Source organism: Pseudomonas gessardii (genome assembly GCF_001983165.1).
GTDB classification, from domain to species: domain Bacteria; phylum Pseudomonadota; class Gammaproteobacteria; order Pseudomonadales; family Pseudomonadaceae; genus Aquipseudomonas; species Aquipseudomonas gessardii.
Genome location: NZ_MNPU01000003.1, coordinates 173,015 through 228,873, shown reverse-complemented (window position 1 = coordinate 228,873; position 55,859 = coordinate 173,015). Strand labels below are relative to the sequence as shown.

The following is a 55,859-nucleotide window of genomic DNA, read 5'->3' as shown; positions in this document are numbered from 1 at the left end:
CTCAGCGCCGCCTGGTTCGCCAAGGAAACCCGGCCTGTGCTGCCCGGCACCCCGGCCCGCGAAACCCGGCTCACAGAAGCCCCGGTGCGCTGATTGATTTATCCCTGCTGTGGCAAGGCTGCTTGCCACAGGTACAGTGCCCGGCCTAAGCGGCCGCCTTACTCTTCTTTGTATGGGGATTGACCATGTATCCACGTCTTTTCCTGGCCGCCGCCCTGGCGTCCGGTACCCAGGCTTATGCTCAAGAAAACGCCCAGGCCAGCGCCCCCGGCTTTATCGAAGGCAGCAGCCTGGACCTGAACCTGCGTCACTACTATTCCAACCAGCACACCCAGCGCAGTACCTACCTGAGCATCAAGAAACCCAGCGGTATCGAACGCACCCGCGTGCGCGAGACCTGGGTGCAGACCGCCATGCTCAAGTACAGCTCCGGCTACACCCAGGGCGTGATTGGCGTGGGGGTGGATGTAGGCGTCTTCAGCGCGGTCAACCTGCAGCGCGGGCATGGCAAGGTGGCCAATGGCGGCGACCGCGTGCTGGTGGACAGCGACGGCGACGCGCTCCCGACCTGGAGCCGGCTGGGGGTGGGCGATGTGCGGTTGCGCCTGTCCAACACCGAACTCAAGATCGGGCGCTTGATGACCGACAACCCGATCCTGCGCTACAAGGACAACCGCGCCCTGCCGTCCAGCTTCCAGGGCGTGGGCCTGTACAGCAACGAGCGGGACTGGCTGTCGGTGCAGGGCGGCAGTTTCGACCGGGCCATCCCGCGCACCGGCACTGGCGCCGAACGCCTGACCACCACCTTCGGCAACCGTGCCTACAGCGGCGCGCGCATCAGTTACTTGGGGGCCACGCTCAAGCCGGGCTACGGCCTGGAAGCCAGCCTCTACGGCTCACGCTTCGAGGACATGTGGGACCAGTACTACCTGGGGCTGACCCACCGTATCGGCGACAAAAATACGCTGGCCCTCAAGACCGCCCTGCACTACTACCACACCCGGGACTCCGGCCAGCAGCGCCTGGGCTACATCGACAACGACGCCGCCAGCCTGGCCGTGACCGCCAACCACCAGGCCCACAGCCTGACCCTGGCCTGGCAACAGGTGTTGGGCAACGAGTACTTCGACTATGTGTGGGAATCCACCGGCAACTACATGGCCAACTCGTTGTACTCGGACTACAACGGCCCCAACGAAAAATCCTGGCAACTGCGCTACGACATCGACCTGGCGGCCTATGGCGTGCCCGGCCTGACGGCCAGCCTGTGGCACGCCAAGGGCTGGGGCATCGATGGCACGCACTATGAGGGCGATCGCAACGGCCGCAACACTGGCTACAACGTGCGTGGCCTGGATAACGCCAAGCACAACGAAAACGGCTTGATGCTGGCGTATGTGGTGCAGTCCGGGAAGCTGAAAAACAGCGTACTGCGCACCATCGTCTACAACCACCGCGCCAGTGGCGGGCAGATCGACGGCAGCTACGACGAGTTCAGGATCGTCGGTAACTTTCCCATCAACCTGTTCTGACACCCGCCTGTCGGCACCAGCAAGTGCCGATAGGTAATCTTCAGAATTCTTACACCCTGTATGCGACTGCTCCGGCATTGGTTCGCCGCCGACCTTGGTAAAAAACCAGTCCCTATGGACGGTTACCCAGGAACGCGGATGAAACCTTTGAAAGCAGCAGCGCTTTGCATCATCAGTGGGTCGATGATGCTCATGAGTTCACCCGGCCAGGCCACGCCGCCGGGTATCGAATGGCTGGTCGATTGCCCGCGCCTGCCCGGGCGGGCCCTCGACCAGGAGGTGGTGGCGCGCACCCAGTGCGGCATCGTCACCGTGCCCCTGGACCATCAGGCCCCCAGCACACGCCCCCATCGCCTGACCATCACCCGGGTCGGGGCCCAGCAGCCCCTGGAACGCCGGGGCGTGATCTTCGTGCGGCCGGCCACGGCACAGGCAGATTTGCGCGGGGTGTTCGCGGTGCATCTGGCGACGGTGTGGAAGTACTACAACAACGAGGCGTACCGCACGCTGACACGCTTCTACGATGTGATTGAGCTAAGCCCGCGCAATGGGCCGGCCAGCGAGCAAGCAGCCTGGGACATGGAGTTCGTGCGCCAGCAACTGGGTGAGCCACGGATCAGCTTCCTGGGCATTGCCCAGGGCAATGCCCTCGGGGCCGGGTACGCCCAATTGTTTACCGATCGCGTCGAGCACATGGTGCTGATCGAGCCCGATGGCACCACCGCCCAGGCCTCCGCGACACTGCCCGCCACCCTGCGGCTCAAGGGCCCGTATCTACAGAGCACCACCACGGATGCCAGCCAGTGCGTAAACCGCTGGGCCGGCACCTACCTGGCCCATGGCAGGCAGCCGCCAGCGTCGGCCCGTTGCCTGGCCGACTAATCCACCAGCGCGCAACGCTGCATCGCGCTGGCCAGCATCTCCTGGCACTTGAGCACCGCCACCGAGCGCGGTCGGTTGCGGTAGCCGCACAGGTCGATGCGAATCCGCCCCAGGTGCTCATCGGCAATCGGCACCGCCACCAGGCCATCGCCCAGGTCGCGGGCCTCGGCATCCACCTGGGGCAGGATCAACACCGCTGCCCGTTGCCGGGCCAGGCTTTTCTGCACTTCCAGGGAACTGGTGGTAAACACCGGCTGGATCGTCACCCCACGCTTTTTCGCCGCCGCTTCCAGGGCCTGGCGCACGCCGTACGCCGAGTCGGGGATGGCCAGGGGTTGGCCTTCCAGCTCGCGCAGCTCAATGCTGTCGCGCAGGGCAAAGGGGTGTTCGGCGCTGACCAGCACGCGGTGCCACAACTCGCATTGCGCGGTGACCTCCACATCGGCGCGCTCCTGCAGATAGAACGCCAGGCCCAGGTCGGCCTCGCCACTGCACAGCGCATCCAGGGTGGCCGAGGCGCTGGCAATCACAATATTGAACGTGACCTTGGGGTGCGCCCGGTAGAACGCCGCGAGCACCGGCGCCAACACCGTGGAAACGATACTTTCTGACACATGGATGCTGATGTTACCCGCCACCTGGCTTTGCCGGCTGGCGATCACATCGCGCACCTGGTCGAGGCCGCGCAGGGTGCTGGTGACCTGTTCGGCCAGGCACTCGCCCTCCACCGTCAGGCGGATACCACGCGGGCCGCGCTCAATCAGGGCGGCGCCAAAGAAGTGTTCCAGGTGTTCGATCTGCCGGCTGACGGCAGTGGGCGTGACGTACAAACGCTCGGCCGCCTTACGCAACGAGGCGCAGCGCGCCACCTCGTGAAAATACCGCAAGGCTCGTAATTGCATGCTCGGGTGCTCCTGCACAAAGACTGGACCCACATAGCACGCAATTACTGCGCCAGGCTCAATCTGCCTAACTCCACAACTCAACTGTAGGAGCTGGCTTGCCTGCGATAACGGTGGGTCAGGCAATATTTTCTCAGTTGATAAACCGCTATCGCAGGCAAGCCAGCTCCCACAGTTGATTTGAGTTGGCCTGCTAGTCCAAAGGTGGTTTACGACCTGTTTCCACTGAAAACGACCCCTGCCGTTGACGTCCCGCCCCAACCCCTATTAAGTGCTATTTATCCGCATTAATACGATAAATTAAAAACCATGCTCAGCCGCCCCCTGCGACGCAAACGCCAGAAGCTTTCCGATGTGATTGTCGAGTCGGTCAAGCGCTCGATAGTCACCGATGCCTTGAAGCCCGGCGACCGCTTGCCCACCGAGCGCGAGCTGATGGAGAGCTTCCAGTGCTCCAAGGGCTCGGCCCGCGAAGCGCTCAAGGCCCTGGAAGTCGAAGGCCTGGTCAACACCCGCACTGGCCCCACCGGGGGCGCCTACCTGAACCAGGCCGGCACGGAGCCGGCCAGCCGCGCCTTGCGCAACTACCTGCACTTCCAGCACCTGGATGGCGAGCAGGTGTACCAGTTGCGCAAAGTGATCGAGGTGGAGCTGGCGGTGTCGGTGCTGGGGCGCCTGAGCGAAGACGACTATCGCGCCCTGCAAGACAACGTGGACTTTTGCAGCGCCCCGGAAGACAGCGAAGCCGGCCAGCGTGAGCAACGCCTGGCGGAACTGGAGTTCCACAACTTGCTGGCCAGGGCCTGCCCCAACCCGCTGCTGAGTTTTATGGCGCAGTTCCTCAACGACCTGCTGCGCGACCTGGTGGTGCTGAAAAAGGCCTACAAGCCCAAGCGCAAGCAGTTCGACGCGGCCAACCTGGACTATCACAAGCAACTGCTGAGCGCGTTTCGTGCCAACGATGAAGCGGCCGTGCGCAGCCTGATGCATGAACATATGTGCGACGCCGAACACCATATGACCGCGCTGGAGGGCCAGGTCAGCCCGCATTTTTTGCTGGAGTTCGATCACTCCTGAACACACCACAAATCCCCTGTAGGAGCTGGCTTGCCTGCGATAGCGGTCGGTCAGGCAAATTTTCTCAACTGATCAACCGCTATCGCAGGCAAGCCAGCTCCTACAGTTTTGACCGTGTTTGACTTCAATAAAAAAGGCCTGCCCACAGGCCATGCTCCACCGTATCGCCATTGCCACTCCTGCCAATAACTAAACCAGGGAGTCACCCCATGCAGCGTCGTACGTTGTTGAAAGCCAGCCTCACCGCCGCCGCCGCGCTCAGCCTTCCGCTGGGCGTGCGCGGTGCATTCGCCGCCGAACCGTTTACCTTTTACGGCCTCAAGTCCATGTCTGGCGCGTTTGCCAGTTATGGCAAATTTGCCGACATGGGTTCACGCCTGGCCGTGGCGCAGTACCCAGACTTGTTGGGGCGCCCGTTGAACTACAAGGTGATCGACACCGAAGGCAACGCCGGCAAGGCGGTGCGTAAGGTCCAGGAGGCAATCGGCCAGGACGGCGCGCGGTTCTTCCAGGGCTGTACCCTGTCGTCCTCGGCGCTGGCAGTGGCCAAGGAAGTGGACAAGGTGGGCGGTGTGTTCATGACCCCGGTGGGCGCCGATGAAGTCACCGGCAAGGACTGCAACGGCGCGACCTTCCGCTGGTCGGTGCCCACCTATGGCGCGATCCGCGAAACCCTGGTGCCGCTGATCAAGCTGCTGCCCGAGGCCAAGCGCTGGTACACCATCACCCCGCAATACGTGTTCGGCGAAGCCCTGCTCGAAGGCGCCAAAATCGTACTGGCCGAGAGCGGCCTGGAGCATGTGGGCAACAGCTATCACTCCTTGCAGGAGCAGGAGTTCTCCGGCTACCTGACCAACGCCATCGCCGCCCGGCCCGACGTGCTGGTGTTGCTCAACTTCGGCAGCCAGTCCTCCAACACCCTGCGCCAGGCCGTCAACTTCGGCATCAAGGAGCGTATGAAAGTGCTGCTGGTGTGGTCCGCCGGCCTCGACCAGTTCCAGGAACTGGGCAGTGATGTACTCGAAGGTGTGTACCTCGGCGCGCAGTACTGGCACCAGGTCGATACCCCACTCAACCGCGAACTAGTCAAGCTGACCCAGGCCAAATACGGGATCAACCCCACCTACCCGCTGGCCGCCGACTACATCAGCACCAAGGTCATGCTCGACACCATCAAGGCCACCGGCAGCTTCGACGGCCCGACCGTGGCCAAGGCCATGCAGGGCCTGAGCTACGACGGCCCGACCGGCCAGGAAACGATTCGCGCCGGCGACCACCAGGTGATCAAGGATTACTACCTGCTGGTGGGCAAGGCCACGGGCGACATGGCCGACAAGGATGACCTGGCCAAGGTCCTCAGCGCCGGCCAGTCGTTCCCACCGGTAGAAGCCACGGGCTGCAAGCTCGGCTGATCCGCCCACTTTCACCGGTCACACACGACAGGGCCGTTGACCGCGGCCGCCTGTTGGAGGATTCCTGCATGCTCAATCTTTACCTGTTCCAGATTCTCAATGGCCTGGGCCTGGGGATGATCTACTTCCTGATTGCGGTCGGGCTGACGATCATTTTCGGCCTGCTGAACTTCGTCAACTTCGCCCACGGCGCGTTTTTTCTGCTGGGGGCGTACATCTGCTACACCGCCGTCAGCCTCACCGGCAGCTTCTGGCTGGCCCTGCTGATCGCGCCCCTGGTGGTGGCCGCGCTGGCATGGCTGATCGAGCGATTATTGATCCAGCGCATCTACCACCTGCCACACATGTTCCAGATCCTCGTGACCCTGGGCATCGCGCTGATCATCCAGGAAGCCAGCGTGATGATCTGGGGCCCGGTGGGCAAGAGCGTTGCCGTGCCAGAACTGCTGCGCGGGGTGCTGGTGGTCGGCGACTTCGTGTACCCCTACTACCGCCTGTTTTTGATTGTGTTCTCAGGGCTGGTGGGCCTGGGCCTGTGGCTGCTGCTGGAGCGCACGCGCTTTGGCGCCCTGGTGCGGGCCGGCAGTGAAAGCACCGAGATCGTGTCGCTGCTGGGCACCAATATTTTCCGCCTGTTCTCCATGACCTTCGCCCTCGGCGTGGCCCTGGCCGGGGTCGCCGGGGTGCTGTTTGCCCCGTTGCGTGGCGCCCAGCCCTTTGTCGGCCCGGAAATCCTCGGCATCGCCTTTGTGGTGGTGGTGATCGGCGGCATGGGCTCGTTCAGCGGCGCCCTGGTGGGCGGTTTGCTGGTGGGCGTGGTGCAAAGCCTGATGACCACCCTGTGGCCCCAAGGCGCAAGCCTGATGATCTACGGCGCCATGGCCGTGGTGATTCTGGTACGCCCTTACGGCCTGTTCGGGAGAGCCTGAGATGAGCGAGAAAAATCCCCTGCCGTTTGCCAAGACCCAATCCAAGGCCATGTTGCTGTGGGTGCTGGCGGTGTTGATCGGCCTGCCGTTGATATTGCCCTCGGCGACCCTGGCCACCGAGATCCTGATCTTTGCCCTCGCCGCCCTGGCCTGCAACCTGTTGCTGGGCTACACCGGGCTGCTGTCGTTCGGCCAGGGTATCTTCTTCGGCGCCGGCGCCTATTGCGCCGCCTTGCTGATGATCCACCTGCAACTGGGCCTGTTCAGCGCGCTGCTCGGCGCGGCCCTGGTCGGCGGCTTCCTGGCGTTCCTGGTGGGCGCCCTGGCGATCCGCCGCACCGGTATCTACTTCGTGATGCTGACCTTGGCCTTCAGCCAGATGGCCTACTTCCTGGCCTACACCCTGAGCGGCTGGACCGGCGGCGACAACGGCCTGCTCAGCGTGCCGCGCCCGCAAATCCGTATCGGTGACACGGTGCTGCTGTCCCTGGCCGACGCCCGGGTGTTCTACGGGTTCGTCGCGGTGCTGTTCCTGCTGATCTTTATCGGCGCACGCCGGGTCATCGCCTCGCCATTCGGCAGCACGCTGATGGCGATCCGCGAAAACGAAACCCGCGCCTCGGCCATCGGCTACGACACGCGCCACTTCAAGATCCTGGTGTTTGTGCTGTCTGGCGCGGTTACCGGGATTGCCGGGGCGCTGTACGCGATGCTGCTGCACTTTGTGCCGCTGTCCAATATCGACCTGGTGATGTCGGAGAACATCCTGATCATGACCATTGTCGGCGGCACCGGCTCGCTGTTCGGCTCGTTGCTGGGGGCCGGTGCCATTGTGTTGCTGGGGGACTTTCTCTCCGACCTGTGGCCGCGCTGGCTGATGCTGCTGGGGGTGATCCTGATCCTGGTGGTGATCTTTATGCGCGGCGGCTTGTGGGGCGGCCTGTCGTCGTTGTTTGAACGTGTGCGGGGTAGCCGCAAGGCCGCCGTCGCGACCAAGGAGGAGCTGCTATGAGCATCCTGCTGGAAACCAAAGACCTGGAACTGGCCTACGGCGCCTTCCATGCTGTCAACGGCGTCAACCTCAAGGTCGAAGCCGGCACCATCCACACCATTATCGGCCCCAACGGCGCCGGCAAGACCAGCCTGTTTCACTGCCTGACCGGCGAGCGCCAGGCCACCGCAGGCGCAATTCACTTCGACGGCCAGAACCTGATGCGCAAACCGGCCCACGGCCGTGTCGGCCTGGGCATGGCGCGTTCGTTCCAGCTCACCAGCCTGTTCCAGAACCTCAGCGTGCGCGAAAACCTGCGCCTGGCCGCCCAGGGCCGTGACGGCGCACGCGCCCTGAACTTCTGGCGCCGCGTGGACAGCAAACGTGAACACCTGGAGATGGCCGACCAGGTCCTGGAGCGTCTGCAACTTACCGCCCGCGCCGAGACCCTGGCCGGCGAGCTGTCCCACGGCCAGCAGCGTGTGCTGGAGGTGGGCATGTCGATCTGCTCCAAGCCCAAGCTGTTGATGCTCGACGAGCCCACGTCGGGCATGGGCATCGACGACATCCCAATCATGACCCAACTGATCAGCGACCTGGGCCGCGACCATACGGTGCTGCTGATCGAGCACAACATGAGCATCGTCATGTCCATCAGCCAGCGCATCACCGTGATGAGCCACGGGCAGATCCTGGTCGAGGGCACACCGGAATTCGTGCGCGCCGACGAGCGCGTGCGCAGTGCTTACCTGGGGGAGGCCGCCTGATGCTGACCGTCGACAATATCCATTCCTACTACGACAAGAGCCACGTCCTGGAGGGCGTGTCCCTGACTGTCAATCCCGGCGAACTGGTGACCCTGCTCGGCCGTAACGGCGCCGGCAAGACCACCACCCTGCGCAGCATCCTGGGGATTATCTGCCCGCGCCAGGGGCAGATTCACTTCAACGGCCAACCGCTGGTGGGGCAGAAGATTTTTGAAATAGCGCGCCAGGGATTAGCGCTGGTGCCGGAGAACCGCGGGATCTTCCGCCTGCTCACGGTGGAGGAAAACCTGCGCATCGCCGTGCGCAAGACCAGCCGCTGGCAGCTGGAAGACGTATACGCGATGTTCCCGCGCCTCAAGGAACGGCGCAAAAACGCCGGGCATGCGCTGTCCGGTGGCGAGCAGCAGATGCTCGCTATCGCCCGTGCCCTGCTCAACGATCCCAAGCTGCTGATCCTCGACGAACCCACCGAAGGCCTGGCCCCGGTGATCGTCGACGAACTGGTGAAGATCCTGCGCAAGATCAAGGACGACGGCCTGCCAGTGCTGCTGGTGGAACAGAACCTGCTGGTCTGCGACAAGCTTGCCGACCGCCACTACGTGCTCGAACAGGGCCGCGTGGTCTACGAAGGCAGCGCCGAGGCCTTTCGCGCCGACCCGACGATCAAGAACCGCTACCTGGCCCTGAGTGCCTGACCGGAGACTGCTGATGAATAGTTTTGCGCAACTGCTGCCGAGCAACGCCCTGCTGGTCAACCGCGACCGCCTGTGGCAATCCTTGATGGACCTGGCCCAGCTCGGCGCCACAGCCAAGGGCGGCGTGTGCCGTCTGGCCCTGACCGACCTCGACCGCCAGGCCCGCGACCTGTTTGTGCAGTGGTGCACGGCGGCCGGGTGCAGGGTCAGTGTGGATGCCATCGGCAATATCTTCGCGCGCCGCGCCGGACTTAACCCGGACCTGCCACCGGTGATGACCGGCAGCCATATCGACACCCAGCCCACCGGCGGCAAGTTCGATGGCTGCTATGGGGTGATGGCCGGCCTGGAAGTGATCCGCACCTTGAATGACTTGGGGGTGGAAACCCAGGCGCCGATTGAAGTGGTGGTGTGGACCAACGAGGAAGGCTCGCGCTTCCCGCCGTGCATGATGGGCTCCGGGGTATTTGCCGGTAAGTTCGACCTGCAGGAGACCCTCGACAAGCAGGACGAGCAAGGCCTGTCGGTGGGCGCCGAGTTGCAACGCATTGGCTACGCCGGCCCGCGCGCGGTACTTGGGCACCCGGTGGGGGCCTATTTCGAGGCGCATATCGAACAGGGCCCGGTGCTGGAAGACCAGGCCATCACCCTTGGCGTGGTCATGGGCTGCCTGGGCCAGAAGTGGTTCGACCTGACCTTCACCGGCGTCGAGGCCCACGCCGGCCCCACGCCCATGCGCCTGCGCAAGGACGCCCTGGTGGGCGCCGCGCAGGTGGTCAGCGCGGTCAACCGGATTGCCCATGAGCAACAACCCCATGCCTGCGGAACCGTGGGCTGCCTGAGCCTGCACCCGGGCTCGCGCAACGTGATTCCCGGCCAAGTACAGATGACCATCGACCTGCGCCATCTGCATGCCGACAAGCTGCAAGCGATGGTCGATGAAGTGCGTGAGGTGATCGAGGCCACGGCCAAGCAACATGGCCTGAGCTATGAACTGACGCCCACCGCCGACTTCCCGCCGCTGGACTTTCATCCCTCTTGCGTCAACGCCGTGCGCGATGCGGCCAGTGTGCTGGGCTTGAGCCATATGGATATCGTCAGCGGCGCCGGGCACGATGCGATTTTTGTCGCCGAACGGGGCCCGGCCGGGATGATTTTTGTGCCGTGCGAAGGCGGCATCAGCCACAACGAAATCGAAAACGCCGCGCCGGATGACCTGGCCGCCGGCTGCGCGGTGTTGCTGCGGGCCATGGTCAATGCCGCGCAACAGGGAGGTGAAGCAGCATGACGGAGATCGCCCACCTGACGGCCGTGGAACTGCTGGCGCGCTACCGGGATAAAAGCCTGTCGCCGCTGGAAGTGACCGAAGACACTCTGCTGCGCATCGAGCGCTACAACCCGCTGGTCAACGCCTACTGCCATGTCGACCCCGAGGGCGCCTTGAACGCCGCCCGGGCTTCGGAACAACGCTGGTTCAAGGGCCAACCTTGCGGCGCATTGGACGGGGTGCCGGCGTCAATCAAGGATTTGACCCTGACGGCCGGCATGCCCACGCGCAAGGGCTCACGCACCTCATCCGCCGCCGGGCCGTGGGACGTCGATGCGCCGTTTTCGGCGTTTATGCGTAAGGCCGGCGCGGTGTTGCTGGGCAAGACCACCACCCCGGAATTCGGCTGGAAAGGCGTGACCGACAACCCGCTGTACGGCATCACCCGCAACCCCTGGGACACGCGTACCACGGCGGGCGGCTCGTCGGGCGGCGCGGGCGCGGCGGCGGCGCTGAACCTCGGGGTGTTGCACCAGGGCAGCGATGCTGGCGGCTCGATCCGCATTCCTTGCGCCTTTACCGGCACCTTCGGCATCAAGCCGACCTTTGGCTACGTGCCGCAATGGCCGGCCAGCTCCATGACCATCCTCTCGCACCTGGGGCCGATGACCCGCACCGTGGAAGATGCGGTGCTGATGCTACAAACCGTGGCCCACCCGGACGCCCGCGACGGCCTGATCGGCGCGCCACGCAACACGCCGTGGCTCACCCCGGGCAGCGACCTGAAGGGCCTGCGCATCGCCTACAGCCCGGACTTTGGCTACGTGAACGTCGATCCGCAGGTGGCCAAGGTGGTCGCACAGGCAGTCGCGGGCCTGGTGCAACTGGGGGCGCAGGTGGAACAGATCGACCCGGGCTTCAGCGACCCGCTGGAGATATTCAGTACCCTGTGGTGTGCTGGCGCGGCGCGCCTGACCGGGCAGCTGACCGGCGCCCAGTGCGACCTGCTCGACCCCGGCCTGCTGCGCATTGCGCAACAGGGCGAACGCCTCAGCCTGGACGACTTCAACGCGGCCCTGGAAGCACGGGCGGCACTGGTGGCGCGCATGGCGGCGTTCCATGAGCACTACGACCTCCTGGTCTCGCCGATGCTGCCGATCACCGCCTTTGACGCGGGGCACAACGTACCACCGGGCTCGGGACTGGGCGAGTGGATGGAGTGGACGCCGTTCAGCTATCCGTTCAACCTCACCCAACAACCGGCGGCCTCCGTGCCCTGCGGGCTGGCAGCCAATGGCTTGCCGGTGGGCTTGCATGTGGTGGGCGCGCGGTTTGCCGATGAGCAGGTGTTAAGGGTGTGCCAGGCGTATGCCCGGGCGTTTCCGACCCAGCACCTGCAAGCACCGAAAGACCTGGGCTGACACCCAATCCAATGTGGGAGCTGGCTTGCCTGCGATGGCGGTGTATCAGTCGATAAATCTATTGGCTGACCTGCCACCATCGCAGGCAAGCCAGCTCCCACAGGGGAATGCAGCTCCGCGCTCTGGCTTTGCTGCAGGTGTTAAGGGTGTGCCAGGCGTATGCCCAGGCGTTTCCGACCCGGCACCTGCAAGCGCCGAAAGACTTGGGCTGACACCCAATCCAATGTGGGAGCTGGCTTGCCTGCGATGACGGTGTATCAGTCGATAAATCTATTGGCTGACCTGCCACCATCGCAGGCAAGCCAGCTCCCACATTGAAGCGCATTTCACAGACTGATCTGCGATTGTCACACTACAATGTCCCTCCACCCCTTTCGGAGCCGACATGGACATCGAACTGGCACGCACTTTCCTGGAAATCACCCGCTGCGGCAGCCTGGCCGCCGCCGCCGAGAAACTGCACGTCACCCAGACCGCCATTACCGCACGTGTGCAAAAGCTCGAAAGCCAGCTCGACAGCACGCTGTTTGTGCGCAACCGCGCCGGGGCGCGGTTGACGGCGGATGGCGAGGCGTTTGTGGTGTATGCCAATCAACTGGTGCAAACCTGGGAAGCGGCGCGCCGCGACCTGCCGTTGCCCGAGGGCTACCGCAATGTGTTGCATATCGGCGGCGAAGTCAGCCTGTGCAACCCGCTGATGCTCGGCTGGGCCAAGGCCCTGCGTGAACACATCCCCAGCCATGCGCTGCGCACCGAAGTGCGTGACGGCGAATACCTGTTGCGCCAGTTGGAGCTGGGCGGGCTGGACGCCGCGCTGGTGTTCCAGCCGCAGTACTGGCCGGGATTGCAGGTGGAGCAGGTACTGGAAGAAAAACTGATCCTGGTGCGCCTGGCCGCCCACCCCGATCCCTATGTGTATATCGACTGGGGCCCGGGCTTTCGCCAGCAACATGACGCGGCCCTGCCGGACAAGGCCCGCGCCGCCGTGAGTTTCAACCTCGGGCCACTGGCCTTGCAGTACATCCTGGAGAACGGTGGCAGCGGCTATTTCCGCACACGGGTGGTGCAGAGTTACCTCGAAAGCGGGGTGATGGAGCGCGTGCCCAAGGCCCCGGAGTTCAGTTTCCCGACTTACCTGGTGTACTCGCGCGAGCGCGATTCGGCGATCCTGCAACAGGCCCTGGTGCTGCTGCGCGGGGTGGTCAAGGCCCAGAGCGACTGGTCGCAACGCTGGGATCCGGTGCTTTGAACCAGTGCCCATGTTAGCCTCCTGATGTTTTCTCCTGGTCCCACCTGCCAATGAACAAGAAAAAATCCGTCACCATCAGCGACATCGCCAAACGGGTCAATATGACCACCATCACGGTGTCGCGGGCGTTGAGCAAGCCCGACCTGGTCAAGCCCGCCACCCTGGCGCGGATCCTTGAGGTGGCGCGTGAGCTGGACTACGTGCCCAACGCCTTTGCCCGCGGGCTCAAGCGCAGTGAAAGCCTGATCATCGGGGTGATCACCGCATCGGTGGACAACCCGTTCTACAGCGAAATGATCAAGGCGATTTCCCGCGAGGCGAAGAAGCACGGCTACACCATCATGCTGGTGGACACCGACGAGCTGGAGGAACTGGAAAGCAAGGCCGTGGACACCCTGCTCGGTTATCGCGTGGCCGGGATCATCCTGTCGCCGGTCTCCGACGAGCCCGACTACCAGCCCGATTACCTGGAGCGCCTGGGCAACGGCAAGACCCCGGTGGTGCTGCTCGACCGCACGATCCACGACAGCCCGTTCAGCCGCGTGGTGCTGGACAACTACCACAGCGGGATCGAGGCCGCGCAGTACCTGTTGCGCCACAACCCGGCGCTCAAGCGCCTGCTGGTGCTGACCGGGCCTGAGCATTCGCGGATCACCGTGGAACGCCTCAAGGGCCTGCGCGAAGTACTGGCCGAGCATCCCCAAGTGCAGGTCCAAGTGCGCGCCGGCGACTACACCTTAATGCCCTCCTACCTGCACACCCTCGACTACCTGGCCGCCCACGCCGCGCCGGATGCGATCATGGGCTTCAACCAGTTGATCACCCTGGGCGCCCTGCGCGCCTTGCGCATGCACAATATCCCCCACGATAGCCTGACCATCTGCGGCATCGACCGCCTGCCCTTTGCCGACATCTTCGGCGTGCCGATTGCCTGCGTGGCCCACGATGCGTCGCTGGCCGGCAGCAGTGCGGTGCGCCTGTTGCTCGACCGCCTGCAAGACCCGCACAAACCCCGGGACAAGGTAGTGATCGCCGGCAAACTGGAGAACGGCTAGCGGCTGGTATAGCCGCCGTCGATGGGCAGGCTGACCCCGCTGATCATGCTCGCCGCCTCGCTCAACAGGAACAGCACCGGCAATGCCACTTCGTGCGGCTGGGCGAAGCGTCCCAAGGGTATCGCCGCGAGCGCCGGGTCGCGCTTGGCCGGGTCGGCCCAGGCCTGTTGCGCCATGGGCGTGAGGGTCACGGTGGGGTTGACGCTGTTGACCCGGATCCCGAAACGCCCCCATTCGGCACATTGCACGCGGGTGATCGCATCCAGCGCGGCCTTGGACGCGCAATAGCCGAGGTGATCGTCCAGCGCCACCAGCGAGGCCTGGCTGGAGACATTGACGATACTGCCGGCGATGCCTGCCGCGATCATCGCCGCCGCCACCCGGCTGGCGACTTGCGCGGCGGCGCGGGCGTTGACGTTCATCACCTGGTCGAAAGCGGCGCTACTGATCGCCGCGGCCGGCTCCAGGCGCGAGATCCCGGCGCAATTGACCAGGCCATGCATGGGCGGCAGGTCCTTGAGGGCCAGGTCCAGGGCGGGGCTGTTGGCGATGTCCAGGCACAGGGTTTCGCAGCCCAATTGTGCGAGTGCGTTGGCGTCACGGCCGATGGCGAAGACCTGGGCGCCGCTGGCGAGCAGTTGCAGGGCGATTTCCCGGCCAATGCCGCTGGTGGCGCCGGTGACGAGGATGCGTTGGTGGGTGAAGTCGAAGGTGGTGGTCATCAATGAATATCCCAAAGCAATAGAGAGCCCATGTGAGAGCTGGCTTGCCGGCGATGGCGGCGTGTGCGCCAACACATTGGTGACCGATACACCGCTATCGCAGGCAAGCCAGCTCCCACATTTTGGTCCGTGTTCACTTAACTCGTTTGCAGGCTGTGCATCACCGGCTTGAGTACCGGATACAGCTTCAGGTAGTCCGCAAACGCCCGGTCATACGCCTGCACATTCTCAGCCCCAGGCTCAGCCCGCAGCTCCAACTGCACCCACCCCTGCGCCATCTGCCCCTCGTCCACCAACCCCACCGTATGCGCCGCCAACAACGCCGCACCCAATGCCGCCTCCACTTCCTGGACGATGGTGTACACCGGGTAGCGGGTGACATCCGCGATGATCTGCATCCATAAATCCGAATGGCTCGCCCCGCCCACCACGATCAACCGTGGGTCCAGGGAATGGGCGCCGCGCATGCCCGCCTCGATATTGTGCCGCAGGGCAAAACTCACGCCTTCAAGCACCGCGCGGTACAGGTGGATGCGGCTGTGATACAGGTTCAGGCCAACAAAACTGCCGCTGGCCTGGTCATCCCACACCGGGCTGCGCTCACCCATCAGGTACGGCAAAAACAACAGCCCTTCACTGCCCGCCGGGATCTTGCGCGCGCTCTGTTCCAGCAGCCACAGGCTGTCCTGGCCGGTGTCCTGGGCCTGTTGCTCCTCGGCCTGGCAGAACTGCTCGCGAAACCAGCTGACCGAGGCCCCGGCGGTAATCGCGCCGCCAAAGATGTACAGGTCCCGCTGGCCGTTGTAGACATGGGGCATGCTGACCAGGCCATGGCGCGCATCCACCTGTTGGTTGAGGTAGCCCCAGCACATGCTGGTGCCGATCATCGCCACGTGGTTGCCCGGCCGGGTGACGCCGGCCGCCAGGGTCGCCATGGCCGCATCGACGCCACCGGCCAGCACCGGCATGCCCGCCGCCAGGCCCAGGCGTTGCGCCCATTCCGGCAGCAGGCCGCCCACCACTTCGCCCGAATACAACAAGCGCTCGGGCATCATCGCCAACGGGATATCCAGCGCCGCCAGCATCTCGGCCGACCAGCCGCGCGCGGCCACGTCGTAGACCCCGCCGATATTGCCGGCGCTGCTGTGATCCACCGCCACCTCACCGGTCAGGCAGTAGTTGATATAGCTGTTGGGCGGCAGCAGGTAGCGGGTGTTGGCCCAGACCTCGGGCTGGTGCTGCTTGAGCCAGAGCATCTTGGTGAAGCCGTAGTAGCTGTCCACCGAGTTGCCAGTAATCGCGAACAGGCGCTCCAGGTCGATCTGCCCGCGCACCCAGGCCACCTGCTCGCCGGCGCGCCGGTCCATCCAGATCAGGCACGGATGCAGCGGTTTCATCGCATCATCCACCGCGATTCCCGAGCCGCCGTACAGGCTGCTGATGCACAACGCCTTGACCTGCTCTTTGGAGACCCCGGCGCGGCCCATGCACCCGGCCACGCAGGCCTGCACCGCGTCCAGCCAGACCTGCGGCCACTGCTCGGCCCAGCGCACTTTTGGCGTGTCCACGCGATAGCCCTGGCTGTGCTGGGCGATGATCCGCCCCTCGCTATCCACCAGCAGCGCCTTGGTGCTCTGGGTGCCAATGTCCACGCCAATCACGTATTTCATACTTATTGCCCCGGCTTGAGCAGCACCTTGATCGACTTCACCGAGTTGGCCAGGTCGAACGCTTCGGCCCAGTTATCCAGGGGGAAGTCATGGGTGACGATGCCCTTGGACGTCACCAGGCCGCGCTCGAACAGGTCGATGGCCACCGGGTAGCAATACGGCCCCAGGTGCGCGCCGCGGACGTCCAGCTCCTTGCGGTCGCCGATGATCGACCAGTCGGCGCTGGTCTCGGCGCCGAACACACTGAACTCGACAAACCGCCCCAATTTACGGATCAGCTCCAGGCCCTGGGTCACGCCCGCCGGCACGCCGGTGGTCTCGATATACACGTCGCAGCCGTAGTGGTCGGTCAGGCCATTGATGATCGCGCGAGCGTCGTCGCGGGCGGGGTTGATCACCACATCGGCGCCGTATTGCTTCGCCAGCGCCAGGCGCTCGTCGACCATGTCGATCACCACCAGTTTTTTCGGGGTTTTCAGTGCGGCCACCTGGACCATGCACAGGCCCAGGGTGCCGGCGCCGGCAATCACCACCACGTCATCGAGTTGCAGGTCGCCACGGTTGACCGTATGGATCGCGCAGGCCATCGGCTCGATCAACGCCGAATCCTCCAGGGACACCGCCTCGGGAATCTTGTGCACGATGGCGGTCTTGGGGATGCGCATGTACTGGGCCATGCCGCCTTCGGCCACTTCGCGCTGGAAGCCGAAGATATTGTGCACCTCGCACATCCAGTACTTGCCGGACTTGCAGAAGCGGCACTTGCCGCAGGGCACGATCTGCTCGGCGATCACCTTGTCGCCGACCTGGACCTCGAAGTGCTCCTCGGCGCCCTCGCCCACTTGCTCCACATAGCCGAAAAACTCATGCCCCGGCACCACCGGCGCCTTGACCCACGGGTTATCGCCGCCCCAGAACATCGCCGCGCCCGAGTGGCATTTGCAGTCACTGGCGCAGATCCCGCAGGCGGCAATGCGGATCACCAGTTCATTGGGCCGCGCCTGGGGTTTGCTGATGCGCTCCAGGCGGTAGTCTTTGGGGCCGTGGCAGACGACGGCTTGCATTTGGCTGTGCTTGTCCATGAGGTACTGACCTTTATTGAAGCTGAAAGAACCCGTCGCGGCCACGGCGGCCGCGGTGCGGTGATGGTTGTTTTACTTGTGGCGCTGACGGCTGATAAAGATCGCCAGCAAAATAATTGCGCCCTTGATCACGCTCTGCACATAGGGCGAAACCCCGAGCATGTTCAGGCCATTGTTCAGCACGCCCAGCAGCATGGCGCCAAGCAAGGTGCCGACAATCACCCCGCGCCCACCGGCAATCGAGGCACCGCCCAGGACCACCGCGGCAATCGCATCCAGCTCAAAACCGATGCCGGCGTTGGGCTGGCCGCTCATCAGGCGTGAGGTCAGCACCAGCCCGGCAATCGCTGCGGTCAGGCCGCTGATGCCATACACCAGCAACTTGAAGCGCGCCGCCCGCACCCCGGACAGACGCACCGCCTCTTCGTTGCCGCCAATGGCGTAGATGTAGCGGCCAATGCGCGTGTGTTGCAGCAGCACATAGGCCACCAGGTAGGTGACCAGCATGATCAGGATCGGCACCTGGATCCCCAGCAGGCTGGCGCGACCAAAGAAGCCGAACCACTCCGGCAGCCCGGAAATGGGATAGCCATCGGTGTACATCAGGCCAAAGCCCCGGGCGATGCCCATGGTCGCCAGGGTGACAATGATCGGCGGCATCTGCAGGTACGCCACGAACAGCCCGTTGCCGATGCCAAAGGCCACACCGATCAATAGCCCGGCGCCAATCGCCAGGCCCGGCGGCAGGCCTGCGACCATCAGCCCCGCAGTCAAGGTGCCGGACAAGGCCATCACCGGCCCCACCGACAAGTCGATACCACCGGTGAGGATCACGCAGGTCATGCCCACCGCGATGATCGCGTTGATCGACACCTGGCGGCCAATGTTGGACAGGTTGCTGGCGGTGAGAAAGTTATCGCTGGCCACGATCATCACCGCCGTGACCACCAGCAGCCCGATAAACGGATAGAACGCCGGCGAACGCACCAGCCGTGCCAGGTTCGGCCGTAGCCCCTGGGTACCTGCGCGGTTAATGGACGTATTCACTTGAGCCCCCTGTGGCATGGCGCATGACCTCTTGTGGGTTGACGGCGGACGCTTCCAGTACCTTGACAATGGCGCCCTTGTGGAACACGGCGACGCGGTCGCACATGCCAATGATTTCCGGCAGTTCGGAAGAAATCATGATGATTGCGTAGCCTTGCTCGGTGAGCTTGCGCATCAGCGCGTAGATCTGTGCCTTGGCGCCGACATCGATGCCCCGGGTCGGCTCATCGAACACCAGCACATCGCAGTGATGGTTGATCCAGCGCGCAATCACCACTTTCTGCTGGTTGCCGCCGCTGAGGTTGAACACCCGGCTTTCGCCACTCGGCGCCTTGATCGACAGTTGCTGCATCAACGCTTCGACGCTGGCGCATTCCTTGTTTTTGTCGATCAGGCCGCTGGCGCCCTGGTATTTGTGCAGGTTGTTGAGGGAGATGTTTTCGCGAATGCTGAAATCGGTGATCAGGCCTTCGCTCTTGCGGCTTTCCGGCAACAGGCCGATGCCATGGGCCAGGGCCTGGGCCGGGTCGTCGAGGCTGATTTTGACGCCGCGCAGCCACACCTCCTTGGTCACTGACGCGAGTGCGCCCATCATCCCCAGCGCCAGCTCGGTGCGGCCCGACCCCACCAGCCCGGCAAAGCCGAGGATCTCGCCCTGGTGCAGGTGGAACTGGTTGTGGGGACCATTGCGTTGCAGCTGGATATCCCTGACCTCCAGCAGCAACGGCCCGCGCGCGGTGGTGGGTTTGGGCGGGAAACTGCATTCCAGCTTGCGGCCCACCATCATCTCCACCAGACGGTCGATATCGCTGTCGGCCACGTCGGTGACGCCGGCATTGCCGCCGTCGCGCAACACGCTGATGCGGTCACACACCTGGAAAATCTCCTCCAGGTGATGGGAGATAAAAATCACCGCCACGCCCTGGCGCTTGAGTTCGCGCATGATCCCAAACAGCAGCTCGGCCTCGCTCGGCGTCAGGGTGGCGGTGGGTTCGTCGAGCACCAACAAGCGCGCCTCCAGGGCCAGGGCCTTGGCAATCTCGACAAACTGCTGCTCGGCCACGCTCAGGTGCCGCACCGGGCATTGCAGGTCGATGCTCACCCCCAGACGCTGGAACAAGGCCTGGGACGCCTCGTGCATATCGCGCTTGCGCAGCAGGCCGAAGCGGTTGTTCAGCTCATGGCCGAGGAAGATATTCTCCACGGCGGTGAGGTCGGGAATCAGGCTGAACTCCTGGAAGACAATGCCGATACCGGCGGCAATCGCATCGCGATACGTCGCAAAGTGCCGGGCCTGCCCATCGATCAGAATGCGCCCTTCATCCTGGTGCTCAACCCCGCCGAGGATTTTCATCAGGGTCGATTTGCCCGCGCCATTTTCCCCGAGCAAGGCATGAATCTCGCCGCGCTCCACTTGCAGGTTGATGGACTTGAGGGCTTGCACCCCGGGGTAGCGCTTACAGATATTTTCCAGTTGCAACAGACTGCTCATACCGCCGACCTCTCGTTCAGAAGGGAGCCCCGGGCCCCACGCGTGACGTGGGGCCTAGGCGGTTTACCAGCTGAAATCCTTGGCCTTGGCCTGGTCGATCAGGGCGATATCCACGGGGATGCTGGCGGGTACATGGGAGCCCCATTTTTTTGCCAGGGCGATGCCCAGCGCCAGACGGATCTGATCACGAGGGTACTGGGCCGAGGTGGCGATAAATTTGCTGCCCGGCTTGAGGATGGCCTTGATCGCTTCCGGCGCGCCGTCGACGCTGACCAGCTTGACATCCATGCCGCTGGCCTCGATGGCCGACAGGGCGCCGAGGGAACCATTGTCATTGACGCTGAAAATACCCTTGAGGGTGGGTTGGGCCTGGAGCATGTTTTCGGTCACGCTCAGGGCCTGGTCACGTTCCTGCTTGCCGTTCTGAATGCTGACGATCTTGATCTGCGGGTGCTTGGCCACGGCCTCCTTGCAACCGCGCACACGCTCCAGGATCGGCACCACGGCGATGCCGTCGAGGATTGCGATATTGCCCTGGTCACCGATGCTCTTGGCCAGGTATTCACAGGCCTGGAACCCGGCATCGAAGTTTTTTGAACCGACGAAGGAATCCAGCGGCCCGTCGGCCTGGGCATCCACGGCAACCACCACCACACCCGCAGCATGGGCCGATTTGACGGCGGACTGCACGCCGACCGAATCCGTGGGGTTGATCAGCAGGATGTCGATGCCCTTTTGCAGCATGTCTTCGACGTCACTGACCTGCTTGGACACGTCGTGGCGGGCATCGGTGATGATCAATTGCGCACCGATGGTCGCCGCCGCTTCTTGCAGGGCGTCTTTCATGGTGACGAAGTACGGGTTGTTGATTTCCTGGAAGGACGCGCCGATGCGCATGGGGGCCGGTTTGGTCTCGGCCAGGGCGACGGTGGAGATGCTTAAAGCCAACAAACACAGGGTTTTGCGAAGCATTTTCATGGCGTGAGTCTCAGTTTTGTTTTTATTTTCAGAGCGAATGTTATCGTTAACATTTCGCCAGAAACTAACAAGGAAATGAGGTGGGCGCAAGCCCCTTGCGATATTCCCGATGGGGCGGGCTTGCTTGGGCTCAGCTCGCAAAATCCTCGGGCCGGGCTAAGCTCACTCACCAACAAAAAATACAACGGGCTACGCCATGACCCATCCCACCGAGGCCTTTCGCCAACGCTACCGCGCCGCTGTCCACCCACGCTACAACCCGTGGCTGCATGCCGGTTTTGTGCTGAGCTACGGTTTGTCCTGCATCCTCCTGGCCTGGGGCAGCACCCAGCACATCCAGGCCTGGGAATGGCTGACCATCCCCCTGACCCTGGTGTTCTTCAACCTGTGCATCTACCTCGTGCACCGCCACCTCGGCCATCGTAAACACGGTTTTTCCAAGCTGTTCTATGCACGCCACACCGGCGATCACCACAGTTTTTTCACCCCCGGCCATATGACCTACGACAGCCCCAGGGATTGGCGGGTGATCCTGTTTCCTGCCTGGCTGATCATCCTCCACAGCCTGGCCATCACCCTCCCCGCCTGGTGGCTGCTCAAGCAGTTCAACCCCAACGTGGCGGGGCTGTTCGCCGGGTGCATGATCCTGGGTTACCTGCTTTACGAAATCTTCCATGCCTGTGAACACTTGCCCCCTGCCCATCCCCTGGCCCGCCTGCCGTGGATCCGGCACATGCACCAGCTCCACGCGCTGCATCACCGCCGTGAGTTGATGCAGGGGCGCAACTTCAACATCGTGCTGCCGCTGATGGACTACCTGTTCGGCACACTGCACTGGGAGCCCGCCACGCCCCCCTCCCAAGAGCCTCGGGAAGCACCATGAGTCAAAAAATCCGTCACTGGCTGCTACTGGTATTGATCGCGGTCGTCGCCTTCCTGCTGTTGATGCCCACCCCGGTGCAACCGGTCAATTGGACACCGCCCAAGGCCCCGTCGCTGCAGGAGGAGCCCTACCGCGAAAACCAGCGTCTGAAGGGCATCCAGCGCATCGGCGCCCAAGGCATCGACGGGCCTGAAGCGTTGCTGGTGGATGCCAAGGGGTTTCTGATTACCGGGCTGCATGATGGGCGGATCATCCGCACCGCGCCCGACAGCCAGGCCCTGGAGGTGCTGGCCCAGACCGGGGGCCGGCCGCTGGGCCTGGCCCAACACCCGGACGGGCGCCTGATCATTGCCGATGGGATCAAAGGCCTGCTGGCCCTGGACGGCCAGCGCACACTGACCACCCTGAGCACTAGTGCCAATGGCCTGCCCTTCGGCTTTACCGATGATGTAACGGTGGATGCTGCCGGGCGCTACGCCTACTTCAGTGACGCGTCGAGCCGCTGGGGCTATGGCCAGGATGGTGAGGCAGTGATCGAGCATGGTGGCGATGGCCGGTTGTTGCGCTATGACTTTCGCAACGGCCAGACCGAGGTGTTGCTCGATCAGTTGCAATTTGCCAACGGCGTGGCGCTGGGGCCGGATGAAGACTATGTGCTGGTCAATGAAACCGGGGCTTATCGCATCAGTCGCTATTGGCTCAGGGGCGACAAGGCTGGCAGCCATGACCTGTTTATCGACAACCTGCCGGGGCTGCCGGACAACCTCAGCTTCAACGGCCGCGACCGCTTCTGGGTGGCCCTGTACTCCCCGCGCAATCCCTTGCTCGATGGCTTGGCCGGTTACCCGGCGGTACGCAAGATGGTGGTGCGAGCGCTGATGGTGGTGCCCAAGCCCGTGGAGCGCAAAGCCTTTGTACTGGGGTTGGATGTGCATGGCCAGGTGGTCGCTAACTTGCAGGATGGCAGCGCGGGCAATTATTCGCCGGTGACCAGCGCGCGCGAGTCTGGCGACTGGCTGTACCTGGGTTCGTTGAAGAACACCAGCCTGGCGCGGCTGCCGCTGAAACTGGCGTTGAACCCGTAGGCGCCGGCTGGCCAGCCAGTGCCTACGGGAATGGAGCGGTCAGCGCACGATGGTCTGGCTGCAGATATGCCCCAGGCTGACGTACTGCGTGATATTGCCGCCTACACCCACGCCCGGGAACTCCTTGAGTTCAATGCGCCAGCCGCCCATGTTGAACCAGGTCCGCCAGTTGTACGTCTGGCCGGACGAGCTGTCCGGGTAGACCACATTGAGATCGCCGGAGCAACTGCCCAGGTCGACATTGCCGGATGCCGCACCGGTGATACCGGTCTTGGCCTCGTAGTTGACCCAGTGGTACTGGTTACTGTCATCAAAACGCTTATCGACCCTGAGCACCGGGGTCACGCCCCGCAGTGGCTCGCCGGTACTGTCCGACCATTGGGTGCTCCAACTCAGGCTGCGGGAGGCCTGGGTGGCCAGTTGCATGATCGAACTGGGGATACGCACCACGTTGTCGCCGTTCACATTGCTCTGGTTCAGGCGCGGCGCCGACCCCAGGGTCAACTTGTATTGCGCCTTGGGGTTGAGGGCTACCGCCGGGTTGGCTCGCACCCGCACTTTGACGATGTAGCCAGGGGTCAGGCTTGGATAGGTGGAGGTGTTGTTCGGCTGGATCACCACCCAGTTGTTGCCATCGAAACGCTCGAAGATCCACTGGTTGCGGGTGCCCTCGTCGTCATCGCCGAGGAACATGCCCACGCCCTGGCCACGCAGGGAGGTGAAGTCGAAGTAATCGACATCGTTGACGCTATCGAGGTTGCCGGTCACCTGGTTCAGTGCATCCGGCAGGGCGAATGCGCTTTGTGCGGTGTCGTTGGGCTCGAAGGCATCGATATTGCTGTCCACCGCCACGCCAAAACTGAATTGCGCATTGCTCGCGGTGTTGGCCACCATGTACCAGTAGTAATCGCCGGCAGGCATCACGCCGTTAAGGTATTCATCGGCGCTGCCTGCGTTATCAGAGGTGCCCAGCGGTGTCAGGTTGCCCTGGCCGTCGTCGTGGAACAGGGTCAGCGACATATCGGTGCCGGCACTCTGGTTCAGCAGTTGGACCTGGATGCGCGCGCTTGTAGGCAGATTGAAGTGGTAGGCGATTTGCGCCCCGGTCTCGACCCCGGTGAGGGTGTAGAGGGTATTGATATCAAGCGTCGGGAACAACGGTGTAAAGGCCGCAATCGCTGCGCCCTGTAGTTCGCTTGGTTTTTGCAGACCGTCAACGACCGCTTCCACCGCCTCACTGTTCACTGCTGCCTTGCTTGCCACAGCCTTGGACTTGCCGACCTTGGCCGCCTTGAGTTTTTGCTTGAGTTCGGCCGACAGCTTCGACGACTCAACCTTGCCACCCGCTCTAAGCGCCTGATCGACCGCAGACTTGACCGCCTGGGCCGCGAGTTTTGCAGGTGCTTGCGCAGGGTATTGTTCGGCCAGGGCAAAGGCCGAAACAAAGCAGGAGGCCGCCATGGCCGCGCCTAGCATAAAGGCTTTTTTCGATTTCATTTTTTATCCATCCATAGTTAAAAAATTTGTGGCTTGGGTGCGCGGTGAAATCCGTTCACCTGGGATGGACTGTAGAAGATAACTGTATATATGTACAGTATATTTTTTGATTGAATGCAAGCAAAGCTACCCCCTGCGTCAAACGCGCCAAACCATCACAGCCAAGCAGGCCTTGCAACAAACCAAGGCAATTTTTTCACATCGCTTTCACTGGCCGACCACGCCCCGCCCCCTAAATTGCCCGGCAACGCAAACAGCTGTGCCTCAGGTGCCAGGGTGAAGAGTGTGGTTGACATGAATCGCCCAGAAGGGCCCCGGGCAAACACCTTCAAACAGTCATGGCTGCGTTTCATCGCGCTCCTTACCCTGTGCCTGGTGATCATGGGCGCGATACTCTGGCCGACCTCGCCGCAGAACCTGAGCGTCGGCAATCGCCTGGTCACTTCAGGGGCCCTGGCGGCCTGGCGCAGTGGCAACCTGATTGTGCTGGTGCGCCATGAAGAACGCTGCGACCGCTCCAACAACCCCTGCCTGGGCCCTGCGGATGGCTTGACCCGCCCCGGCAGTGTCTCGGCGGCGGCAGTGGGTAGCGCATTCCAGACCCTGGGCATGTCCCACAGCGATGTATTGAGCAGCCCCACCACGCGCACGGTGCAAACCTCGCGGTTCATGTTCGGTGAAGCCCATGTGTTACCCGACCGCTTGACCTTGTGCGGCACGGCCCTTGTGCACGAACTGCCTGCCCACAAGATCGCCGGGCGCAACCTGTTGCTGGTCACCCACAGCGAATGCATCGGCGAGCTGGAACGGGTACTGGGCTATCCCCATGCCGATGGCGCCGAATACGGCAGTTCGCTGTTTGTCCAGGTGAGGGCTAACGGCAAGCTCAAGGTGCTGGGTGTACTGAACAGCCAGGACTGGGCCACCGCCCTTGGGCACCTTTAGTGCTCAGCTCATGATATCGCTGCGCCGCAGTTGTCCCTGCACCTGCAGCAGGAAGGTCGGTTCGTTGGGGTTCCCAGAAATCTGCAACGTGCTCATGTTCAACAGCGGATCATAGTCCACGATAGCTTCGCCGCTCGCCCCGGAAAAACGCCTGACAAACTGCAACGGTTTATCGCCCAATTGCGCTCTGAGACCTGACACATCGACCTGGTCTTGCCCACTGACAAAGTCGTGGATCCGGTCCGGCGCCGCAGCGCTGGACTCGTTGGTTTTGCCGTAGACAAAGATGTCATTGCCTTCGCCCCCCCACAATGAGTCGGCCCCCTCGGCGCCGTAGAACACATCGTCGCCATCACCACCGTGCAGCTCGTTATTCGCGGCGTTGCCCACCAGCCAGTCGTTGCCCGATCCGCCAATGGCATTCTCGATCGTCACGCCATAAGCAATGGCCACGTTGCCTTTAAGGCCCCCCACATCAGAAAACGTACCGGCCCCGAGGCTTATTTTCTGGTCCTGGCCATAGCCCGAAAAATCCAGGGTGTCGGTCCCGCCGCCATCCCAAATGGCAGCGACCATCTTGTCGCCATGACTCTTGATACTCAGGAAGTCGCGATTCGTATTGGAGTTGAAGCCATAGGTGGTGTCGTCATTACGGGTCTTGAAATTTGCGCCATATTGGCGTTGGTAAGCCGTTATATCGTCCAGTTGCGGCGCCGATGAACGAAAACCGTCATGCCGCATATAGCCGGTACGCTCGCCCCGGTAACTCATGTTGGTATGGCTTTGCGAGTCTTCATGGAAATCGAATTGGGCATGGGGAGCGCTGGCATCGTAGTGACCGGGATGCCGCAGCCCCATGGCGTGCCCCAGCTCATGGATAATCGTGTGCCGCCCCGCATCGCCAAGGGTCGCATTGACCATGTACTGATCGTCATCCGTGCTTAAAAACCACACTTCGCCACCACGGCTGCTGCCCGGCAGGACTGCAAAGGAGTAGCCGCTCTGGGGCTTGCCATTGCTGCCGATCATTTGCCCATAATTGCCGAGGGTAATGTGCCCATCGCTGTTGGCTGTCTTCGGCCCTTCGCTGAACGTGACGTTCGCCACATCCGCAATGGACTCAAGGCTGCGCCTGGTTTGTTGCCTTTGATTTTCGAGGATATGGGTGAACCCGGTCATTTTCTGCCAGACCGCCTTGGGGTCGGCAGGCGCGGGGCGAAACGTGTAGGAGACCTGGCGGATACCGTCACCGTTCTTGTCCGGCCAGCCCGAACTGGCACGCCATAGCGATTGGGCCGCCTCTTCAGTGGTCTTGGATGGCAAGCCATTGTGCTGGATGCCGCCACCGCGATCATCGCGATGGCGAAACTGGTCAATCGTTCGGAACAGCGGGCTACCTTGCATTGCAGAGGTCGACATGGCGGTGGCTCCTTGAAGTTTCAGATCCGGGGCGCACGGTTGAGTACGCTCCGCAGACTGAACCTTGAAGGATCCGTACCCGCTGGGGTATCACGAACGGTCTGCATTTCCTATAGGAAACGGCACTTCGTAGACCTTTGGTCACACGCGGATACAGCCATCACCCCGGCAACGGGATCACCCGCAACGGCCTGACCGACTTATAGGAAAAGCTCGAATAGATTTCCTTCACGCACGGCAATGTCTGCAACACCTCGCGGGCGAACTCGCCAAAGGACTCCAGGTCCTTGGCCACCACTTCCAGCAAAAAATCATAACGCCCGGACACGTTATGGCAGGCGACGATTTCCGGGATGTCCAGCAGCCGCTGTTCAAACGCCCGGGCGATTTCCTTGGAGTGGGTGTCCATCATGATGCTGACAAAAGCCGTGACCCCGTAGCCCAGGGCCTTGGGCGAGAGGATCGCCTGGTAGCCGCTGATCACGCCACTGTCTTCAAGGTTCTTGACCCGGCGCCAGCACGGCGAGGTGGTCAGGGACACCCGCTCGGCCAGTTCGGCGACGGTCAGGCGGGCGTTGCCTTGCAGGGCGTTGAGCAGGGCTTTGTCGGTACGGTCCAGATGGCTGGGCATGTCTTGCCTCAAATCATTATTTTTATGGGGTTTCATCCTTCGCCAACGGTTTTTTTCGGCAAAGTAGGCAACGTTCGGCCTCGATTATGAGCATAGCATTGTAGGAAATAAGGAGTGTCCGACATGCACAATAAACACAACACATTCGGCTTTTCTACCCGTGCCATTCACCACGGCTACGATGCGCAAGACCATCACGGTGCCCTGGTGCCGCCGATCTATCTGTCGGCGACCTTCGCCTTCCCTACCGCCGAATACGGCGCGGGGTGTTTTGCCGGCGAAGAAAGCGGGCACTTTTATACACGCATTTCCAACCCGACCCTGGCGCTGCTGGAGTCACGCATGGCCACCCTGGAGGGCGGCGAGGCGGCGGTGGCGTTCAGTTCCGGCATGGGCGCGATTGCCGCGACCTTCTGGACCTTGTTGCGCCCCGGCGATGAGGTGATCGTCAGCCAGACTTTGTACGGCTGCACCTTCGCCCTGCTGCACCACGGCATTGGCGAGTTCGGCGTCAAGGTGCGCCATGTCGACCTGTCGGACCTCGACGCCCTGCGCGCCGCACTCTCCCCCGCGACCCGCATGATCTACTGCGAGACCCCGGCCAACCCCAACCTGCAATTGATCGATATTGGCGCCGTGGCCAGGATCGCCCACCAGCAACCGAACATCACCGTGGTGGTCGACAACACCTACTGCACCCCCTACCTGCAACGCCCGCTGGAACTGGGCGCGGATGTGGTGGTGCATTCGGCCACCAAGTACCTCAGCGGGCATGGCGATATCACCGCCGGCATCGCCGTCAGCCGCCACGACCTGGCACAGCGCCTTCGCCTGCAAGGCTTGAAGGACCTGACGGGGGCCGTCCTGTCGCCCCAGGACGCCTTTTTATTGATGCGCGGCCTCAAAACCCTGGCCCTGCGCATGGATCGCCATTGCAGCAATGCCCAGGCCGTGGCCGAGGCCCTGCAGGCCCACCCGGCGGTCGAGTCGGTGACCTACCCCGGCCTGCGCTCCTTCCCACAATACGAGTTGGCAGCACGTCAGATGAAACTGTCAGGCGGCATGATTGCCTTTGAACTCAAGGGCGGCATCGCCACGGGCAGGCGCTTTATGAACGCGCTCAAGCTGTTCAGCCGCGCAGTCAGCCTGGGCGATGCCGAATCCCTGGCCCAGCACCCGGCGAGCATGACCCACTCCACCTACACCCCGGAAGAACGTGCCCAGCATGGGATTGGCGAAGGGTTGGTACGGTTGTCGGTGGGGCTGGAGGATATCGCGGACCTGCTGGCCGATCTTGAGCAGGCACTGGCGCATTGCGTCAAGCGCACACCGGCGAGCAAACCGGCGACCCATTCCGTGTAGGAATGGCGGTTATTTCACCAGCCGGGTTTCCTTTGAAGGGCGGTAGCCGAAGTAGGCGCTGTAGCATTTACTGAAGTGGCTGGGCGACACAAACCCGCAGGCCACCAGCACATCGACCTGAGACAGTTCGGTGTGCTGCAACAGGCGCCGGGCCTCGGTGATGCGCAGCTCCAGGTAATAGCGCTGCGGTGTGGTGCCCAGTTGCTCGCGGAACAGGCGCTCCAATTGGCGTCGCGAGCGCCCGGCATACACCGCCAGTTGCTCCAGGGCCAGGGGCTCTTCGAGGTTGGCGTCCATCAGGCGCACCACTTCACGCAGCGGCGCGCTCACGCAGATATTTTCGGCGGGCTTGATCCGCCGGTACCGCGACTCCTCAAAGGCCAGGATATCTTCGATGCCCTCCACCAGCGCCTTGTCGTGCAGGCTCTTGATCCAGTCCAGGGCCATATGGAACGCACCGGATGGGCTGGATGCGCTGAGGCGGTCGCGATCGATCACATAGGGCTCGCTGCTGACCTGGGTGGCCTTGGCGATTTCCGTCAAGGCCGGGCGATGTTCCGGGTGAATGGCACAGCGATAGCCGTCCAGCACCCCGGCCTTGCCCAGAAACCACGCACCGTTCCATAGGCCGGCGAGGATCACGCCCTGCTGCGCGGCGGCCTTGAGCAGTTCGATAAAGCTTTCGCCGGCCTTGAGCTGGGTGCGATAACCGCCGCAAATCACCAGCAGGTCGAGGTCGGCCAGCGCGCTGTGTTCAAGGCGCGCGTCCGGGCGAATCACCAGGCCCAGGTCGCTGGTCACCTCCTGCCCGTCCAGGCCGAAGGTGCGCGAAGTGAACAGCCCCGGGCGCAGCAGGTTGGCGGTGATCAGGGTGTCCAACGCCTGGGTGAAGGCCGGCAGGGAAAAGTGCTCCAGCAACACAAACCCCGCACGCACCCGGCGCGGGGCCTGGCCCGGGGTTTCGTTCAGGTAGCGCAGGTTCTTGCCTTTCATCCCACCGCTAAATTGCCGTCTTTGCATGGGGGTTCGACCTGTCTGCGGCGCCATCGCCGGCCAGCGCTTAGGGCTTGATGTTTTTCAACTGGTTGAGCAATTCGAGCAGTTGCTGCAACTGCTCTTCGCCGAACTGTTCCTGGATCTTCTGGTAGTTGCTTTCCATCCCCGCGCTCATCTCGACGAAGCACTGCTGCCCCTGCTCGGTGAGGGTCACGAACACCCGGCGCTGGTCTTCGCTGGACTTGCGCCGGCGCACCAGGCCATCGCGCTCCAGGCGGGCCAGCACGCCGGTCATGCTCGGTTTGAGGATGCAGGCCAGGTGCGCCAGTTGATGGCTCTCCAGTTCGCCTTGCTGGCGCAGGATACGAATCACCCGCCACTGCTGTTCAGTCAATTGATGTTCATTGAGCAGCGGCCGGAAAAACGCCATGGCGGCTTCGCGGGCCTGCAACAGGGTCAGCGTCAGGGAAGGTCTGGGAGTGGACATGGCTCACGCACAAAAGAGATCGAAGCGTCGAAGCTTAGGGTCGGCTCCATGGGCATGCAAGCTGGCCGCCGCAAAAACTCGTTAACCTCGATATGAATTATTTTAAATCGGCACAAATTGTCTACCCATAATAAATATAACATGTTAACAATATGCTACTCCCTTCAGCGATCCGAAGGGCGATACCTACAAAAACAACAAAAGGAATCTGTCATGCATTTGCGCCTCCTTCCCCTGGCGGCCAGCGCCGGCCTGTGCGCTACGTTCAGCCCCTTGAGCGCCTACGCCGAGTTTATCCAGGACAGCAAGGCCAGCCTCGACCTGCGCAACTTCTATATGAACCGCGACTTTCGCCAGACCAACGCGCCGCAGAACAAGGCCGATGAATGGGCCCAGGGCTTTGTGCTGCGCCTGGAGTCGGGCTACACCGAAGGCCTGGTAGGCTTTGGCGTGGATGCCCTGGGCGAATTGGGGGTCAAGCTCGACTCCAGTCGCGACCGCCGTGGCACCGGCCTGCTGGCGTATGGCGCCAGCCAGCAACCGGTCGCCAATTACAGTGAACTGGGCCTGACGGCCAAGGTGCGGGTCTCGAAAACCGTGCTCAAGGCCGGCACCCTGCAGCCGCAATTGCCCGTGGCCGCCTACAACGACACCCGGCTCCTGCCCTCGACCTATACCGGCGAGCTGGTCACCTCCCAGGACATCGCCGGCCTGACCCTGAACCTGGGCCGCCTGGAAAAACAGAACCTGCGCGACTCTTCCAGCAACGACCCGATGAGCTACGCCGGCGTCGACAGCAGCCACCTGGACCTGGCCGGCGGCACCTATGCCATCACCCCACAGCTGGCGACGACTTACTACTACGCACAAATGCAGGACATCTATCGCCAGCACTTCATCGGCCTGGTACACGACCTGCCGCTGGGCAACGGCATGAGCCTGCGCAGCGACCTGCGCTACTTCGATACCCGCGAGCAAGGCAGCCATGAACTGCGCGGCGCCTCGCGGGTAGACGGCGGGCGCATCGACAACCGGTTCTTCAACGGCATGCTGAGCCTGTCGGCAGGGGCCCACAAGGTGGGCCTGGGCTATCAAAACCTTTCGGGCGACGGTGATTTCGCCTACCCCGGCATGGACCCCTATTCGGTCAACCTGGTGACCATCAACGTGTTCACCAAGGCCCAGACCGATGCCTGGCAGGCGCGCTATGACTACAACTTCGCTGCCCTCGGCCTGCCGGGGCTGACCTTTATGACGCGCTATGTGGATGGCAGCCATGTGCAAACCGCCAGCGTGCGCAATGGCCGCGAATGGGAGCGCGATACCGACCTGACCTACACCGTGCAGAGTGGGCCGCTGAAAAACGTCAACGTCAGGCTGCGTAACGCAACCCTGCGCTCGAGCAACGGCCTGACCAGCGATATCGACGAAAGCCGCATCATCATCGGCTACAGCCTGGCGTTGTGGTGATCAGCGCAGGCCTGCTTGGCGCAGGCGGTACTCCCCCGGCGTCATCTGCGCATAGCGCTGGAAGAACCGGCTGAAATAGGCCGGGTCCTTGAAGCCCAGCTGGTAGCAGATTTCATTGGCGGAACTGCCGGTAAACAGCAGCAGGCGCTTGGCTTCCTGCATCAGCCGTTCAAGCACCAGGCGCTTGGACGGCAGGTCGGCAATGCGCCGGCATACGTCGTTGAGCCGCGCTTGGGTGACGCCAATTTTTTCGGCGTACGCCGACAGCGGCCAATGCAGCAAATAGTGGTCTTCGATCAGCTCATTGAAGCGATGGAAGATACGCAAGTCTTCGTGGCGCGCCGGGAGTGCTTCCAGGGAGTTGGCGCACAGGCGCAGCAGGCTGATCATGATCAGGCGGGTCAGGCTTGCCAGGGCCGCCGCCCGCCCCGCGCCGGTGCTGTTGATCTCCCCGCTCAACTCGTCGAACAGCCACTCCAGCCGCTTGATCTCGGGCTCGAACACAGGCGCCAGGCGGGCCAGCGCCACACAGGCGGGCGGGATCTGCGGCCCGGGCGCCAGGCTCGGGTCGGCATCGACCAGCGCCCGCACCCACTGCTGGCGCACGGTCAGTACGTGACCATCGGCGTCGGCTTCAGTGACAAAGGCATGGGCCACCGTGGGCGGCGTGAGGAAAAACATCGGCCCCGATTCCAGGTACTGCTGGTCATCAAGATAGACCCGCACCGCGCCGCTCTTGACGTAATGCACCTGGAAAAACCGGTCATGCCGATGCACGGGCATGTTGCGCCCGAAAAAACCCGCCAGGTTGCCGAGCCGGTCGTAATGCACGTCGGCATCGCTGTAGCGCTGGTCGTAGACCTGGCCGATGTTGATGTTGGGGATCGGTTTCACAGGCGTCTCTTTATTGTTTTTTGCACCCGATGATTTTGCCACGCTTGACGGTAGTTAACATATTAATTATAACGTTAACACATTAACGAACTGCCTCCAGAGCAGTCGCCATCGCCAGGAGAAATGCATGAGCCGTACCCTGCATGATGTTGCCAGCGGCACCCTGTTCGGCGTCGCGCTGAACTACCAGGGCTTGCTGAACCAGCGTCTCGCCGAATTCGAGCAGCCGCCGTACCAGAAGCCGCCGGTCAAGCCGGTGCTGTTTATCAAGACCCCCAACACCCGCAACAGCCACGCCGGCATCGTGGTCCAGCCCCACGGCGAACGCCTGCAACCGGGCCCGGCCCTGGGCGTGGTGATCGGCAAAAGCGCCAGCCGCGTCAGCGTGGAAAATGCCCTGGAGCATGTGGCGGGCTATGTCATCGTCAATGAGTTCAGCCTGCCGGAAGACAGCTACTACCGCCCCGCCGTCAAAGCCAAGTGCCGCGACGGGTTCTGCGCCCTGGGCCCTGAACTGGTGGCCCGCGAGCAGATCGCCAACCCTCACCAGTTGAGCCTCAAGCTGTTCGTCAACGGCGAGTTGCGCCAGCAGAACACCACGGCCAACTTTGTGCGCGACATTCCCCGGCTGATCGCCGAGATCAGCGAATTCATGACCCTGCATGCGGGCGATGTGCTGATCACCGGTACGCCTGAAGGCCGGGTGGATGTACAGCCCGGCGACACCGTCGAAGTCGAGATCAGTGGCCTGGGCCGCCTGGTCAACCACATCCAGGCCGAGGAACAGCCATGAAACACGCGCGTATCCGTTTTGAAGGCCAGGTCCATCAGGTCCACGTCGAAGAGTTCAATGCTGTGCGCCTGGCTGACGGCCGGCTGCTGGCCGAAGACCAGGTGCAATGGCTGCCACCGGCCACCGGCAATATGTTCGCCCTGGGCCTGAACTACGCCGACCATGCCGCCGAACTGGCCTTCGCCCCGCCGACCGAGCCGCTGGCCTTTATCAAGTCGCCAGGCACCTACACCGGGCATAACCAGGTCACCTGGCGCCCGGACAACATCGCCTATATGCACTACGAGTGCGAGCTGGTGGCGGTGATCGGCAAACCGGCGCGCAACGTCAAGCGCGAGGACGCCCTGGCGTACCTGGCCGGCTACACCGTGTGCAACGACTACGCGATCCGCGACTACCTGGAAAACTACTACCGCCCCAACCTGCGGGTGAAAAACCGCGACGCTACCACCCCGGTCGGCCCATGGATCGTCGATGTGGCCGATGTACCGGACCCGGGCAACCTGACCCTGCGCACCTGGATCAACGGCGAGTTGCGCCAGGAAGGCAGCACCCGCGACATGATTTTCGATATCCCCTACCTGATCGAATACCTGTCCAGCTTCATGACCCTGCAACCCGGCGACATGATCGCCACCGGTACCCCTGAAGGCCTGGCCGATGTAGTGCCCGGCGATGAAGTGGTGGTGGAAGTGCAAGGCGTCGGCCGCCTGGTCAACCGAATTGTCAGCGAGGCGGACTTTTTCGCCGCCCGCAAAGAGGCTTGAGCACCATGATCAAACACTGGATCAACGGCCGTGAGGTCGAAAGCAAAGACACCTTCATCAACTACAACCCCGCCACCGGCGAGGCGCTTGGCGAGGTGGCCAGCGGTGGCGCCGAAGAAGTCGCCCAGGCCGTAGCTGCGGCCAAGGAAGCCTTCCCGAAGTGGGCCAACACCCCGGCCAAGGAGCGCGCGCGCCTGATGCGCAAGCTCGGCGAGCTGATCGAGCAGAACGTGCCGCACCTGGCCGAACTGGAAACCCTGGACACCGGCCTGCCGATCCATCAGACCAAGAACGTGCTGATTCCACGGGCTTCGCACAACTTTGATTTCTTCGCCGAAGTCTGCACACGCATGGACGGCCACAGCTACCCGGTGGACGACCAGATGCTCAACTACACCCTGTACCAACCGGTGGGGGTGTGTGCGCTGGTGTCGCCGTGGAACGTGCCATTTATGACCGCCACCTGGAAGACCGCCCCGTGCCTGGCCCTGGGCAACACGGCGGTGCTGAAGATGTCCGAGCTGTCGCCTTTGACTGCCAACGAACTGGGGCGCCTGGCCCTGGAAGCGGGGATCCCCAAGGGCGTGCTCAACGTGATCCAGGGCTATGGCGCCACCGCCGGCGATGCCCTGGTGCGTCACCCGGATGTGCGGGCGATCTCCTTTACCGGCGGCACCGCCACCGGCAAGAAGATCATGCAGAGCGCCGGCCTGAAGAAGTACTCCATGGAGCTGGGCGGCAAGTCGCCGGTGCTGATTTTTGAAGACGCCGACCTCGAACGGGCCCTGGATGCCGCGCTGTTCACCATCTTCTCGCTCAACGGCGAGCGCTGCACCGCCGGCAGCCGGGTGTTTATCCAGGAGAGTGTGTACCCGCAGTTCGTCGCCGAGTTCGCCGCCCGCGCCAAACGCCTGATTGTCGGTGACCCGCAAGACCCGAACACCCAGGTGGGTTCGATGATCACACAAGCCCACTATGACAAAGTCACCGGTTACATCAAGATTGGCCTCGAAGAAGGCGCCAACCTGGTGGCAGGCGGCCTGGAGCGGCCGGCCAACCTGCCGGCGCACCTGGCACGCGGGCAGTTTATCCAGCCGACCGTGTTCGCCGACGTCAACAACAACATGCGCATCGCCCAGGAAGAGATCTTCGGCCCGGTGGTGTGCCTGATTCCCTTCAAGGACGAAGCCCAGGCCCTGCAACTGGCCAACGAGACCGAGTACGGCCTGGCGTCCTATATCTGGACCCAGGACATCGGCAAGGCTCATCGCCTGGCCCGTGGCATCGAGGCCGGCATGGTGTTTATCAACAGCCAGAACGTGCGCGACCTGCGTCAGCCGTTCGGCGGGGTCAAGGGCTCGGGGACCGGTCGTGAAGGCGGCCAGTACAGCTTCGAAGTGTTCGCCGAGATCAAGAACGTGTGCATCTCCATGGGCAGCCATCACATCCCGCGCTGGGGCGTGTAACTGTGGAAGCGGGCTTGCCCGCGATGCTCGTCAACGATAACGCTGACGTTCAGGGTTAACGCGCTGACCTTGGGTTTTTCGCGAGCAAGCTCGCTCCTACACGGTCCGTAGCGCACCAACAAGAATAATGAAATCAGGAGAATGATCATGGGTGAAATAGTCCTGGCGGCGAAAATCTGCCACGTCCCTTCCATGTACCTGTCGGAACTGCCGGGCAAGCACCACGGTTGCCGCGCCGCGGCGATTGCCGGCCATAAGGAAATCGGGCGCCGCGCCCGTGAACTGGGGGCCGACACCGCCGTGGTGTTCGATGTGCACTGGCTGGTCAACAGCGGCTATCACGTCAACGGCGGCGAGCGATTCCAGGGCACCTACACCAGCAACGAGCTGCCGCACTTCATCAAGAACATGGAGTACGCCTACCCCGGCTGCCCGGAGCTGGGCGAGCTGATTGCCGCCGAAGCCAACCTGGCCGGGGTGCGCACCATGAACCACAACATCCCGAGCCTGGAGCTGGAATACGGCACCCTGGTGCCCATGCGCTACATGCACATGGATGTGCCCGATGAGCAGAAATTCAAGGTGATCTCCATCGCCGCCTGGTGTGCCTGGCATCGCCTGCAAGACAGCTTCGCCTTCGGGGCCGCCGTGCGCCGGGCCATCGAGAAGAGTGATCGCAAGGTGCTGGTGCTGGCCTCCGGCTCCTTGTCGCACCGCTTCTCCGACGACCGCGAAGCCGAAGCCAATATCCACAACTGGACCCGCGAGTTCGACAAGCAAGTGGATATGCACGTCGTGCAGATGTGGCGTGAAGGCCGCTTCAAGGAGTTCTGCGCGATGCTCCCGGACTACGCCGAACACTGCTTTGGCGAGGGCAAGATGCACGATACCGCGATGCTCCTGGGCTTGCTCGGCGGGCCTGAGTACAACCGCCCGGCCGAGATTATCACCGAGCCGTTCGGCAGCTCCGGCACTGGCCAGATCAACGCCATTTTCCCGCTCTGAGTCCCCCCAGATGTGGGAGCTGTCTCGCCCGGCGAGACAGCTCCCACATTAAATCGCGAACAGAAGGAGGCTTTGCATGCCACATTTCATCGCCGAATACACCGACAACCTCGACTCCCAGGCCGACCTGCCAGGGCTGTTTGCAAAGGTCCACCAGGTGCTGGGAGACAGTGGCGTGTTCCCCCTCGCCGGCATCCGCAGCCGCGCGGTGCGCCTGGACACCTGGCGCATGGCCGATGGCAAGCACGACTACGCCTTCGTCCACATGACCCTCAAGGTCGGCCACGGTCGCGACCTGCCGACCCGCCAGGCGGTGGCTGAAACCCTGTTCAGGGTGATCACCGAGCACTTCGCCGCCCTGCAGGCACAACGGCTGCTGGCCCTGTCCTTCGAGATGATCGAGCTGCACCCGCAGTTGAACTTCAAACAGAACAACGTCCATGCATTTTTAAGTAACCAGGCGGGTTGACCCCCGCCTCCCCCCAACGGCCTCTCAGACAAAAAGTACAACATCATGAGCACAGCCAATACCGCACACAGCGTCACCCTTGCCGAGCATGATCGCACCCACAGCACCGTCACCTGGCGCCTGATGCCGTTGTTGCTGATCTGTTACCTGTTTGCCCACCTGGACCGGATCAACATCGGGTTCGCCAAGATGCAGATGAGCAGCGACCTGCACTTCAGCGACACGGTGTATGGCTTCGGCGCCGGCCTGTTCTTTATCGCCTACGCCCTGTTCGGCGTGCCCAGCAATATCGCCCTGGACCGGGTCGGGCCACGGCGCTGGATCGCCTGCCTGATGGTAGTGTGGGGCATCCTGTCCACCAGCATGTTGTGGATCGAAAGCTCCACCGGCTTCTACGTCCTGCGTTTTTTGCTGGGGATGGCCGAGGCGGGTTTCTTCCCGGGGATCCTGGTGTTTCTCAACCGCTGGTACCCGGCGCGCCGCCGGGCGCAGATCACTGCCCTGTTCGCCATCGCCGTGCCCATGGCCGGGGTGATTGGCGGGCCGCTCTCGGGGGCGATCCTGGAGCACTTCCACGACTTTGGCGGCATGCGCGGCTGGCAGTGGATGTTCCTGATCGAAGGCGCCCCCGTGGTGCTGCTGGGCCTGGTGGTACTCAAGTACCTGCCGGACAGTTTTGAAACGGTGAAATGGCTGCAACCTGCGCAAAAGCAACAATTGCGCGAGCAACTGAACACCGAGGAAAAGCGCAAATCCATCACCTCCTTTGGCGGCATCCTGCGCGACCCGCAAGTGTGGCTGCTGGTGGCGATTTACTTTGCGGTGATGCTGGCGGTCAACACCCTAGCGTTCTGGATGCCCACCCTGATCCACGGCGCCGGCATCGGCCGCGACAGCCAGGTCGGCCTGCTGAGCGCCGTGCCCTACCTGGCCGGCTGCTTCTTCATGATCGGCTGCGGGCGCTCCTCGGACCGCCACCGCGAACGCCGCTGGCACTTGTGCGTGCCGCTGCTGATGGCCGCCGCCGGGATTGCCGTAGCGGGCCTGGCACCGGGCAACTCGCTGGTGGTGATGGGCGGCCTGATTGTCGCCGGCATGGGCGCCAGCGCCGCGCTGCCGATGTTCTGGCAACTGCCGCCGGCCTTCCTGTCCAACTGCACCCAGGCGGCCGGGATCGCCATGATCAGCTCGTTTGGCAGCATCGCCTCGTTCCTCGCGCCCTACCTGATCGGCTGGATGCGCGACACCACCCAGAGCGCCAGCCTCGCCCTGTACGTGCTGGCGCTGTTTATCGCCCTTGGCGGCCTGCTGGTGCTGCGCACCAACGCTGCCATCGTCAACCCTCAGTAAGAGACCCTTGTCATGCTTGATCCACAGCTCATCCTGCAAGCCGCCGCCCAGCTGGACCATGCCGAACGCAGTCGCGAACAGGTACGCCAGTTTTCCCTTGAGCATCCGGCGATCACGATCGAAGACGCCTACGCCATCCAGCGCGCCTGGGTCGCCCAGAAGATCAAGGGCGGGCGCAAGCTGGTCGGGCACAAGATCGGCCTGACCTCGCGGGCGATGCAGGTGTCGTCGAACATCACCGAACCGGACTACGGTGCGCTGCTCGATGACATGCTGTTTGAGGAAGGCACCGACATTCCGTTCGAGCGCTTTATCGTGCCGCGGGTCGAGGTCGAACTGGCCTTCATCCTCGGCAAACCGCTCAAGGGCCCCAACTGCACGATTTTCGATGTGCTCGACGCCACCGAGTGGGTGATCCCGGCCCTGGAAATCATCGACGCGCGTATCCAGCAGATCGACCCACACACCAAGGCCACGCGCAAAGTGTTCGACACCATCTCCGACAACGCCGCGAATGCTGGTGTGGTCATGGGCGGCCGCGCGGTGCGGCCAACCGAGATCGACCTGCGCAAAGTGCCGGCGGTGCTGTACCGCAACGGCGTGATCGAAGAGTCCGGGGTCTCGGCCGCCGTGCTCAACCACCCGGCCAAGGGTGTGGCCTGGCTGGCAAACAAGCTGGCGCCCTACGACGTCACCTTGCTGCCGGGGCAGATCATCCTCGGCGGCTCGTTTACCCGGCCGGTGGCGGCCAGCCCGGGCGATACCTTCCATGTCGACTACGACATGCTCGGTTCGATTTCCTGCCGCTTCGTCTGACATCTGGAGGATTGATTCATGGACATGCCTGTCAACCGCTTCAAACAGCGGCTCACCCGCGGTGAAACGCAGATCGGCCTGTGGCTGGGCCTGGCGGATGCGTACAGCGCGGAGTTGGCGGCCAATGCCGGTTTCGATTGGCTGCTGATCGACGGCGAACACGCGCCCAACGACTTGCGCGGCATGCTCGGCCAATTGCAGGCCGTGGCGCCCTACGCCAGCGAGGCGGTGATCCGTCCGGTGATCGGCGATACCGCATTGATCAAGCAGGTGCTGGATATCGGCGCACAGACCCTGTTGGTGCCGATGGTCGAAAGCGCCGCCCAGGCCCGGGAGCTGGTGCGCGCCATGCGCTATCCGCCCCAGGGCATCCGTGGTGTGGGCAGCGCCCTGGCACGGGCTTCGCGCTGGAACAGCATCGACGGCTACCTGGACCAGGCCGACGCGCAGATGTGCCTGCTGGTGCAGATCGAAAGCCTCGAAGGCCTGGCCAACCTTGACGCAATTGCCGCCGTCGAGGGGGTGGACGGGGTGTTTATCGGCCCGGCGGACTTGAGTGCCTCCATGGGCCACCGGGGCAATCCGGGGCACCCAGATGTGCAAGCGGCAATCGAAGATGCCATTGCGCGGATTCGCCAGGCGGGCAAGGCGGCGGGAATTCTCAGTGCCGATGAGAAACTGGCCCGGCGCTACATCGAGTTGGGCGCCGGGTTTGTCGCGGTGGGGGTGGATACCACGGTGCTGATGCGTGGGTTGCAGGGGTTGGTGGGCAAGTTCAAAGACAAACCCGCGCCAGCGAGCACTGGTGGCGTGTACTAATCACCCTCCAACACCGCAGAACCCAATGTGGGAGCGGGCTTGTGTGGGAGCGGGCTTGCTCGCGATGGCGGTGTATCAGTACCAAATTTATTGGCTGACCCACCGCCATCGCGAGCAAGCCCGCTCCCACATTTTGGATGTGTGGTGTTTCAACGCTTGATGCTTTTCAGCTCATCGAGCAACCCCAGCAAAGTCTGCAATTTCTGCGCCCCCAACTGTTCCTGCAAGCGCTGGTAGTTGGCCTCCATGCACTGGCTCATGGAGGCAAAACTCGCCCGGCCCTTGTCCGCCAGGGTCACCAGGACCCGCCGTTGATCCTGCTCGGCCTTGCGCCGATGGATCATCCCCGCCGCTTCCATGCGCACCAGCACGCCCGTCATGCTCGGCTTGAGGATGCAGGCCAGTTCCGCCAGTTGGTAAATCTCCAGTTCGTCGTGTTGATTGAGGATGCGGATCACCCGCCATTGTTGCTCGGTCAGGCCATGTTCGTTCAGCGAGGGGCGGAAAAAACTCATGGCCGCTTCGCGGGCCTGTAGCAAAGTGAGGGTCAAGGACTGCCGGGGTTTGAGCATAGAGTCAGGGTCACGTGCTATTTAGTTAATGTTTTAACGAAACTCTAACATCCCCACTCCGCGCAAGCGCTATAACTTAGGGGTCGCGCACGTTCATGGCGCGCTGAATCAAAAGCCCCGGCACGCAGGATCAAGACATTGCTGGCGCCAGGGGCCCTAATGAAGACATCTGCTTTAGAGCCTTCCTTCACTTTTCAGGCGGCGCCATGATCAACATTGAAACCCCCACGTATTACACCGCGACCAAGAAGTACAACCTGAGTTTCCCCACCCTGGAACAGGACATCGAGGCCGACGTCGTGGTAATTGGCGGCGGCTTTTCCGGGATCAATACCGCCCTGGAACTGGCAGAAAAAGGCATCACCCATATCGTCGTGCTGGAGGCGCGCTACCTGGGCTTTGGCGGCACCGGGCGCAATGGCGGGCAGATCATGGCCGGCATCGGCCACGACCTGGAGAAGATCAAGCAAGACGTCGGCGAAGACGGCCTGCGCCAGGTGTTCGAGATCAGCGACCTGGGCGCCGACATCATCAAGGCGCGGATCGCCAAGTACAACATTGATGCCGACTTCTGCCACGGCTACGGCTATATGGGCTTTAACGCCCGCCAGGAAAAGACCCTGCGGGCCTGGGAAAAAGACTTCAAGTCGCTCAACAGCCAGCATGAAATCCGCTTTCTCGGCGGCTCCGACGTGAAGCAGATCATTGGCTCCGACGCCTACAGCAGCGCCCTGCTGCATATGGGCGGCGGGCATGTGCACTCACTGAACCTGCTGCTGGGCGAAGCCAGCGCCCTGGCCGGCCATGGCGTGCAAATCTTCGAGAACAGCCCGGCGCTGGAGGTCAGCTATGGCGAGCGCATCACCGTGCGCACCGGACGCGGCTCGGTCAGGGCCAGCAAGCTGCTGTGGGCGTGTGACAGCTTCCTCAACAAGCTGGAGCCGGAGCTGCATCGCTCGACCATCAACACCTACGCGTTCCAGATGATGACCGAGCCGTTGAGCGAAGAACTGATCCGGCGCATCAGCCCGATCCGTGGGGCCTACAGCGATATCCGCCCGGTGATCGACTACTACCGCGTGACCAACGAAAACCGCCTGCTGTTCGGCGCCGCCACGCCGCTGGTAGAGCACATTCCCGGCGACTTGAAAGCCTGGAACCGCAAGCTGATGCTGAAGATTTTCCCCTACCTCAAGGACGTGAAGATCGACCTGGCCTGGGGCGGCCCGATGGCCTGCAGCCCCAACCTGTTCCCCCAGGTCGGCACCCTGCCGGGGCGTAGCAATGCGTTTTTCGTCCAGGGTTACTCGGGCTTTGGCGTCACCCCCAGCCACATCATCTGCAAGGTCCTGGCCGAAGGCATGAGCGAAGGCTCGGCGCGCTATGACCTGGTCAGCTCGATCCACCGCCCGACGATTATCGGCAAGGATGCAATCCGCCCCCTGCTGCTGACCGCCGGCAAATCCTGGCACCAACTGTCCGGTTACTGGAATGGTCGCCGCTAATCCCGTTTTTATCCCTCTGGAGCAACTGCCATGACCTTCGTTACCCTCAAGAAAGATATCCAGCTGTCTGAACTCGATGCCTGGGGCACCGTTGCCGATCTGGGCGCCGAGATCCTCGCCGGCGAGCTCAAGTCCTTCGGCAAAATGACCTTCGGCGCCCCCACCGACAAGGTCAGCAGCGCTTACTTCGGCACCACCCGGGGCAAATTCCGCATGGTCTATCCGTTTCATGAACAAGCCACGGTGGTCACTGGCGAGGTGCGCCTGACCGACGAAAACACCGGCCAAAGCACCCGCTACCAGGCCGGTGACAGCTGGTTCGTGACCCAGGGCACGCCGGTGCTGTGGGAAGTGCTGAGCGAGAGTTTCGTCAAACACTACTTGGCGGTCGCATAACTGCGTTGTTTTATGTGGGAGCGGGCTTGTGTGGGAGCGGGCTTGCCCGCGATGGCGGTGGATCAGTTAAATACTTCTAATCTGACACACCGCAATCGCGGGCAAGCCCGCTCCCACACAAGCCTGCTCCCACATTGGGTATGTGCGGCTTCATAAACCGCGGTCAGGCCATTCCTACCGCCTGCTGCAACCGGCTACTGCGAAAGGCCTTGGGCGACAGCTCGAACTGCTTCTTGAACGAACGGCTGAAATGCGCCGAATCGGTAAAGCCCCACTTATAGGCAATCGAGGTAATCGATTCGCTGCGCAGGAACGGGTTGGTCAAGTCATCGGCGCTGCGCTTGAGCCGCGCACGCTGGATGTAGCGGCAGACGCTGTCGTCCTGCTCCTCGAACAACCGGTATAAATGGCGCACCGAGATGTTCAGGCGGCTGGCCAGGCCCACCGGGCTCAAGCCAGGCTGGCTCAGGGACTCTTCAATGACCTTCTGCACATAGCTGCGCAGGTTGTTGCCTTGCAATGCCACGGTATCGTCGCGCCCGTCATCGTCCTGCTCCAGGGCTGAGCCCAGCAGCGACACAAAGGCACACTGCAATGCCTCGACCTCATCCTCGGCGCCTTCGCCGCCCTTGCACAACTGGTCCATCAACACATGCAGCATGCGCCCACAGGCCTTGCTGGAGGAAATCTTGCCAAAGGTCTTCGATTGGCTGCCCATCTGCTTGCACACCTGGGCGCGCGGCAACGACAGCGAGAGATGTTCGATCAAGCCGAACGGGGTGATTTCAATGGAGCCCACCGAGTCCATCAACAGCAGTTCGCCAGGGGCCAGTTGTACCCGCTGGCCGTTCTGCACAATCTGCGAATAGCCGCTGCGCTGGCTGACCAAAAAACAATCCTGGTCGTTATCGCGGTCGGGGTTGCTCGCCTGGCGCTTGATCAACCCGGCGTTGGTACGCAGGCTGGCCAAGGGCAACCCGCCATTTGAAAGCATGGAAAACTCGCCGATAAACAGCGAGCGGTTGAAGGCCAGTTCGGTGTCGAAGTGGCCGCACATCGCACGCAAATCGCGGTTCCAGGTGTCGAGCCCCTGTTGTGCACGCTGTTGGATACCCATGGGTGTCTCCACAATGGCTTATTGTTTTTGTCGGGCAATAGTTAACATGTTATCTATATGCGCGCAACCAGTACCTGTCCGCCATGGTGATTGCACGAATGATGCCAGTCAGAGCCCGCCCACTACGCGCTGCAAGCCGGCCAGCGCAGCCAGCAGCGCATCCCGCTGTTCACGGCTCAAGGCGATGTAGCGCCGAAAGGCCGGCAGGCGATTGACCACCTCGCTGCCGCCCATATGTTCCAGGCGGATGTGCCATTGCCGGGCGTGCAGCTCGATATGCAGGCGCTTGAAATCCAGGAGCATCAACGCCGCTTGCAAGGCGCTGTCCTGTTGCAGGCGCGCCTGTAATGCCCCCAGCAATGCGCCCTCGCCCGAGCGTTGCCGGCAACGGATGCCGGTCCGGCGGATGGCCCCGCCATGGTGCAATGCAAAGCGCGCCGCGCCCTCTGTCGAGGCGGGCAGGCACAAACTGAACTCGGTCATGACCAGGTGCATCAACAGCTGCGATTCGGTGCGCTCGCGGATCTCCAAGTGCAGGCTGTCGTCCTCCAGGTCTGCCCGCGCCAAGGTCGGCGACACCTGCTCGAAACGCGCCAGTCCCAGGTTGCGCTGCAATTGCCCCAGGGTGCGCCCCGGCTGATATCCCGCCGGTGCGCGTTGTGCGCTGAAGCCTTCAGACAGCTTTTGCCGCAGGGCCGCTATAGCCGTGGTGAGTGTGACCCGGTTCATTGGCAAACTCCTTGGCCAGCACGTCTTCTACCGACGCCGGCGTGAATGGATTGACCTTCTGTACCACCAGGGTCCAGAACAGCGCATACACCGCAGTACCGCCCAGCATCACGCCAAACGGGATGTAGATATCCGCCGGGTTCATCCCCGGTGGCGTGATAAACCACATGCCCAACAGGATGCCGACGCTGGACAGCAGCTGCGGCAGCGGGAACCACGGCGAGCGGTAGGCCCGTGGCAAATCGGGGCGGCGAATACGCAGGATCACCACCGAGAGGGTGACCAGCAGGTAAGCGAAACTCCAGGCACACACCGCCGCCAGCACCAGGTGCATGATGGTGTCGGTGTTGCCGCCCAGGTACAGCGCGTGCAGGCAGGGAATCAGCATTGCCAGCAGGATGCACAGTACCGGGGTCTTGAAGCGTGGGTGCAGGTAGGTGAAGACCTTGGGCAATGCGCCGTCCACCGCCATGCCATACAGAATGCGTGGCACACCGGCCATCAGCGTGTTGATGGTGGCGGCGCCGGCAAACAGAAAGCCGATGCCCAGCCACAGCGGCCCGATCTGCCCCATCACCTGCTCGGCAAAGCGTGGAATGGCCATGGGTGTGTCCAGCAGATGCACGCCGCTGGCTGCGTCCAGCACCACGTTTTCCACCTGGCGCTTCATGGCCGCGCCGTAGATGAACATGCACGTCGCCACGCCCATCAGGCCGAGCATCATGGCCCGTGGCATGACCTTGGCCGACTGGCGCAAGTCCGGGGCCAGCGGGGTGACGAATTCGCAGCCGACAAACATAAACATTGCCATGCCCACCAGGGACAGCACCGTCACCAGGTCGCTGCCCACCAGGGATTCGCCAAACCAGCCGTCCAGTTGCACCGCCGGGGCGGCGATCAGGCCCAGCACGCCAAACACCATCAAGGTGGTCCACATGCCGAAGGTGAGGATGATCTCGGCGCGGCCAAAGGCGCTGACGCCAAACACGTTGAGCACACCGAACACCAGCACGAAGCCCACCCCCAGCAACCAGGAGCCACCGGCGGATTCGGCCAGGGTATTGAGGTGTTCAAAGTTCACCAGGGCCATGACCCCGGCCAGGATGGTTTCGGCGGTGCCGGCAAACACATGCACGATCAAATAGGCCGACAAGGTGCCAGTGATCGCAAAAAAACGCCCCAGGCCGCAATTGATGTAGTCGTACACCGAGCCGGTGGTGGGCAGTATCGAGGCGGCCTCGGCGAAGGTCGTGGCCTGGGCCAGCATCATCACCACGGCGAGCAGCATGGCCAGCGCAAACGCGCTGCCGCCAATGCCAAAGCCCATGGTCGCGGTGAGAATCACCGGGCTGGCCATGATCAGGCCAATGGTGCTGGCCAACGCGGTGGGGAAACCCACCGTGCCCCGGTTCAGGTGCGCGGTAAGTCTGTCATTGCTCGACATGGTGCAGATCCTCGAAAGGGATTTTTTAGAAGTGTTTGCACTGTGCACCCGCCCAACCGGAGCGTCTTGCCCCTGGCTGCCGCCGATTTTGTTGCTGCCTGCCAGGGCTTGCGGCTTGGCGGCCAGGATCAATTGCCTGGCACGCAGGTGAAAGACTTGCGCCGCCGACGCTCGCCCTAATGCGCCCTCAACTTAACCCCTGGGGGACTATAACAATGGAGCACACACTCAAAACCCGCCACCTGCGCCCGGCTGCCGGCCTGGCTCTTGCGTTGTGGCTTGGCCACCCTGCGGCCCAGGCAATCGAACTGTATGCCGACGACGACACCACCATCACCGGCAATTTCCTGGCCGTATACGGCCTGTTCAATAGCCGCAAGAACTACGAAGGCAGCCAGGGCGGTTCGACCTGGCGCGAAGGCTTTATCAAGTATGGCTTGAGCGTCGAGCAGACCCTGGGTAGCCCGGGCAGTGTGTATGGCACCGCCAACCTGGTGAGTTCCGGCACCTGGGGCGATGGCGATGCCTCCCACGTGACCGACGGCAGCGAGCGCACCACCACGTTCGACGAAGCCTTTGCCGGCTGGCGCTCGGGGGACCTTTTACCGGCGCTGGGCAAGGATGGCCTGGACCTGTCGTACGGGCGCCAGATCATCACCGTGGGCGACGGTTTTATCGTCAACGACGACGGCCCGAACCTGGGCAATGGCGTGGCCGACGGCGAGTTCGACCGTGGCGGCGCCTATTACATCGCCGCGCGGCATGCCTTCGACAAGGCGGCCGTGATGCGCCTGGGCGGCAAGGACGGCCTGCATGGCAGCCTGATGTGGATCGAATCCGACAACCGCGCCCAGGCCCTGACCGAAATGGCCATCGGCACCCTGGAATACAGCGCCGCGCCAGGCACCCTGGGCTTGACCTACCTGCACGGCATCGATGTGGATCAGCGCTTTGCCAACGACCTGCAAAAGCAACGCCGGGGCATGAACCTCTACAGCCTGCGCGGCAGCGGCAATGCCGGGATCGACAACGCGCACTTCTCGTTTGAATACGCCTGGCAGGACAAGGACCCCGGCCCGGAAAAAGCCTGGTACGCCGAGGCGGGCTATACCTTCGCCGACCAGCCCTGGTCGCCGGACCTGACCTACCGCTATGCACGCTACTCGAAAAACTGGGACGCCCTGTTCGCCGGCTTCAATCGAGGCTTTGGCACCTGGGTCCAGGGCGAAGTGGCGGGCAACTACGCCGGCCCCTACAACAGCAACACGGCGGTGCAGCATGTGGCGTTCAAACTCAAGCCACTGGACAACCTGACCCTCGGCGCGCTGTTCTTCGACTACCAGACCGTGAGCAAACGCAACAGGCTCGACCTGGATGGCCGCGAGCTGGACCTGTATGCCGAATGGGCGGTGAATGAGCACCTGATCCTCACGCCATTGATTGGCCTGTACCGCCCCGACAAAGACCAGGAGACGGGCGGCAACCAGGTGGGTGGCAATGGCACCAATGTGTATAGCCAGTTGGTGGTGGCGGTGCCGTTCTAAGACGTGGCTGCCCGCTCCCACAGGGGCATGGCAGCCACAGACATACGCCCCGGCAGGCACAGTCAAGCGTTAGCCCGCAGCATTGGTTAGCCTCGGGTTTTCCTTTTTGATCAGGCACACCCCATGAGCGATATCGCGCTGCTACCCCAGGTCGAAGCCTTCCTGCGTCGAGACCACGGCCTGTTTATCGACGGTGGCTACATCCCCAGCCAGGCCAGCCAGACCCTGGAGGTGATCAACCCCGCCACCGGCCAGGTCATCGCCACGGTCGCCGACGCGCAAGCCAGTGATATCGAGCTGGCCGTGGCCTCCGCCAGGCTGGGCTTCAAACAGTGGTCGCGAACCGCCCCGGCGATCCGTGGTCAGGTGCTGCTCAAACTCGCCGACCTGCTGGAACGCCACCGCGAGGAACTGGCACAGATCGAAACTTGCCAGTCGGGCAAGCTCATCCAGATTTCCCGCGCCTTTGAAGTGGACCAGGCCGTGCATTTTTTGCGTTATTACGCGGGCTGGGCAACCAAGATCAGTGGCCAGACCCTCACCCCGTCGCTGCCCTCGTTTGCCGGCGAACGCTACACCGCCTTCACCCTGCGCGAACCGGTCGGCGTGGTGGTGGGCATCGTGCCGTGGAATTTCTCCACCATGATCGCCATCTGGAAGCTCGCCTCGGCCCTGGTGACCGGGTGCAGCATCATCATCAAGCCCAGCGAATTCACGCCGCTGACCCTGCTGCGCATTGCCGAACTGGCGGTGCAAGCCGGCCTGCCTGCTGGCGTGCTGAACGTGCTGACCGGCGGCGGCCAGGTGGGCAAGGGGCTGATCGAACACCCCGGCACCGACAAGGTGTCCTTCACCGGCTCGGTGCCCACCGGCCTTGCGGTGGGCCGTGCGGCCATGGGCGCCGGCCTGACCCGCGCAACCCTGGAGCTGGGGGGCAAAAACGCGGCGGCGTTCCTGCGCGATGTGAAGCTGGAAACCGCCGTCAACGGCATGATCGAAGCGGGCTTCCTGCACTCGGGGCAGATCTGTGCGGCGGCCGAGCGTTTCTTCGTCCACCGCTCGCAGATCAACCCGGTCATGGAAGCCCTGGCCCAGCGCTTGAGCCGGCTGAACATCGGCTCGCCGCTGGATGAGCGCACCGAGTTCGGCCCGGTCACCCATCGCCAGCACCAGTTGAAGCTGGAAGGCTTTTTTGCCACCGCCCGCGCCGAACACAACACGATCATCCATGGCGGCCAGCCGATGGAGCGGCCCGGCTGCTATGTGCAACCCACGATCATTCTCGCCAACAGCATCAACGACACGCTGCTCACCGAGGAAACCTTCGGACCCATCGCCACCTTCCTGCCCTACGACGACGAGGACGAGTTGCTGGCGTTGATGAACCACACCCCTGGCGGCCTCAGCGCCAGCCTGTGGACCAACGACCTGGGCAAGGCGCTGCGCATGGTCCCGGCGATCAATGCCGGCACGGTGTGGGTGAATATGCACACCCTGCTCGACCCGGCCGTGCCATTCGGCGGCAACCAGTCCTCGGGCATTGGCCGGGAGTTTGGCAGCGCGTTTATCGAGGACTACACCGAGCTCAAGTCGGTGATGATGCGCTACTGATCACCCCGGGATCAGCGCCTCCGCCTCGATCTCGATCAACCACTCGGGCAGCGACAGGCCGCTGACAATGATCCACGACGACGGCGGCGGGTTTTCCGGGAAGCGCTCGCGCAACGCGGCGGCGATGGGTTCCTGCTGGTCGCGGGCGGACTCGACGATATACAGGCGCAGCATGATCACATGGGACAGCTCGCCTTCGGCTGCGGCCAGGACCTTGGCGATATTGTCCAGGGCGGTGGCGGTCTGCTCGGCGATGCCGGGGCCGACGGTGCGCTCGTCAGCGTCCACCCCCACCTGGCCGGACAGCAGGATACGCCGGCCCTCGCGCACTTCCATGGCCTGGCTGAAACCGTATTGCAGGGAGTTGAAGACTGTCGGGGGGTTGAGGGTTCTTCGTTGCATGACGACTTCTTGTTGTCTGTAGGAAACAAGGCTACCCCAAGCGTTCCTCCAGGCGATACCTCAAGAAGCGATGGTCCGCGCAAAACAGCCGCCGGTAGGTCAGCAGCACCGCCCCCACCGTGCCCAATGCCGACGATGCGGCAATCAGGAACATGATCACGATCTGATAACGCACCGCGTCCTGCGGGCTTTCGCCGGCCAGCACCTGGCCGGTCATCATGCCCGGCAGGCTGACGATGCCCACCACCGTCATCTGGTTGAGCGTCGGGATCATGCCGGCCCTCACCGCCTGGCGGATCGCGCCCTGGGCGGCTTCCCAGCGTGAGCCGCCCAGGGCCAGGATCATCTCGAGGCTGTTGCGCCCGGTGGTCAGTTCCTGGGTCATGCGCTCGATGCCCAGGGACACACCGGTCAGGGTGTTGCCAAGGATCATCCCGAGGATGGGGATGGCATACTGCGGCTCGTACCAGGGGTGGATGCGAATAATCGCAAACAACCCCAATGCCGTGACCAGCCAGGAACTGCCCCACACCGACACGATGCTATCGACCCGCTGGCCCTTGTAGGTGCGCTTGCCCCGGCCGGCCGCCGACAGGCCGGCGATCAGCGTCATCAGGCACATCAGCGGCAGCACCACGTACCAGTAGGCGAACGCGAAGACCCAGCCCAGCAGATAACCAATCGCCAACAATTGCACCACCGTGCGGATGGCGGCCCAGATCAGCTCGCGCCCCAGGCCCAGCCTTAACAGCAGGGACAGCGCGCCATTGATCAGGATCAGTGAGGCGGCGATTGCCAGGTCGGTGGCGCTGAGATTCTGGTAATTCATGCCTGGCCCACCGCGCTCAAGACCCCGGCGTCCATGTGCAACTGCCGCGTGCTCATCCGCCGGGCCTGTTCATGATCATGTGACACCCAGATATAGGCATGGGCGCTACTGCTGTCAAACCAGGCGCGGATCAAGGCTTCGACTTCACTGGACGATGCGGGATCGAGGGCTGCGGTCGGTTCGTCCAACAGCAACACATCCGGGTCTGACTGCAGCGTGCGAATCAGCGCCAGCACCTGGGCTTCGCCGCCCGACAAATCCCCGGCGTTTTTCGACAGGAAGTCCGGCGCCTTTCTGCCATGGGCCAGCAATGCGCAGACCTTCTGCCGATCAAACGTCAAGTGGCGCCAGGTGGCGAGCGAGTAAGGAAAACGCAGATTGTCCTCCACCGTGCCCTCGAGCAGCGCAGGCCGTTGGGAGAGGTAGCAGACGCGGCTGCGATAGGTCGGAATCCGCGCATGAGCGATGGCCTGGTTGTGCCACAGGACCTGCCCCGACGTGGGCGCATCCAGCAGGGCAAGGACCCTGAGCAGGACACTTTTACCCGAGCCGGAGGCGCCGGTGATTGCGACGCGGTCGCCAGGGTACAGCTGGAAATCGGTCGGTTGCAGCAACGCCGCCTGGTGACGCTCGTCCAGTCGCAGCAGGGCCTTGGCCTCGATCAGGGGGGATTGGCGGTCGGCCATGGACTCATCACTCGGTTGAACAACTGGCAATCAAATACCCCACTGCCTCATTCGCGCAAAGGGCTGCACCCAAGACATGATGGCATACTCCACCACTACGACTCCCAACCTTAAAGCGGATAAGGTTTGTGCAAGAAGATCGCTTCGCGCTTTCACATCCCTTTCACAGTCGGGGGCCTAGGGTAGTCCCAGCTCCTAGTGAAACCCTTTAAGCCCGCACTCCCCATCGCGGGCTTTTCTTTGTCTGGGATTTGGCTGGCAGCGAGGTGCACACTCACTGCCAGCACACTGAAGTCTTCCTCAGAACTTAACCACATACGTCGTAATCAAGCGCGTTTCCGTATAGTCCGGCCCCGCCGCGCTGCCATTGCCGTAGCGGGTCTTGACGTCATAACGGCGCCACTCCAGCCCCAGGTTCTTGAACGTCCCATCCTGCACCACATAACCAAGGCCCAGCCAGCGTTCGCTTTCAACATTCTGGTCCAGGGCGTTGTTACCGCGGTCGATGCCTGTTCCGCGAAAATAGCGGGTCTTGAACTTCAACCCGGGGATGCCCATCGCCGCGAAGTTGTAGTCATAACTCACCGACCAGGAGCTTTCATTGGGCTTGACGTAGGACACCACGGACCAGTTCACCAGGTACGGCTGGGGCGCGTAACCGTTGAGGGTGGGGAAGCCACTTTCACCGAGCATGCGCTGGTAGGCGACGCCAAAGGTATGGCCGCCTTTTTTCAAAGCGCTCATCAGGCCATAGGAGCGGTTATCGATCTTGCCGTACAGCGCCTTGCCATCTTCCTGGTTATCGAAGTATCGCAGGTCGCTTTTCAACGCATAGCCGCCCCCCAGGTCAAGGTCATGGCTCAGGCCGAAGTATTGCTGCTGGTAGATATCTTCCAACTGGCCGTAGAAATACGTCGCGGCCAACTGTGGAGTCAGTGCATACGTGGCACCGGCAAAGTTCAGGCCGTCGCTGCGGCGTTTTATATCCGGGCCGTTAAACAGGTACATCTTTTCACGGTCGGAAGACTCCCGCGAACTGACCTGGTTGAAGCGCCCGGCGGTCAATGTCCACTTGTCGATGTCCTTGGACTCGATACTGACTCCATTAAACGTGGTCACCAGTTGCCGGGTATCGTCGTAATACGCCACCGGCAAGGTCGGGCGGTGTTCGCCGAGCTTAAGTTCGGTTTTCGAGTAGCGGACTTTCGCCGCGAATGCTGCGCGGCCATAGTCCTGCACCGGTTCGCCACGGCTGTCGTCGTAGGGGATCACCGAGTCCGGCCCGCGCCCGCCGCCGCCGTCCAGGCGGTATGCGTACTGCCCGTAGAGATCGAGGGCAAACTGCACGGGGCCTTCGGTGTAACCGGAGGCGGCCTTGAAGTCGAACCCCTGGGTCCAACTGCCGACCCTGGACTTGGGGGCATCGGTCTGGTGAAAGTCCCGGTCCAGGTAAAAGTTACGCAGGCCCAGGCTGATTTGACGGTCGTTGATAAAGTCTGCCTGGGCAAACAGCGGCGTAAAGCAGCCCAGCAGGCCGACGAACACGCAGTCGCGGGCCATTCTATTTTCAAGAGGCATCGGTGGTTCCTTTCTATGCGCGCAAAACATTTGAGTGGGGCAGATCACTAAGGGGCAGTTAATCCGCAGTCTTGTTTTTATAACCACTGGCTGCAAAAAGACGCATGCGTGCGGGGCACGCTTATTGTTGTTTTAAAGAACCCTGGCAACACTCAGGAAGCGGCCTTCGATGCGTCCCCCAAACGATGATAGGCACGGTTGAAATACACCAGGCCTTCCTGGCTTTCGCCATTGCAGATACCCAGCACCTCACAGTAGAAAATCGTATGGGAACCCACCTCGTGGGCCTGGGCGATCCGGCAGTCGAAACTCACCAGCGCTTCCTGCAGAATCGGCGCGCCACTTTCCAGGGTCAGCCACTGGGCACAGGCAAAACGCTGCTCGGTATTCATCTCGCGATTGGCGAACACCCCGGAAATTGCCTGGTGATCGGCCGTCAGCACGTTGACGCTCAACACGCCGTTGCTCTTGAAGTTGATATTGGATGTCGACGCCCGGTTCATGCACACCAGCAGGGTCGGCGGCTGGTCCGTGACGCTGCACACCGCAGACGCCGTAAAGCCGAAGCGCCCAGCCGCGCCATCGGTGGCGATCACCGAGACGGCGCCGCCGAGCAATGCCATTGCATTGCGAAAACCTGTTGTATCTACCATGGTCTTGCCCTCCGCCGATTCAGATGTCCAGCACCAGTTTTTTCGATTTGGCCCGCGAGCAACACACCAGGATCTGGTCGTTGGCGGCCTTTTCGTCGTCGGTGAGGTAGACATCCCGATGGTCGGGCTCACCTTCCAGCACATCGCACAGGCACGTCCCGCACACCCCCTGCTCGCAGGAGGTTTCGATCTTGATGCCGACACTGGCCAGGGCATCGAGGATGCTCTGGCCTTCCAGGACCTGCACCTGCTTGCCGCTGCGCGCGGCGACCACTTCAAAGCCCTGGCCGCTGCTATCGACCTCGACCTGGAAGTACTCACGATGGATATGGTCCTGGGCATGCCCGGCCTTGACCGCCTCACTGATCACCCAATCCATGAAGCCGGCCGGCCCGCACACGTAGACATGCACTCCCGCACCGGGCACCCCGAGCACCACGGGCAGATCAAGGCGCTGCCCCGGGTCTTCGTCATCGAAATGGGTGTGGACCCGCGAGGCAAATGCCGCGTGCTGCAGCTCGTCGATAAAGCCGCAGAGGCTGCGCGAACGCGCGCAATAGTGCAGCTGGAACGCCTGCCCACGAGCCTGCAAGGCATACGCCATGGCCACCATGGGCGTGATGCCGATGCCGCCGCCGATCAGGATCGAGTGTTGCGCATCGGCCGCCAGGGGAAACAGGTTGCGCGGCGCGCTGATCTGTACCACCTGGCCTTCCAGCAATTGCTCATGCACCGCCACGGAGCCGCCGCGCGAGCCCGGATCTTTCAAGACGCCCAGGCGGTAGACCTGGGGGTTGGCCGGGTCGCCACACAGCGAGTACTGGCGGATCAGGCCCGGTTGCAGGTGAATATCCACATGGGCCCCGGCCTCGAAGGCCGGCAAGGCCTGGCCATCGGGGTCGGCCAGGTCGAGGACCACCACCCCCTGACCCTGTTCCTGGCGCTTTTGCACCACCACTTTCAATAATGTTTGCACGCTCATATCGGCTCGTTCCGCTGGTTATTATTGGCCAAGGCCGATCACGGTCGGCCCGTTGTCGCGTCAGCGCATAAACAGCCCGCCGTTGACGTCCCAGGTCGCCCCCGTGACGAAATAGGCATCCTGCTCCGCCAGTTGCACCACCAGGCGGCCGATGTAATCGGCGCTGCCCAGGCGCTTGACCGGGATCGCTTCGAGCAATTGCTCCATGCGCTCGGACGCAACCACCGCATGCACCGCTGGCGAGTCGATCGGCCCCGGGGCGATGGCATTGACCGTCACCCCACGCGCCGCCAGCTCCTTGGCGAAGATCTTGGTCAGGGTGATGATCGCGCCCTTGGAGGCCGCGTAATGCCCACCGGTCGCGGTCCCGCCGTTCTGCCCGGCCAGGGACGCCATATTGATAATCCGCCCATAACCCTGGCCGGCCAGGTATGCCCCCAGCACCTGGCATCCGAGAAAGGTGCCGCGCTGGTTGATGTTGGTGACTCGCTCGAACTCCTCGGGGCTGATCTGCATCAACGGCGTGGCCAGGGTCATGGCCGCATTGTTGACCAACACATGCAGGGCGCCGAAACGCTGGACAGTCGCCGCCAGCGCCTGCTCGAAGTCGGCCTTGCAGCCCACGTCCAGACGCAGCGCCAGCACGCGCTCGCCGCTCGGGTCCAGGCGCCGGGCCGAGGCGTTTGCCGCCGCCTGGGACAGGTCGCTGAGCACCACCGCGTACCCCGCCGCGTACAACTGGGCGGCGATGGCATACCCCAGGCCCTGGGCGGCGCCGGTCACTAAGGCTATCTGTGTCATGCCGGCGCCCTCACAGGATGTAACCGATACCGGCGAGGGTGTCGGTGGAGTTGATCAGGTGGATCAGCTTGCGCTGGATCTTGAAACTGTCGCCGTCCCGCGCCAGCTCGAACGTGATATCGGCGGTGTAGTGCTTGAGCACATCCTTGCGGCATTCGCGCAGGTTCTGCGCACAGCGCACAGTGACGGTGGCGCCGTCATCGGCCAGCAGGCGAAACCGCGACAGCGTGCGCACGGTACGCGCCCGTGGCGTGGTGGAAATCGACTCGCCGCTGGTCAGGCGTGTGACCCGCAACTGGCGCATGTGATGGTCGTCATAGGCATAGTTGAGGGTGTTTTCAAAGTCGGTTTCCAGGGGGTCGATGGGGATGATATAGGTGGCATCCTCGGTCCACAGCGCCAGCCATGCCTGGAACTCACCGTGATCGAGCATGTCCGCTTCTTGCCAGATAAAGGCACTGGCCTGGTTGAGCAGCTGTAGGTTGATCATCACTGGGTCTCCTGGGCCGACATCATTTTTTTCCACTGCTGATAGCCGGCGCGCATGCCGGTTTCGGCGCTGACATCACTGACCAGGCCATCGGCGCTGGCCTGCTCGCCGGCCAGGCCGCGATTGAGCATGACCCACAGGTCGGTGCCCGCGCTGGCGCCCTTCTGCACCCGCTCCCACGCCTCGGAATCGTCGG

56 protein-coding genes (2 of these 56 running past the window's edge) are annotated in these 55,859 nt (G+C 62.8%); 30 read left to right on the top strand and 26 right to left on the bottom strand.

The genetic code is table 11. The features are described from left to right. The 3 genes from BLL38_RS04390 to BLL38_RS04380 all read left to right on the top strand — a co-directional run. Window positions 1-93, top strand: the 3' end of a protein-coding gene (locus tag BLL38_RS04390; protein WP_076961435.1) for a citrate-proton symporter. The gene continues 1,260 nt to the left of window position 1, outside the view; only the last 93 of its 1,353 coding nucleotides appear in the window; its start codon lies beyond the left edge, outside the window; the stop codon is at window positions 91-93. 92 nt (window positions 94-185) lie between these two features. Continuing rightward, a complete protein-coding gene (locus tag BLL38_RS04385; protein ID WP_076961434.1) occupies window positions 186-1,532 on the top strand; it encodes an OprD family outer membrane porin in 1,347 nt (448 codons plus the stop codon). Between the two features lie 138 nt (window positions 1,533-1,670). Then, the gene (locus BLL38_RS04380) at window positions 1,671-2,414 is read left to right on the top strand and encodes an alpha/beta hydrolase family protein (RefSeq protein WP_076961433.1); all 744 of its coding nucleotides are present in this window, start codon (window positions 1,671-1,673) and stop codon (window positions 2,412-2,414) included. On the opposite strand, the gene BLL38_RS04375 is transcribed toward BLL38_RS04380, so the two are convergent. Beyond that, window positions 2,411-3,316, bottom strand: coding sequence for a LysR family transcriptional regulator (locus tag BLL38_RS04375; RefSeq protein ID WP_076961432.1), 906 nt, complete (start codon window positions 3,314-3,316; stop codon window positions 2,411-2,413). The two genes, BLL38_RS04380 and BLL38_RS04375, sit on opposite strands and share 4 nt — an antisense overlap. Before the next feature lie 309 nt (window positions 3,317-3,625). Between BLL38_RS04375 and BLL38_RS04370 the strand changes: the two genes are divergently transcribed. The 10 genes from BLL38_RS04370 (at window position 3,626) to BLL38_RS04325 (ending at window position 14,179) form a co-directional block, all read left to right on the top strand. After that, complete coding sequence (locus tag BLL38_RS04370; protein WP_076961431.1) at window positions 3,626-4,393, top strand: FadR/GntR family transcriptional regulator; 768 nt, start codon at window positions 3,626-3,628, stop codon at window positions 4,391-4,393. A 209-nt stretch (window positions 4,394-4,602) separates the two neighbouring features. Next, on the top strand, window positions 4,603-5,805 hold the full coding sequence (locus tag BLL38_RS04365; RefSeq protein WP_076961430.1) for an ABC transporter substrate-binding protein: 1,203 nt from the start codon (window positions 4,603-4,605) through the stop codon (window positions 5,803-5,805). A gap of 68 nt (window positions 5,806-5,873) precedes the next feature. Then, window positions 5,874-6,734 (top strand): branched-chain amino acid ABC transporter permease, encoded by an 861-nt coding sequence (locus tag BLL38_RS04360; RefSeq protein ID WP_076961429.1) that lies wholly within the window; start codon window positions 5,874-5,876, stop codon window positions 6,732-6,734. A gap of 1 nt (window position 6,735) precedes the next feature. Then, on the top strand, window positions 6,736-7,746 hold the full coding sequence (locus BLL38_RS04355) for a branched-chain amino acid ABC transporter permease (protein WP_076961428.1): 1,011 nt from the start codon (window positions 6,736-6,738) through the stop codon (window positions 7,744-7,746). Beyond that, window positions 7,743-8,492 carry an ABC transporter ATP-binding protein gene (locus BLL38_RS04350; protein ID WP_076961427.1) on the top strand — a complete coding sequence of 250 codons (750 nt, stop codon included), beginning with the start codon at window positions 7,743-7,745 and terminating at the stop codon, window positions 8,490-8,492. The genes BLL38_RS04355 and BLL38_RS04350 overlap by 4 nt, the downstream gene beginning before the upstream one ends. Beyond that, window positions 8,492-9,187 carry an ABC transporter ATP-binding protein gene (locus BLL38_RS04345; protein ID WP_076961426.1) on the top strand — a complete coding sequence of 232 codons (696 nt, stop codon included), beginning with the start codon at window positions 8,492-8,494 and terminating at the stop codon, window positions 9,185-9,187. Before BLL38_RS04350 ends, BLL38_RS04345 begins: the two co-directional genes overlap by 1 nt. Window positions 9,188-9,200: 13 nt before the next feature. Then, the gene (locus BLL38_RS04340) at window positions 9,201-10,475 is read left to right on the top strand and encodes a Zn-dependent hydrolase (protein ID WP_076961425.1); all 1,275 of its coding nucleotides are present in this window, start codon (window positions 9,201-9,203) and stop codon (window positions 10,473-10,475) included. After that, a complete protein-coding gene (locus tag BLL38_RS04335; RefSeq protein ID WP_076961424.1) occupies window positions 10,472-11,875 on the top strand; it encodes an amidase in 1,404 nt (467 codons plus the stop codon). Before BLL38_RS04340 ends, BLL38_RS04335 begins: the two co-directional genes overlap by 4 nt. A 385-nt stretch (window positions 11,876-12,260) precedes the next feature. Further along, entirely contained in the window at window positions 12,261-13,124 is an 864-nt protein-coding gene (locus tag BLL38_RS04330; protein WP_076961423.1) for a LysR family transcriptional regulator, read from the top strand. 50 nt (window positions 13,125-13,174) lie between these two features. Then, window positions 13,175-14,179: a LacI family DNA-binding transcriptional regulator gene (locus tag BLL38_RS04325; RefSeq protein ID WP_076961422.1), complete on the top strand. Its 1,005-nt coding sequence runs from the start codon at window positions 13,175-13,177 to the stop codon at window positions 14,177-14,179. Here BLL38_RS04325 and BLL38_RS04320 read toward each other — a convergent pair. The 6 genes from BLL38_RS04320 to BLL38_RS04295 form a co-directional block, all read right to left on the bottom strand. Then, on the bottom strand, window positions 14,176-14,901 hold the full coding sequence (locus tag BLL38_RS04320) for an SDR family oxidoreductase (protein WP_076961421.1): 726 nt from the start codon (window positions 14,899-14,901) through the stop codon (window positions 14,176-14,178). The genes BLL38_RS04325 and BLL38_RS04320 overlap by 4 nt on opposite strands. 137 nt (window positions 14,902-15,038) lie before the next feature. Further along, complete coding sequence (locus tag BLL38_RS04315) at window positions 15,039-16,571, bottom strand: FGGY-family carbohydrate kinase (RefSeq protein ID WP_076961420.1); 1,533 nt, start codon at window positions 16,569-16,571, stop codon at window positions 15,039-15,041. Window positions 16,572-16,573: 2 nt separating this feature from the next. Further along, entirely contained in the window at window positions 16,574-17,653 is a 1,080-nt protein-coding gene (locus BLL38_RS04310) for an alcohol dehydrogenase catalytic domain-containing protein (protein WP_076961419.1), read from the bottom strand. Between the two features lie 72 nt (window positions 17,654-17,725). Beyond that, entirely contained in the window at window positions 17,726-18,718 is a 993-nt protein-coding gene (locus BLL38_RS04305; protein WP_076961443.1) for an ABC transporter permease, read from the bottom strand. After that, window positions 18,684-20,192: a sugar ABC transporter ATP-binding protein gene (locus BLL38_RS04300; RefSeq protein ID WP_076961418.1), complete on the bottom strand. Its 1,509-nt coding sequence runs from the start codon at window positions 20,190-20,192 to the stop codon at window positions 18,684-18,686. The genes BLL38_RS04305 and BLL38_RS04300 overlap by 35 nt, the downstream gene beginning before the upstream one ends. Window positions 20,193-20,255: 63 nt before the next feature. Beyond that, window positions 20,256-21,170 (bottom strand): substrate-binding domain-containing protein, encoded by a 915-nt coding sequence (locus tag BLL38_RS04295; RefSeq protein ID WP_076961417.1) that lies wholly within the window; start codon window positions 21,168-21,170, stop codon window positions 20,256-20,258. Between the two features lie 196 nt (window positions 21,171-21,366). Here BLL38_RS04295 and BLL38_RS04290 point away from each other — a divergent pair, with 196 nt between their 5' ends. Together BLL38_RS04290 and BLL38_RS04285 are read left to right on the top strand one after the other, a co-directional pair. Then, window positions 21,367-22,053 carry a sterol desaturase family protein gene (locus BLL38_RS04290; protein WP_076961416.1) on the top strand — a complete coding sequence of 229 codons (687 nt, stop codon included), beginning with the start codon at window positions 21,367-21,369 and terminating at the stop codon, window positions 22,051-22,053. Next, a complete protein-coding gene (locus BLL38_RS04285) occupies window positions 22,050-23,138 on the top strand; it encodes an SMP-30/gluconolactonase/LRE family protein (RefSeq protein WP_076961415.1) in 1,089 nt (362 codons plus the stop codon). Before BLL38_RS04290 ends, BLL38_RS04285 begins: the two co-directional genes overlap by 4 nt. A 39-nt stretch (window positions 23,139-23,177) precedes the next feature. Here the strand turns inward: BLL38_RS04285 and BLL38_RS04280 are convergent, their stop codons facing one another. Next, a complete protein-coding gene (locus BLL38_RS04280; protein ID WP_076961414.1) occupies window positions 23,178-24,635 on the bottom strand; it encodes an ATP synthase subunit B family protein in 1,458 nt (485 codons plus the stop codon). A 294-nt stretch (window positions 24,636-24,929) separates the two neighbouring features. Between BLL38_RS04280 and pmrG the strand changes: the two genes are divergently transcribed. Then, window positions 24,930-25,580: a lipopolysaccharide core heptose(II)-phosphate phosphatase PmrG gene (pmrG, locus tag BLL38_RS04275; protein WP_076961413.1), complete on the top strand. Its 651-nt coding sequence runs from the start codon at window positions 24,930-24,932 to the stop codon at window positions 25,578-25,580. A gap of 3 nt (window positions 25,581-25,583) precedes the next feature. Here the strand turns inward: pmrG and BLL38_RS31640 are convergent, their stop codons facing one another. Together BLL38_RS31640 and BLL38_RS04265 are read right to left on the bottom strand one after the other, a co-directional pair. Continuing rightward, window positions 25,584-26,999 (bottom strand): M10 family metallopeptidase C-terminal domain-containing protein, encoded by a 1,416-nt coding sequence (locus tag BLL38_RS31640; RefSeq protein ID WP_076961412.1) that lies wholly within the window; start codon window positions 26,997-26,999, stop codon window positions 25,584-25,586. A gap of 160 nt (window positions 27,000-27,159) precedes the next feature. Further along, window positions 27,160-27,630 carry an Lrp/AsnC family transcriptional regulator gene (locus BLL38_RS04265; protein ID WP_076961411.1) on the bottom strand — a complete coding sequence of 157 codons (471 nt, stop codon included), beginning with the start codon at window positions 27,628-27,630 and terminating at the stop codon, window positions 27,160-27,162. Between the two features lie 123 nt (window positions 27,631-27,753). Here BLL38_RS04265 and BLL38_RS04260 point away from each other — a divergent pair, with 123 nt between their 5' ends. Continuing rightward, window positions 27,754-28,992, top strand: coding sequence for a methionine gamma-lyase (locus BLL38_RS04260; RefSeq protein WP_076961410.1), 1,239 nt, complete (start codon window positions 27,754-27,756; stop codon window positions 28,990-28,992). Between the two features lie 9 nt (window positions 28,993-29,001). On the opposite strand, the gene BLL38_RS04255 is transcribed toward BLL38_RS04260, so the two are convergent. Then, a complete protein-coding gene (locus tag BLL38_RS04255) occupies window positions 29,002-30,012 on the bottom strand; it encodes a GlxA family transcriptional regulator (protein WP_090413001.1) in 1,011 nt (336 codons plus the stop codon). A 40-nt stretch (window positions 30,013-30,052) separates the two neighbouring features. Next, window positions 30,053-30,475 (bottom strand): homoprotocatechuate degradation operon regulator HpaR, encoded by a 423-nt coding sequence (hpaR, locus tag BLL38_RS04250; RefSeq protein WP_076961408.1) that lies wholly within the window; start codon window positions 30,473-30,475, stop codon window positions 30,053-30,055. Window positions 30,476-30,688: 213 nt separating this feature from the next. On the opposite strand from hpaR (BLL38_RS04250), the gene BLL38_RS04245 reads away from it, so the two are divergent. Further along, entirely contained in the window at window positions 30,689-31,945 is a 1,257-nt protein-coding gene (locus BLL38_RS04245; protein ID WP_076961407.1) for an OprD family porin, read from the top strand. Here the strand turns inward: BLL38_RS04245 and hpaA are convergent, their stop codons facing one another. Further along, a complete protein-coding gene (gene hpaA / locus BLL38_RS04240; protein WP_076961406.1) occupies window positions 31,946-32,839 on the bottom strand; it encodes a 4-hydroxyphenylacetate catabolism regulatory protein HpaA in 894 nt (297 codons plus the stop codon). Between the two features lie 127 nt (window positions 32,840-32,966). On the opposite strand from hpaA, the gene BLL38_RS04235 reads away from it, so the two are divergent. The 8 genes from BLL38_RS04235 (at window position 32,967) to hpaI (ending at window position 40,324) form a co-directional block, all read left to right on the top strand. Further along, on the top strand, window positions 32,967-33,632 hold the full coding sequence (locus BLL38_RS04235) for a fumarylacetoacetate hydrolase family protein (protein ID WP_076961405.1): 666 nt from the start codon (window positions 32,967-32,969) through the stop codon (window positions 33,630-33,632). Beyond that, the gene (locus tag BLL38_RS04230) at window positions 33,629-34,399 is read left to right on the top strand and encodes a fumarylacetoacetate hydrolase family protein (RefSeq protein ID WP_076961404.1); all 771 of its coding nucleotides are present in this window, start codon (window positions 33,629-33,631) and stop codon (window positions 34,397-34,399) included. The genes BLL38_RS04235 and BLL38_RS04230 overlap by 4 nt, the downstream gene beginning before the upstream one ends. Before the next feature lie 5 nt (window positions 34,400-34,404). After that, on the top strand, window positions 34,405-35,865 hold the full coding sequence (gene hpaE / locus BLL38_RS04225; protein ID WP_076961403.1) for a 5-carboxymethyl-2-hydroxymuconate semialdehyde dehydrogenase: 1,461 nt from the start codon (window positions 34,405-34,407) through the stop codon (window positions 35,863-35,865). A gap of 147 nt (window positions 35,866-36,012) precedes the next feature. After that, window positions 36,013-36,870, top strand: coding sequence for a 3,4-dihydroxyphenylacetate 2,3-dioxygenase (gene hpaD / locus BLL38_RS04220; RefSeq protein WP_076961402.1), 858 nt, complete (start codon window positions 36,013-36,015; stop codon window positions 36,868-36,870). Between the two features lie 76 nt (window positions 36,871-36,946). Next, entirely contained in the window at window positions 36,947-37,339 is a 393-nt protein-coding gene (locus tag BLL38_RS04215; protein ID WP_076961401.1) for a tautomerase family protein, read from the top strand. A gap of 45 nt (window positions 37,340-37,384) precedes the next feature. Further along, window positions 37,385-38,689, top strand: coding sequence for an MFS transporter (locus BLL38_RS04210; RefSeq protein ID WP_076961400.1), 1,305 nt, complete (start codon window positions 37,385-37,387; stop codon window positions 38,687-38,689). A gap of 12 nt (window positions 38,690-38,701) precedes the next feature. After that, complete coding sequence (gene hpaH / locus BLL38_RS04205; protein WP_057441657.1) at window positions 38,702-39,505, top strand: 2-oxo-hept-4-ene-1,7-dioate hydratase; 804 nt, start codon at window positions 38,702-38,704, stop codon at window positions 39,503-39,505. An 18-nt stretch (window positions 39,506-39,523) separates the two neighbouring features. After that, on the top strand, window positions 39,524-40,324 hold the full coding sequence (gene hpaI, locus BLL38_RS04200; protein WP_076961399.1) for a 4-hydroxy-2-oxoheptanedioate aldolase: 801 nt from the start codon (window positions 39,524-39,526) through the stop codon (window positions 40,322-40,324). Window positions 40,325-40,473: 149 nt separating this feature from the next. On the opposite strand, the gene hpaR (BLL38_RS04195) is transcribed toward hpaI, so the two are convergent. Further along, window positions 40,474-40,896, bottom strand: coding sequence for a homoprotocatechuate degradation operon regulator HpaR (gene hpaR, locus BLL38_RS04195; RefSeq protein WP_076961398.1), 423 nt, complete (start codon window positions 40,894-40,896; stop codon window positions 40,474-40,476). A gap of 206 nt (window positions 40,897-41,102) precedes the next feature. Between hpaR (BLL38_RS04195) and BLL38_RS04190 the strand changes: the two genes are divergently transcribed. Next, entirely contained in the window at window positions 41,103-42,401 is a 1,299-nt protein-coding gene (locus BLL38_RS04190; RefSeq protein WP_076961397.1) for an NAD(P)/FAD-dependent oxidoreductase, read from the top strand. A 30-nt stretch (window positions 42,402-42,431) separates the two neighbouring features. Next, window positions 42,432-42,797 carry a cupin domain-containing protein gene (locus tag BLL38_RS04185; protein WP_076961396.1) on the top strand — a complete coding sequence of 122 codons (366 nt, stop codon included), beginning with the start codon at window positions 42,432-42,434 and terminating at the stop codon, window positions 42,795-42,797. A 163-nt stretch (window positions 42,798-42,960) separates the two neighbouring features. Here BLL38_RS04185 and feaR read toward each other — a convergent pair whose 3' ends face one another. The 3 genes from feaR to BLL38_RS04170 all read right to left on the bottom strand — a co-directional run bounded on the left by feaR (window position 42,961) and on the right by BLL38_RS04170 (window position 46,087). Next, window positions 42,961-43,914 (bottom strand): transcriptional regulator FeaR, encoded by a 954-nt coding sequence (gene feaR / locus BLL38_RS04180; RefSeq protein WP_076961395.1) that lies wholly within the window; start codon window positions 43,912-43,914, stop codon window positions 42,961-42,963. 108 nt (window positions 43,915-44,022) lie between these two features. Then, window positions 44,023-44,643 (bottom strand): DUF3156 family protein, encoded by a 621-nt coding sequence (locus BLL38_RS04175; RefSeq protein WP_076961394.1) that lies wholly within the window; start codon window positions 44,641-44,643, stop codon window positions 44,023-44,025. Then, entirely contained in the window at window positions 44,588-46,087 is a 1,500-nt protein-coding gene (locus BLL38_RS04170; RefSeq protein WP_076961442.1) for an APC family permease, read from the bottom strand. Before BLL38_RS04170 ends, BLL38_RS04175 begins: the two co-directional genes overlap by 56 nt. A gap of 215 nt (window positions 46,088-46,302) precedes the next feature. Here BLL38_RS04170 and BLL38_RS04165 point away from each other — a divergent pair, with 215 nt between their 5' ends. Both BLL38_RS04165 and BLL38_RS04160 read left to right on the top strand, forming a co-directional pair. Beyond that, on the top strand, window positions 46,303-47,631 hold the full coding sequence (locus BLL38_RS04165) for an alginate export family protein (protein WP_076961393.1): 1,329 nt from the start codon (window positions 46,303-46,305) through the stop codon (window positions 47,629-47,631). Between the two features lie 123 nt (window positions 47,632-47,754). Next, complete coding sequence (locus BLL38_RS04160) at window positions 47,755-49,242, top strand: aldehyde dehydrogenase family protein (protein ID WP_076961392.1); 1,488 nt, start codon at window positions 47,755-47,757, stop codon at window positions 49,240-49,242. Here the strand turns inward: BLL38_RS04160 and BLL38_RS04155 are convergent, their stop codons facing one another. The 9 genes from BLL38_RS04155 to BLL38_RS04115 all read right to left on the bottom strand — a co-directional run. After that, on the bottom strand, window positions 49,243-49,644 hold the full coding sequence (locus BLL38_RS04155; protein ID WP_076961391.1) for a RidA family protein: 402 nt from the start codon (window positions 49,642-49,644) through the stop codon (window positions 49,243-49,245). Window positions 49,645-49,675: 31 nt separating this feature from the next. Continuing rightward, window positions 49,676-50,473 (bottom strand): ABC transporter permease, encoded by a 798-nt coding sequence (locus tag BLL38_RS04150; protein ID WP_076961390.1) that lies wholly within the window; start codon window positions 50,471-50,473, stop codon window positions 49,676-49,678. After that, window positions 50,470-51,159, bottom strand: a complete 690-nt coding sequence (locus tag BLL38_RS04145) for an ABC transporter ATP-binding protein (protein WP_076961389.1) — start codon at window positions 51,157-51,159, stop codon at window positions 50,470-50,472. Before BLL38_RS04145 ends, BLL38_RS04150 begins: the two co-directional genes overlap by 4 nt. A 300-nt stretch (window positions 51,160-51,459) precedes the next feature. Then, window positions 51,460-52,719 (bottom strand): OprD family porin, encoded by a 1,260-nt coding sequence (locus BLL38_RS04140; RefSeq protein ID WP_242627597.1) that lies wholly within the window; start codon window positions 52,717-52,719, stop codon window positions 51,460-51,462. 170 nt (window positions 52,720-52,889) lie between these two features. Then, window positions 52,890-53,390 (bottom strand): flavin reductase, encoded by a 501-nt coding sequence (locus tag BLL38_RS04135; RefSeq protein WP_076961387.1) that lies wholly within the window; start codon window positions 53,388-53,390, stop codon window positions 52,890-52,892. 19 nt (window positions 53,391-53,409) lie between these two features. Next, the gene (locus tag BLL38_RS04130) at window positions 53,410-54,372 is read right to left on the bottom strand and encodes a PDR/VanB family oxidoreductase (protein ID WP_076961386.1); all 963 of its coding nucleotides are present in this window, start codon (window positions 54,370-54,372) and stop codon (window positions 53,410-53,412) included. A 60-nt stretch (window positions 54,373-54,432) separates the two neighbouring features. Next, window positions 54,433-55,173 carry an SDR family NAD(P)-dependent oxidoreductase gene (locus tag BLL38_RS04125; RefSeq protein ID WP_076961385.1) on the bottom strand — a complete coding sequence of 247 codons (741 nt, stop codon included), beginning with the start codon at window positions 55,171-55,173 and terminating at the stop codon, window positions 54,433-54,435. Window positions 55,174-55,183: 10 nt separating this feature from the next. Further along, entirely contained in the window at window positions 55,184-55,660 is a 477-nt protein-coding gene (locus tag BLL38_RS04120) for an aromatic-ring-hydroxylating dioxygenase subunit beta (protein WP_076961441.1), read from the bottom strand. 2 nt (window positions 55,661-55,662) lie between these two features. Further along, window positions 55,663-55,859, bottom strand: the 3' end of a protein-coding gene (locus BLL38_RS04115) for an aromatic ring-hydroxylating oxygenase subunit alpha (RefSeq protein ID WP_076961384.1). It continues 1,090 nt past the right edge of the window; only the last 197 of its 1,287 coding nucleotides appear in the window; its start codon lies beyond the right edge, outside the window — the gene reads right to left on this strand; the stop codon is at window positions 55,663-55,665.

Excerpts from the sequence above, each read along its gene's own strand:
- hpaI (WP_076961399.1), top strand. The coding sequence starts at position 39,524 with ATGGACATGCCTGTCAACCGCTTCAAACAGCGGCTCACCCGCGGTGAA.
- BLL38_RS04315 (WP_076961420.1), bottom strand. The coding sequence starts at position 16,571 with ATGAAATACGTGATTGGCGTGGACATTGGCACCCAGAGCACCAAGGCG.
- BLL38_RS04310 (WP_076961419.1), bottom strand. The coding sequence starts at position 17,653 with ATGGACAAGCACAGCCAAATGCAAGCCGTCGTCTGCCACGGCCCCAAA.
- BLL38_RS04325 (WP_076961422.1), top strand. The coding sequence starts at position 13,175 with ATGAACAAGAAAAAATCCGTCACCATCAGCGACATCGCCAAACGGGTC.
- BLL38_RS04170 (WP_076961442.1), bottom strand. The coding sequence starts at position 46,087 with ATGTCGAGCAATGACAGACTTACCGCGCACCTGAACCGGGGCACGGTG.
- BLL38_RS04370 (WP_076961431.1), top strand. The coding sequence starts at position 3,626 with ATGCTCAGCCGCCCCCTGCGACGCAAACGCCAGAAGCTTTCCGATGTG.
- BLL38_RS04150 (WP_076961390.1), bottom strand. The coding sequence starts at position 50,473 with ATGAATTACCAGAATCTCAGCGCCACCGACCTGGCAATCGCCGCCTCA.
- BLL38_RS04385 (WP_076961434.1), top strand. The coding sequence starts at position 186 with ATGTATCCACGTCTTTTCCTGGCCGCCGCCCTGGCGTCCGGTACCCAG.
- BLL38_RS04340 (WP_076961425.1), top strand. The coding sequence starts at position 9,201 with ATGAATAGTTTTGCGCAACTGCTGCCGAGCAACGCCCTGCTGGTCAAC.
- pmrG (WP_076961413.1), top strand. The coding sequence starts at position 24,930 with ATGAATCGCCCAGAAGGGCCCCGGGCAAACACCTTCAAACAGTCATGG.
- feaR (WP_076961395.1), bottom strand. The coding sequence starts at position 43,914 with ATGGGTATCCAACAGCGTGCACAACAGGGGCTCGACACCTGGAACCGC.
- BLL38_RS04245 (WP_076961407.1), top strand. The coding sequence starts at position 30,689 with ATGCATTTGCGCCTCCTTCCCCTGGCGGCCAGCGCCGGCCTGTGCGCT.
- BLL38_RS04155 (WP_076961391.1), bottom strand. The coding sequence starts at position 49,644 with ATGCAACGAAGAACCCTCAACCCCCCGACAGTCTTCAACTCCCTGCAA.
- hpaH (WP_057441657.1), top strand. The coding sequence starts at position 38,702 with ATGCTTGATCCACAGCTCATCCTGCAAGCCGCCGCCCAGCTGGACCAT.
- BLL38_RS04260 (WP_076961410.1), top strand. The coding sequence starts at position 27,754 with ATGCACAATAAACACAACACATTCGGCTTTTCTACCCGTGCCATTCAC.
- BLL38_RS04375 (WP_076961432.1), bottom strand. The coding sequence starts at position 3,316 with ATGCAATTACGAGCCTTGCGGTATTTTCACGAGGTGGCGCGCTGCGCC.
- BLL38_RS04125 (WP_076961385.1), bottom strand. The coding sequence starts at position 55,173 with ATGACACAGATAGCCTTAGTGACCGGCGCCGCCCAGGGCCTGGGGTAT.
- BLL38_RS04235 (WP_076961405.1), top strand. The coding sequence starts at position 32,967 with ATGAGCCGTACCCTGCATGATGTTGCCAGCGGCACCCTGTTCGGCGTC.
- BLL38_RS04295 (WP_076961417.1), bottom strand. The coding sequence starts at position 21,170 with ATGAAAATGCTTCGCAAAACCCTGTGTTTGTTGGCTTTAAGCATCTCC.
- BLL38_RS04230 (WP_076961404.1), top strand. The coding sequence starts at position 33,629 with ATGAAACACGCGCGTATCCGTTTTGAAGGCCAGGTCCATCAGGTCCAC.
- BLL38_RS04355 (WP_076961428.1), top strand. The coding sequence starts at position 6,736 with ATGAGCGAGAAAAATCCCCTGCCGTTTGCCAAGACCCAATCCAAGGCC.
- BLL38_RS04265 (WP_076961411.1), bottom strand. The coding sequence starts at position 27,630 with ATGCCCAGCCATCTGGACCGTACCGACAAAGCCCTGCTCAACGCCCTG.
- BLL38_RS04135 (WP_076961387.1), bottom strand. The coding sequence starts at position 53,390 with ATGGTAGATACAACAGGTTTTCGCAATGCAATGGCATTGCTCGGCGGC.
- BLL38_RS04255 (WP_090413001.1), bottom strand. The coding sequence starts at position 30,012 with ATGCAAAGACGGCAATTTAGCGGTGGGATGAAAGGCAAGAACCTGCGC.
- BLL38_RS04145 (WP_076961389.1), bottom strand. The coding sequence starts at position 51,159 with ATGGCCGACCGCCAATCCCCCCTGATCGAGGCCAAGGCCCTGCTGCGA.
- BLL38_RS04305 (WP_076961443.1), bottom strand. The coding sequence starts at position 18,718 with ATGCCACAGGGGGCTCAAGTGAATACGTCCATTAACCGCGCAGGTACC.
- BLL38_RS04175 (WP_076961394.1), bottom strand. The coding sequence starts at position 44,643 with ATGAACCGGGTCACACTCACCACGGCTATAGCGGCCCTGCGGCAAAAG.
- hpaE (WP_076961403.1), top strand. The coding sequence starts at position 34,405 with ATGATCAAACACTGGATCAACGGCCGTGAGGTCGAAAGCAAAGACACC.
- BLL38_RS04345 (WP_076961426.1), top strand. The coding sequence starts at position 8,492 with ATGCTGACCGTCGACAATATCCATTCCTACTACGACAAGAGCCACGTC.
- BLL38_RS04130 (WP_076961386.1), bottom strand. The coding sequence starts at position 54,372 with ATGAGCGTGCAAACATTATTGAAAGTGGTGGTGCAAAAGCGCCAGGAA.
- hpaD (WP_076961402.1), top strand. The coding sequence starts at position 36,013 with ATGGGTGAAATAGTCCTGGCGGCGAAAATCTGCCACGTCCCTTCCATG.
- BLL38_RS04165 (WP_076961393.1), top strand. The coding sequence starts at position 46,303 with ATGGAGCACACACTCAAAACCCGCCACCTGCGCCCGGCTGCCGGCCTG.
- BLL38_RS04365 (WP_076961430.1), top strand. The coding sequence starts at position 4,603 with ATGCAGCGTCGTACGTTGTTGAAAGCCAGCCTCACCGCCGCCGCCGCG.
- BLL38_RS04300 (WP_076961418.1), bottom strand. The coding sequence starts at position 20,192 with ATGAGCAGTCTGTTGCAACTGGAAAATATCTGTAAGCGCTACCCCGGG.
- BLL38_RS04140 (WP_242627597.1), bottom strand. The coding sequence starts at position 52,719 with ATGGCCCGCGACTGCGTGTTCGTCGGCCTGCTGGGCTGCTTTACGCCG.
- hpaR (WP_076961408.1), bottom strand. The coding sequence starts at position 30,475 with ATGTCCACTCCCAGACCTTCCCTGACGCTGACCCTGTTGCAGGCCCGC.
- BLL38_RS04380 (WP_076961433.1), top strand. The coding sequence starts at position 1,671 with ATGAAACCTTTGAAAGCAGCAGCGCTTTGCATCATCAGTGGGTCGATG.
- BLL38_RS04335 (WP_076961424.1), top strand. The coding sequence starts at position 10,472 with ATGACGGAGATCGCCCACCTGACGGCCGTGGAACTGCTGGCGCGCTAC.
- BLL38_RS04350 (WP_076961427.1), top strand. The coding sequence starts at position 7,743 with ATGAGCATCCTGCTGGAAACCAAAGACCTGGAACTGGCCTACGGCGCC.
- hpaR (WP_076961398.1), bottom strand. The coding sequence starts at position 40,896 with ATGCTCAAACCCCGGCAGTCCTTGACCCTCACTTTGCTACAGGCCCGC.
- BLL38_RS04285 (WP_076961415.1), top strand. The coding sequence starts at position 22,050 with ATGAGTCAAAAAATCCGTCACTGGCTGCTACTGGTATTGATCGCGGTC.
- BLL38_RS04210 (WP_076961400.1), top strand. The coding sequence starts at position 37,385 with ATGAGCACAGCCAATACCGCACACAGCGTCACCCTTGCCGAGCATGAT.
- BLL38_RS04290 (WP_076961416.1), top strand. The coding sequence starts at position 21,367 with ATGACCCATCCCACCGAGGCCTTTCGCCAACGCTACCGCGCCGCTGTC.
- BLL38_RS04160 (WP_076961392.1), top strand. The coding sequence starts at position 47,755 with ATGAGCGATATCGCGCTGCTACCCCAGGTCGAAGCCTTCCTGCGTCGA.
- BLL38_RS04215 (WP_076961401.1), top strand. The coding sequence starts at position 36,947 with ATGCCACATTTCATCGCCGAATACACCGACAACCTCGACTCCCAGGCC.
- BLL38_RS04190 (WP_076961397.1), top strand. The coding sequence starts at position 41,103 with ATGATCAACATTGAAACCCCCACGTATTACACCGCGACCAAGAAGTAC.
- BLL38_RS31640 (WP_076961412.1), bottom strand. The coding sequence starts at position 26,999 with ATGTCGACCTCTGCAATGCAAGGTAGCCCGCTGTTCCGAACGATTGAC.
- BLL38_RS04360 (WP_076961429.1), top strand. The coding sequence starts at position 5,874 with ATGCTCAATCTTTACCTGTTCCAGATTCTCAATGGCCTGGGCCTGGGG.
- BLL38_RS04185 (WP_076961396.1), top strand. The coding sequence starts at position 42,432 with ATGACCTTCGTTACCCTCAAGAAAGATATCCAGCTGTCTGAACTCGAT.
- BLL38_RS04330 (WP_076961423.1), top strand. The coding sequence starts at position 12,261 with ATGGACATCGAACTGGCACGCACTTTCCTGGAAATCACCCGCTGCGGC.
- BLL38_RS04280 (WP_076961414.1), bottom strand. The coding sequence starts at position 24,635 with ATGAAATCGAAAAAAGCCTTTATGCTAGGCGCGGCCATGGCGGCCTCC.
- BLL38_RS04320 (WP_076961421.1), bottom strand. The coding sequence starts at position 14,901 with ATGACCACCACCTTCGACTTCACCCACCAACGCATCCTCGTCACCGGC.